General features: G+C 65.1%; 48 protein-coding genes, 1 tRNA gene and 3 pseudogenes. 25 read left to right on the forward strand and 27 right to left on the reverse strand.

Going from position 1 to position 57,671, the window contains the following annotated elements:
- Positions 1–576: 576 nt before the first annotated feature.
- From RYL44_RS00005 to RYL44_RS00015, 3 genes are read right to left on the reverse strand one after another with little or no spacing between them, the layout of a single operon-like run.
- A complete protein-coding gene (locus RYL44_RS00005; protein ID WP_390883757.1) occupies positions 577–1,002 on the reverse strand; it encodes an Rv3654c family TadE-like protein in 426 nt (141 codons plus the stop codon).
- Entirely contained in the window at positions 999–1,337 is a 339-nt protein-coding gene (locus RYL44_RS00010; RefSeq protein WP_073983678.1) for a TadE/TadG family type IV pilus assembly protein, read from the reverse strand. Before RYL44_RS00010 ends, RYL44_RS00005 begins: the two co-directional genes overlap by 4 nt.
- Complete coding sequence (locus tag RYL44_RS00015; protein WP_314974691.1) at positions 1,334–1,609, reverse strand: DUF4244 domain-containing protein; 276 nt, start codon at positions 1,607–1,609, stop codon at positions 1,334–1,336. Before RYL44_RS00015 ends, RYL44_RS00010 begins: the two co-directional genes overlap by 4 nt.
- 241 nt (positions 1,610–1,850) lie before the next feature.
- Between RYL44_RS00015 and RYL44_RS00020 the strand changes: the two genes are divergently transcribed.
- Positions 1,851–2,222: a YbaB/EbfC family nucleoid-associated protein gene (locus RYL44_RS00020; RefSeq protein ID WP_073983680.1), complete on the forward strand. Its 372-nt coding sequence runs from the start codon at positions 1,851–1,853 to the stop codon at positions 2,220–2,222.
- A 16-nt stretch (positions 2,223–2,238) separates the two neighbouring features.
- Here the strand turns inward: RYL44_RS00020 and RYL44_RS00025 are convergent, their stop codons facing one another.
- The 3 genes from RYL44_RS00025 to RYL44_RS00035 form a co-directional block, all read right to left on the reverse strand.
- The gene (locus tag RYL44_RS00025) at positions 2,239–3,522 is read right to left on the reverse strand and encodes a type II secretion system F family protein (RefSeq protein WP_314770320.1); all 1,284 of its coding nucleotides are present in this window, start codon (positions 3,520–3,522) and stop codon (positions 2,239–2,241) included.
- Between the two features lie 89 nt (positions 3,523–3,611).
- On the reverse strand, positions 3,612–4,754 hold the full coding sequence (locus RYL44_RS00030) for a TadA family conjugal transfer-associated ATPase (RefSeq protein ID WP_314974692.1): 1,143 nt from the start codon (positions 4,752–4,754) through the stop codon (positions 3,612–3,614).
- Positions 4,717–5,865: a hypothetical protein gene (locus RYL44_RS00035; protein WP_314974693.1), complete on the reverse strand. Its 1,149-nt coding sequence runs from the start codon at positions 5,863–5,865 to the stop codon at positions 4,717–4,719. The genes RYL44_RS00030 and RYL44_RS00035 overlap by 38 nt, the downstream gene beginning before the upstream one ends.
- Positions 5,866–6,008: 143 nt before the next feature.
- Here RYL44_RS00035 and RYL44_RS00040 point away from each other — a divergent pair, with 143 nt between their 5' ends.
- Positions 6,009–6,779 (forward strand): HAD family hydrolase, encoded by a 771-nt coding sequence (locus RYL44_RS00040; protein ID WP_276740762.1) that lies wholly within the window; start codon positions 6,009–6,011, stop codon positions 6,777–6,779.
- Positions 6,780–6,955: 176 nt separating this feature from the next.
- Here the strand turns inward: RYL44_RS00040 and RYL44_RS00045 are convergent, their stop codons facing one another.
- On the reverse strand, positions 6,956–7,792 hold the full coding sequence (locus RYL44_RS00045; protein WP_314770297.1) for a hypothetical protein: 837 nt from the start codon (positions 7,790–7,792) through the stop codon (positions 6,956–6,958).
- Positions 7,793–7,809: 17 nt separating this feature from the next.
- On the opposite strand from RYL44_RS00045, the gene RYL44_RS00050 reads away from it, so the two are divergent.
- The 4 genes from RYL44_RS00050 (at position 7,810) to RYL44_RS00065 (ending at position 12,469) form a co-directional block, all read left to right on the forward strand.
- Positions 7,810–8,739 carry a hypothetical protein gene (locus tag RYL44_RS00050; RefSeq protein ID WP_073983682.1) on the forward strand — a complete coding sequence of 310 codons (930 nt, stop codon included), beginning with the start codon at positions 7,810–7,812 and terminating at the stop codon, positions 8,737–8,739.
- Between the two features lie 54 nt (positions 8,740–8,793).
- Entirely contained in the window at positions 8,794–10,707 is a 1,914-nt protein-coding gene (locus RYL44_RS00055; RefSeq protein ID WP_314974694.1) for a hypothetical protein, read from the forward strand.
- Entirely contained in the window at positions 10,704–11,609 is a 906-nt protein-coding gene (locus tag RYL44_RS00060) for an alpha/beta fold hydrolase (protein WP_314974695.1), read from the forward strand. The genes RYL44_RS00055 and RYL44_RS00060 overlap by 4 nt, the downstream gene beginning before the upstream one ends.
- A 176-nt stretch (positions 11,610–11,785) precedes the next feature.
- Complete coding sequence (locus tag RYL44_RS00065; protein WP_003791132.1) at positions 11,786–12,469, forward strand: Crp/Fnr family transcriptional regulator; 684 nt, start codon at positions 11,786–11,788, stop codon at positions 12,467–12,469.
- A 140-nt stretch (positions 12,470–12,609) separates the two neighbouring features.
- Here RYL44_RS00065 and RYL44_RS00070 read toward each other — a convergent pair whose 3' ends face one another.
- Together RYL44_RS00070 and RYL44_RS00075 are read right to left on the reverse strand one after the other, a co-directional pair.
- Positions 12,610–12,789, reverse strand: a complete 180-nt coding sequence (locus RYL44_RS00070) for a DUF4177 domain-containing protein (protein WP_073983686.1) — start codon at positions 12,787–12,789, stop codon at positions 12,610–12,612.
- The gene (locus RYL44_RS00075) at positions 12,786–13,145 is read right to left on the reverse strand and encodes a WhiB family transcriptional regulator (RefSeq protein ID WP_314974696.1); all 360 of its coding nucleotides are present in this window, start codon (positions 13,143–13,145) and stop codon (positions 12,786–12,788) included. Before RYL44_RS00075 ends, RYL44_RS00070 begins: the two co-directional genes overlap by 4 nt.
- Before the next feature lie 168 nt (positions 13,146–13,313).
- Between RYL44_RS00075 and RYL44_RS00080 the strand changes: the two genes are divergently transcribed.
- From RYL44_RS00080 to RYL44_RS00095, 4 genes are all read left to right on the forward strand, one after another.
- Positions 13,314–15,422, forward strand: a complete 2,109-nt coding sequence (locus tag RYL44_RS00080; RefSeq protein WP_314974697.1) for a transglycosylase domain-containing protein — start codon at positions 13,314–13,316, stop codon at positions 15,420–15,422.
- 1 nt (position 15,423) lies between these two features.
- Complete coding sequence (locus RYL44_RS00085; RefSeq protein WP_314769050.1) at positions 15,424–16,392, forward strand: metallophosphoesterase; 969 nt, start codon at positions 15,424–15,426, stop codon at positions 16,390–16,392.
- Between the two features lie 325 nt (positions 16,393–16,717).
- Positions 16,718–16,791: transfer RNA gene (locus RYL44_RS00090), tRNA-Pro, on the forward strand.
- 963 nt (positions 16,792–17,754) lie between these two features.
- Positions 17,755–18,159, forward strand: a complete 405-nt coding sequence (locus tag RYL44_RS00095; RefSeq protein ID WP_073983690.1) for a hypothetical protein — start codon at positions 17,755–17,757, stop codon at positions 18,157–18,159.
- 123 nt (positions 18,160–18,282) lie between these two features.
- Here the strand turns inward: RYL44_RS00095 and RYL44_RS00100 are convergent, their stop codons facing one another.
- The gene (locus tag RYL44_RS00100) at positions 18,283–19,272 is read right to left on the reverse strand and encodes a bile acid:sodium symporter family protein (RefSeq protein WP_073983854.1); all 990 of its coding nucleotides are present in this window, start codon (positions 19,270–19,272) and stop codon (positions 18,283–18,285) included.
- Between the two features lie 210 nt (positions 19,273–19,482).
- Here RYL44_RS00100 and RYL44_RS00105 point away from each other — a divergent pair, with 210 nt between their 5' ends.
- Positions 19,483–20,265, forward strand: coding sequence for a YwiC-like family protein (locus tag RYL44_RS00105; protein WP_314974698.1), 783 nt, complete (start codon positions 19,483–19,485; stop codon positions 20,263–20,265).
- Positions 20,266–20,356: 91 nt separating this feature from the next.
- Here the strand turns inward: RYL44_RS00105 and hisC are convergent, their stop codons facing one another.
- Positions 20,357–21,421: a histidinol-phosphate transaminase gene (hisC, locus tag RYL44_RS00110; RefSeq protein ID WP_314974699.1), complete on the reverse strand. Its 1,065-nt coding sequence runs from the start codon at positions 21,419–21,421 to the stop codon at positions 20,357–20,359.
- A 65-nt stretch (positions 21,422–21,486) separates the two neighbouring features.
- Here hisC and RYL44_RS00115 point away from each other — a divergent pair, with 65 nt between their 5' ends.
- Positions 21,487–21,873: a phage holin family protein gene (locus RYL44_RS00115; protein WP_073983692.1), complete on the forward strand. Its 387-nt coding sequence runs from the start codon at positions 21,487–21,489 to the stop codon at positions 21,871–21,873.
- Positions 21,874–21,899: 26 nt separating this feature from the next.
- Here the strand turns inward: RYL44_RS00115 and RYL44_RS00120 are convergent, their stop codons facing one another.
- Positions 21,900–23,564 (reverse strand): alpha/beta hydrolase, encoded by a 1,665-nt coding sequence (locus tag RYL44_RS00120; protein WP_276739616.1) that lies wholly within the window; start codon positions 23,562–23,564, stop codon positions 21,900–21,902.
- Positions 23,565–23,566: 2 nt separating this feature from the next.
- Positions 23,567–23,842, reverse strand: coding sequence for a hypothetical protein (locus RYL44_RS00125; RefSeq protein WP_276739614.1), 276 nt, complete (start codon positions 23,840–23,842; stop codon positions 23,567–23,569).
- Between the two features lie 289 nt (positions 23,843–24,131).
- Between RYL44_RS00125 and purB the strand changes: the two genes are divergently transcribed.
- Entirely contained in the window at positions 24,132–25,589 is a 1,458-nt protein-coding gene (purB, locus tag RYL44_RS00130) for an adenylosuccinate lyase (RefSeq protein ID WP_314974700.1), read from the forward strand.
- Between the two features lie 95 nt (positions 25,590–25,684).
- Here the strand turns inward: purB and RYL44_RS00135 are convergent, their stop codons facing one another.
- Both RYL44_RS00135 and RYL44_RS00140 read right to left on the reverse strand, forming a co-directional pair.
- The gene (locus tag RYL44_RS00135) at positions 25,685–26,353 is read right to left on the reverse strand and encodes a pyridine nucleotide-disulfide oxidoreductase (RefSeq protein ID WP_314974701.1); all 669 of its coding nucleotides are present in this window, start codon (positions 26,351–26,353) and stop codon (positions 25,685–25,687) included.
- A complete protein-coding gene (locus RYL44_RS00140; protein WP_314974702.1) occupies positions 26,350–27,831 on the reverse strand; it encodes an alpha/beta hydrolase in 1,482 nt (493 codons plus the stop codon). Before RYL44_RS00140 ends, RYL44_RS00135 begins: the two co-directional genes overlap by 4 nt.
- 126 nt (positions 27,832–27,957) lie before the next feature.
- Between RYL44_RS00140 and RYL44_RS00145 the strand changes: the two genes are divergently transcribed.
- The 3 genes from RYL44_RS00145 (at position 27,958) to RYL44_RS00155 (ending at position 31,174) form a co-directional block, all read left to right on the forward strand.
- The gene (locus tag RYL44_RS00145; protein WP_073983695.1) at positions 27,958–28,248 is read left to right on the forward strand and encodes a metal-sensitive transcriptional regulator; all 291 of its coding nucleotides are present in this window, start codon (positions 27,958–27,960) and stop codon (positions 28,246–28,248) included.
- 15 nt (positions 28,249–28,263) lie between these two features.
- Positions 28,264–28,509 (forward strand): heavy-metal-associated domain-containing protein, encoded by a 246-nt coding sequence (locus tag RYL44_RS00150; protein WP_073983696.1) that lies wholly within the window; start codon positions 28,264–28,266, stop codon positions 28,507–28,509.
- Positions 28,510–28,594: 85 nt separating this feature from the next.
- Entirely contained in the window at positions 28,595–31,174 is a 2,580-nt protein-coding gene (locus RYL44_RS00155) for a heavy metal translocating P-type ATPase (RefSeq protein ID WP_314974703.1), read from the forward strand.
- 737 nt (positions 31,175–31,911) lie between these two features.
- Here the strand turns inward: RYL44_RS00155 and RYL44_RS00160 are convergent.
- The 4 genes and pseudogenes from RYL44_RS00160 to RYL44_RS00180 form a co-directional block, all read right to left on the reverse strand.
- On the reverse strand, positions 31,912–33,414 hold the full coding sequence (locus tag RYL44_RS00160; RefSeq protein ID WP_314974704.1) for a DUF2079 domain-containing protein: 1,503 nt from the start codon (positions 33,412–33,414) through the stop codon (positions 31,912–31,914).
- Entirely contained in the window at positions 33,411–34,259 is an 849-nt protein-coding gene (locus RYL44_RS00165) for a glycosyltransferase (protein WP_314974705.1), read from the reverse strand. The genes RYL44_RS00160 and RYL44_RS00165 overlap by 4 nt, the downstream gene beginning before the upstream one ends.
- 91 nt (positions 34,260–34,350) lie before the next feature.
- A complete protein-coding gene (locus RYL44_RS00170; protein WP_314974706.1) occupies positions 34,351–35,232 on the reverse strand; it encodes a DUF5926 family protein in 882 nt (293 codons plus the stop codon).
- Between the two features lie 118 nt (positions 35,233–35,350).
- Positions 35,351–37,122, reverse strand: a pseudogene (locus RYL44_RS00180) (xylulokinase).
- A 233-nt stretch (positions 37,123–37,355) separates the two neighbouring features.
- Here RYL44_RS00180 and relB point away from each other — a divergent pair.
- Positions 37,356–37,598 (forward strand): type II toxin-antitoxin system RelB family antitoxin, encoded by a 243-nt coding sequence (relB, locus tag RYL44_RS00185; protein WP_314806026.1) that lies wholly within the window; start codon positions 37,356–37,358, stop codon positions 37,596–37,598.
- Positions 37,582–37,845, forward strand: coding sequence for a type II toxin-antitoxin system RelE family toxin (locus RYL44_RS00190; protein WP_314974709.1), 264 nt, complete (start codon positions 37,582–37,584; stop codon positions 37,843–37,845). Before relB ends, RYL44_RS00190 begins: the two co-directional genes overlap by 17 nt.
- 1 nt (position 37,846) lies before the next feature.
- On the opposite strand, the gene RYL44_RS00195 is transcribed toward RYL44_RS00190, so the two are convergent.
- A complete protein-coding gene (locus RYL44_RS00195; RefSeq protein WP_314974710.1) occupies positions 37,847–38,446 on the reverse strand; it encodes a TetR/AcrR family transcriptional regulator in 600 nt (199 codons plus the stop codon).
- 127 nt (positions 38,447–38,573) lie between these two features.
- Between RYL44_RS00195 and RYL44_RS00200 the strand changes: the two genes are divergently transcribed.
- Together RYL44_RS00200 and RYL44_RS00205 are read left to right on the forward strand one after the other, a co-directional pair.
- Positions 38,574–39,731: an alpha/beta fold hydrolase gene (locus RYL44_RS00200; protein WP_314805817.1), complete on the forward strand. Its 1,158-nt coding sequence runs from the start codon at positions 38,574–38,576 to the stop codon at positions 39,729–39,731.
- Between the two features lie 84 nt (positions 39,732–39,815).
- Positions 39,816–41,120, forward strand: a complete 1,305-nt coding sequence (locus tag RYL44_RS00205; protein WP_314974711.1) for an AAA family ATPase — start codon at positions 39,816–39,818, stop codon at positions 41,118–41,120.
- Positions 41,121–41,284: 164 nt separating this feature from the next.
- On the opposite strand, the gene RYL44_RS00210 is transcribed toward RYL44_RS00205, so the two are convergent.
- Positions 41,285–42,595 carry an ISL3 family transposase gene (locus tag RYL44_RS00210; protein WP_314974712.1) on the reverse strand — a complete coding sequence of 437 codons (1,311 nt, stop codon included), beginning with the start codon at positions 42,593–42,595 and terminating at the stop codon, positions 41,285–41,287.
- Between the two features lie 124 nt (positions 42,596–42,719).
- Between RYL44_RS00210 and RYL44_RS00215 the strand changes: the two are divergent.
- Together RYL44_RS00215 and RYL44_RS10170 are read left to right on the forward strand one after the other, a co-directional pair.
- Positions 42,720–43,187: pseudogene (locus RYL44_RS00215) on the forward strand (transposase); the annotation flags it as partial.
- Between the two features lie 171 nt (positions 43,188–43,358).
- Positions 43,359–43,640: pseudogene (locus RYL44_RS10170) on the forward strand (RloB domain-containing protein); the annotation flags it as partial.
- Position 43,641: 1 nt separating this feature from the next.
- Here RYL44_RS10170 and RYL44_RS00220 read toward each other — a convergent pair.
- Positions 43,642–44,559, reverse strand: a complete 918-nt coding sequence (locus tag RYL44_RS00220) for an HAD family hydrolase (RefSeq protein ID WP_314974713.1) — start codon at positions 44,557–44,559, stop codon at positions 43,642–43,644.
- Positions 44,556–45,833, reverse strand: coding sequence for a serine--tRNA ligase (gene serS, locus RYL44_RS00225; protein WP_314974714.1), 1,278 nt, complete (start codon positions 45,831–45,833; stop codon positions 44,556–44,558). The genes RYL44_RS00220 and serS overlap by 4 nt, the downstream gene beginning before the upstream one ends.
- A 256-nt stretch (positions 45,834–46,089) precedes the next feature.
- Between serS and RYL44_RS00230 the strand changes: the two genes are divergently transcribed.
- Positions 46,090–47,415, forward strand: a complete 1,326-nt coding sequence (locus tag RYL44_RS00230; protein ID WP_314974715.1) for a diacylglycerol/lipid kinase family protein — start codon at positions 46,090–46,092, stop codon at positions 47,413–47,415.
- A gap of 84 nt (positions 47,416–47,499) precedes the next feature.
- Here RYL44_RS00230 and pheA read toward each other — a convergent pair whose 3' ends face one another.
- The 3 genes from pheA to RYL44_RS00245 all read right to left on the reverse strand — a co-directional run bounded on the left by pheA (position 47,500) and on the right by RYL44_RS00245 (position 51,497).
- The gene (pheA, locus tag RYL44_RS00235; RefSeq protein WP_314974716.1) at positions 47,500–48,507 is read right to left on the reverse strand and encodes a prephenate dehydratase; all 1,008 of its coding nucleotides are present in this window, start codon (positions 48,505–48,507) and stop codon (positions 47,500–47,502) included.
- Between the two features lie 68 nt (positions 48,508–48,575).
- Positions 48,576–50,867, reverse strand: a complete 2,292-nt coding sequence (locus RYL44_RS00240; protein WP_314974717.1) for a DUF6541 family protein — start codon at positions 50,865–50,867, stop codon at positions 48,576–48,578.
- Between the two features lie 3 nt (positions 50,868–50,870).
- Positions 50,871–51,497 (reverse strand): DedA family protein, encoded by a 627-nt coding sequence (locus RYL44_RS00245; RefSeq protein ID WP_314974748.1) that lies wholly within the window; start codon positions 51,495–51,497, stop codon positions 50,871–50,873.
- 113 nt (positions 51,498–51,610) lie between these two features.
- On the opposite strand from RYL44_RS00245, the gene RYL44_RS00250 reads away from it, so the two are divergent.
- On the forward strand, positions 51,611–54,871 hold the full coding sequence (locus RYL44_RS00250) for a lysylphosphatidylglycerol synthase domain-containing protein (RefSeq protein ID WP_314974718.1): 3,261 nt from the start codon (positions 51,611–51,613) through the stop codon (positions 54,869–54,871).
- 169 nt (positions 54,872–55,040) lie between these two features.
- Positions 55,041–56,231, forward strand: coding sequence for a DNA cytosine methyltransferase (locus RYL44_RS00255; RefSeq protein WP_276740715.1), 1,191 nt, complete (start codon positions 55,041–55,043; stop codon positions 56,229–56,231).
- 53 nt (positions 56,232–56,284) lie between these two features.
- On the opposite strand, the gene RYL44_RS00260 is transcribed toward RYL44_RS00255, so the two are convergent.
- Complete coding sequence (locus RYL44_RS00260; protein ID WP_276740717.1) at positions 56,285–57,394, reverse strand: hypothetical protein; 1,110 nt, start codon at positions 57,392–57,394, stop codon at positions 56,285–56,287.
- Positions 57,395–57,671 lie beyond the last annotated feature (277 nt).

The following is a 57,671-nucleotide window of genomic DNA, read 5'->3' on the forward strand; positions in this document are numbered from 1 at the left end:
AACAACCAACTTCAATGTTGATTTTCCCGCACCAACACGCCGAAAAGTCACTACACAACCAACACGTTTTGTCCATCCTCCAAGTTGACTCCAACCACCTCCAACACCGACTTTCCCGCACCAACACGCCGAAAAGTCGCCACACAACCAACACGATTTGCCAATCCTCCACGTCGGCACCCACCACCTCCAACACCGACTTTCCAGCACTAACAAGCCGACAAGTCACCATAAAACCAACACGCTTTGCCCTTTAACCCCAAAACCAACACGTTTTGGCCTTTAACCCTAACCTTTAACCCGAAAAGTCACCCCTACAGCAACACGTAGTGTCCTATAACCCTCCTATAACCCCCATCTGTACCGCCGCCGCCTCGCCGACTAACTGCACATACTCGAAGGGGCCGACCCTATGGCCGACCCCTTCGAGTATCCCATCAACACAGTGCAAGTCTCCCGATGCTGTCCCTTTCTCGGATCGCCTCTCTCAGCGGATCCTGTTGCTTAATGACTTTCACTGTAGAGGGTCGAGCTGTGGGAAGCATTGAACAAACCTGATAATTTCCTGTGAGTTTTTCACTCGCTGGTTCCGGCCCGCGCACGCGCCCGCAGCGTCGTGGACACCCCCAGAACGCTCACGTCTTCACCCACGACCACCCGGCAGTCACTACCGAGCACCTCGCACGACTCCACACCCACGCCGTTTGCTGCGGCGACGGCTGCGGCGGCTTCGCAGGGTCGCCCACCAACGTCTTCCCACAACGCGGACGCGGAATGTTCAGCACCCGCGAGCGCAGCCAGGTCTGCGACGGCCTGGAGCTTCACTGTCGCGGTATGTGCACAACCCATTCCCGCTAGGACAAAAGCGAGCGTCAGCGCCAGGGTGATGAGTCCGAGGCTGTTGACGGTCCCGGACCCGTCCTCTCCCGGGCGTGTTCGGTCAGGGTGCAGAGGCAATGCGCCGACTGGTGGTCTCACGAAACCGTGCCCTGTAGTGGTCACGGCAGGTTCTCCTCGTCGATCGTGGTGACGCTGCAACGTGCCTGTCCGCCGACCCATCCGCCAATTCCCTGGTAGGGGGCCGTGCCGGTGACGGTCACCAGGCCGTCCCCGCGCGTGAGGGTGTAGGAGCCTGCCGCGTAGACCGTGGTGGCGACAGTTTGCGGGTTTTCCTCACCGATGGAGGCGGCGCGGGCGCCCTCGCGGACGGCCTGACACAGGGAAGAGTTGGTTAGTCCAGCCTGGGCAGCCGCGACGATGACGCCGACCACCAGGGTGACGGCGACAAAGCAGAGGGCGTGTTCAACGGTGACGTATCCGTTTTCGTCGCGTGTCATCGTGTGTTGAGCGCCTCCTGGATGAGGGCTTCGAGGGCGGTGCGCACTGCGTCAGATTTGAGGATCACGATGAGTAGACCGGCGAATCCTGCGGCGGCGATGGTGCCGATCGCGTATTCGACGGTGGTTGCACCCTCCTCCGGGTCTGCATGTTCGGCGGGTGAGTCTCTGTGCGGCGTATCTCGACAGCGTTGGGCTGTTGTCCGCAGAGTGCTCATAATGCTGCGCTGGGTCCTGGTCGCGGCGCTGTTGATGCGTTCGATAATCGTCATTGATCTGTCCTTTCTTGAGCGCGCTTGTGCGCGCAGGGCCAGTGTGCTCGGGGAGTTAGTGGTATTCCAGCCGGATCGCTGACCCTGTGGATAACGGGAGTTCTGCGCGACCCCCTGTGGATGACGACGGTGCGCGGGCGTTGCACGCCGTGAAGGCCCCGGGCCCCTGGGGACAATGTTCGGCGCGGGATACTACAGTGGCACCGTTAATTGTCGGCAACCTTGGGACAGTGAGTCAGCCGTGAACACAGACGACGAATACATCAAAATCGGAAAGCTCCTTGACGATTGGCAGAACCAGGCAGAGAGGCAGGTGGAGGTTAATCAGCGACTGGTCGCTGACCTCGAGCAGGTGGAGGTTGTCGCCGAGTCGCGGGATCGCTGTGTGCGTGTCGTCGTTGATTCGAATGGTGCGCTCAGCGACCTGTCACTATCCGACGATATGTATGAGTATTCCCCCGATGAACTCGCGGGGACGATCTTGAATCTGTTCGTGCAGGCGCGTGCCGACGTGGCCAACCAGATTCATGAGCTGACGAGTGCGGCTTGGGGCGCTGATAGTCCCGACGTTAAAGCTACGCTGCGTTCCTACCGCCCTCCTCGCCGCCGCTGATCGTGAGTGTTCGCTCCTAGGCGCTGATTCCCACGACTAGGTGAGCGAAGAGGGGTGCGATCCCCAGTAGAAGGAATGCGGGTAGGAAGAACGCGCCGAGTGGACCGACCAAGCGAACACTGAGTTCTTCTGCCCTGGTCTTTGCGTCGATCAGTCGGGTGCGTCTCTCCCAGGAGGCGCATCGCGACAGCATTCCCTCGGGTGCGGTGCCGCAGGTCCACGAGGCCTCGAGCGCGTCGCGCAGGGGATACACCCACGTGGGTGCGTCCTCCCATGCGTCGTCCCACTGGGCGCCGAGGCGCAGGGCAGAGGCGGTCCACGCGAGGGGTTCTTGGTCGCAGGCGTGGGCGAGGGCATTCAGGGCGCGCGGGATCGAGGCGCCGCAAGCCAGAGCGGATGCGATCAGGTCGCATGCGAGCGCAGCATCGGTTGCGACAGTGCCGGTGGAGGTGTCGGACCTGCGGCTCTGCGCGAGGATGCGTCGGCACGCGGCGATGCCTGCCCCCCACGCGAACAGGCCGACGACGGCGCACACACGTCCGGGGCCTCCCCCGGTGAAAAAGGACCAGGGGGAAGCTCCGAGTGCCAGTGCGGCTATGATTCCCACGAGGGGCAGCGCCGCCAGCACGCGGGCGGACATGAGCGGTCCGGCAGAGGCGACACGGCGGGCTTCCTCGACTGCCTGGGTGTCATCGATCGCGTCTCCAATGGAGTCTAGGACGGCGGCCAGGGGCGCGCCGAGGCCGTGGCTGAATCGACAGGCAACGATGATTGAGCTGGCGCTAAGTCGCGCGGCAGTTGCGTCGGAGCATTGTCCTCTCGTTGGGAGGACGCGCCACCGCCTCTGCTCGTGCGCCCAGGTGTTGAGGACCCGAGGGTAGGCCTCGTCAGTGTTTCCGGCGCTGCCCACACCGATCCGGGCCAGTGCGTGGCTCCACGCGGTCGAGGCCGGGGCGCCCGAGCGTAGCCTGGTGGAGACCTCGGCGACGAGGAGGGCGAGTTCGCGAGGGGTGGGTGGTCCCTTAGCGCGACCTCGATGGCGGGCGACATCGGTTCGCCTGTCGGTGGGGCGCGGAAGGAGAGGTAAGAGATGCCGACGCCGCGCGTGCGGGCGAGGTGGACAGAGGTCTCCCTGTCGACCCGCCGCGCTGGGCGCCAACCAGGCTCGCACGATGCGGCGTTCGCGTCTGGTGCGCACGACAGTGATGATGGAACCGATCAGGAGGTGAAGAACGCACGCGGTGAGCGCGAGGCCAGCCATGAGCCAGGTAACCCGCTGAATGCCTGCGGGGGCTGTCATGTCGGGTTCGTAGCCCCCTATGCGCATGCGCGCGCAGAAATCCACACCTGCGCAACGCGGTGCCCACAGCAACGTAATCCCAACACACGTCACAGTCCTATCCTTCCGGCCAGGTAACCCCAGGCCTCGTGCGTCGTGACGTGCCCGTCGGGCCTGGCGCTGAGGGCAGGTACACACGTGAGGGAGCCGCTCTCGCGCGTGAGGATGCCGACCTCGGACACCCAGCGGTGACCGGTGGTGTTTCGGCGCATGTGGAGGACGGCGTCGAGGGCGCTGGAAGCTTGCGAGGCAAGCGCCGCCTCGCTCATGCCTGCGAGGGCGCCGAGGGCTTCGAGTCGGGCGGGCACGTCGCGGACGCTGTTGGCGTGCAAGGTTGCCCAGCCGCCGTCGTGTCCGGTGTTGAGGGCGGTGAGGACGTCGCGTACTTCGGGGCCTCGGCATTCCCCGAGGACGAGGCGGTCGGGGCGCATGCGCATGGCGGCTCGCACGAGGTCGGTCAGGGTGACAGCGCCTTGTCCTTCGACGTTGGGTGCGCGTTCGAGGAGGTGGACGCAGTGCGGGTGGGAGGGAGCAAGTTCGGGTACCTCTTCGATGCAGATGATGCGCTCGCCCGTAGGAACAAGTGAGAGCGCGGCGCTCAGCAGGGTTGTTTTGCCGCTGCCTGTCGCCCCGGAGATGAGGGCGTTGGAACGCGCGCGGATGAGCGCCCGAACGAGGGGACCGATCATGCCGGGGAGCGTGCCGCGCGCCTCGAGGTGCGTGACTCCCAGGTGATGGGTGCCGAGCACTCGTAGGGAGATGAGGGTGCCGGAGTCGGAGATGGGCGCGAGGACCGCGTGTAGTCGGACCCCTCCGGGAAGTGTTCCGTCGGCAATGGGGCTCGCGTCGTCCAGACGTACGCCGCACGCGCTCGCCATACGGATTGCGGTTCGCCGGGCGTCCGCTTCGTTCCGGATGCCGACGTCGACGCGCGTGAGTCCCCCTCCTGTGTCCACCCATGTCTGTCCACTGTTGATGAGGACGTCGGTGACGTTGGGGGCGTCGAGTAGGTCAGCCAGTGCCGTGTTCATGCCGCGCTGGCGGGCACGCAGATCGTCGAGGGCGGCCACGGCTTCGGCGGCTCCGCACCCCGGTCGGGCGCAGTGGGCGGCGGCCTGTTGGGCTGGGGTGTTCCGGGCGAGGAGTTGCAGCGCGCTACGCATGAGAGTGTTCTCGTAGGAGCGGGTGTCCACGATTGGGAGCGTCGGAGGGGTCGAGTGCGTCGAGGGTGGCGTGTGAGGTATCGGGTTGGACGGGGTGGAGCCCCTGGGAGGGGTCGGTTGCGGGTGGGGGCGCGATGTCCGCGAGGGATCGTCGTAGCGCCCGCAGGTAGCGTCCTCGCCGGGTGGGGGCGCGCAGGATGGGGGTGGGTGCACACTCGACGAGGCCGGGACTGGGTTTCGCTCGCTCCCCGACCACGAGCGTCAACGCAGGAACGGGGGGAGGGGCGACAGCGAGGGATACCGCCATCGCTGCAGCCCCCTCGAGGTCGCCGTGGGTGAGGAGGACGATGGCGTCGGCATGGATGAGCGCGGCGAGGCGGGCGGCTCGAGTGTCCCACCGGCCCGCGTCGACGATGAGGGGAGCGCCGATTGAGCGGCACGCGGCTGGCACGCGTGGGTCGCCGGCGTCCGCTCCCCCACGTGCGTCCCCAACGAGGGCTGGAACTCCGTCGATGATTGGCAGGTGGTCACGCAAGGCGGGCAGGTAGGAATCCTCGCCAGCGTGCAGGTCTGCCCACCTCACGCCCGGGAGGTCGTGGTGGGCTGCTCTGGCGATGCCGGGGACGGACCCGGAGGCGTCGACGGCGACGGGTACGACCACACCTTCGCGTGCAGGTTCGCCGCCGGGCGCACGCTTCGGGTTTCGGGCCTCGCCCCGCCATGGCCTCGTCCCTGCTGTGTGCAGGCCGCGCCCCCAGGGAAGACGACGGCTCCACTGAGAACCGGTGTTCTCCCGCGCGAGGAGGCGCACGACGCTCGTCGTTCCCACGCCTCCGGCTATACCGGAGACCACCCAGACAGCGCCGTGTGTGCGCGAGCGCCAGGAAGCTTCGGCGATGAGGGACACCAGCAAAGCCCTGTCCCTTGGCAAGCTCACCTGTCCCCCGTCGCCCACGCGCACGCACGGCACGAACGCGGGGACAGGGGCGCTCGGGGAAGCGAGAACAAGCGACGCTCGAGCAGGGTCCTCGCACAGGGGCGCGCCCGCCAGGGTGACGGCGTCGCGGGCGCTCTGCCGCTCCGGCGGGGTCAGGCCGACAAGGGCGACGAGGCCTCGGTTCGGTTCGGTGATCGCGTTCATTTCTCTACGGTGCGCCAGCCGCGGCGCGCCCGTCTACTCGCACGCACGCCCCTGTGGACAACGCCGACATGAGGTGCCACCCTGTGCATAGAGGGGTCTGATGGCGGACCCCTGTGGATTGTCCCGACGCTGGAGAGATTGCGATGGCACGTGCGGCCTTTTTTGACTTGGATAAGACGATTCTGGACACGTCGTCAAACGTGGCTTTGTCCGGGCCCTTCATCGAGGCGGGCCTGATGAATCGCCGCACGGCGATCGCCTCCGTCCTAGTTCAGCTCCCGTACCTGCTGTCCGGCGCGGACGAGTCACGGATGGAGCAGATGGCCGAAGCGATGGGCCGCATGGGCCGCGGCTGGAACGCGGCGTTCCTAGAGGCGACGGTCGAAGACGCACTGGAACGCACGATCGAACCGGTGTGTTACGCGCAGGCGCTGCGCCGCATCGCCTATCACAAGAGCGTGGGCGACGTTGTCGTGATCGCATCGGCGTCCGTCGAGCAGGTGGTACGCCCGATCGCGACGATGCTGGGTGCGGACGAAGTCTTGGCGTCACAGGCAGCCATCGACGAGGACGGATGTTTCACAGGCGAGATGACACACTTTAACCAGGCACAGGGTAAAGCGGACGCCTGCGCTCAGTTGGCTCACGCACGCGGATGGGATCTGTCGCAGTGTTCGGCATATTCGGATTCGGTGTCGGACGCTCCGCTGCTGCGCCTGGTCGGCCACCCCTACGCGGTGAACCCCGACCGCGCACTTCGCGACTTGGCTGAGCGCGAGGGCTGGCCAACATTGACTTTCATGTCAACCGTGCGCGTGTTGCCCCGCCGGGTGCCAACCGCCGCGAAGATCGCCGTTCCGTTCATGGCTGGCGTGGCGGTGGGAGCCGCCGTCAGCGCGTTGTTGCGTCATTAATTGTCTAGGTTCAAGTGGGGTTACTATCGTTCGACGTACATTACTTCGCACAGTGTTGGCACCAGTATTGGTGGTAGTAGATCACTCACTGACTGCTACATTAGGTCCCCTGAAGTGATGTTTACTGAGGGTGTTTATGCGCGGTTGGTTGCCCGGGGGTTGATCACCGAAGGCAGCTAACCGAGCCTGCCCGCCTGCACGTGCCGGGCAACGTCACGCCCGACCTCGGCGCCGTACACGACGCCCGCGCAGTAGTGGATGATCCACCGCGCCAGGCCGGCCTCGTCGGCACTCACCCACCCGGCGAGCGAATGCCCCGCGCGCGCTGGGTCGAGTGCATCGTAGGCGCTTGGCACGCACACGCCGCTCGGGTCGACGCCGCGCGTGACCAGAATCCACCGCGCCAGACCCGCGCCCACGACAGACGAGGCCGGGGCAAACACACGCCGGAAACGGAAGTGAGCGGTCAGGGCAGCTGCGACGGCCAGGGCGGGAGCATCGCAGCTCGCGTACTTCAGGGCGGGGGCCACCAGGGCGGGATCAGTCGGCACCGCAACCGCGCGCGACGGAGTGAGTCCGGCGGCGATCAACCCGGAACAGGTGTCCCTGTGCAGCCCGGCGATGAGGGCAGGCAACGGCGCGGGAGCGACGCGCGCGCTCCCCTGCGAGCGCGTGTTGAGCGCCGGGAAATGCGAAGCAAGATTCCACTGGGAGCGCCAGATACCCAGCGCCAGGGCATCCCCCGGGTCCGAGGCCGTCCCTCCCTTGTCCATCATGGACAGGGCACGCACGTCGTCCACGGTGGTTCGGGCGCCCTCGATGATGGCCAGGGCGGCGGCCTCGCGGACGGCTGCCTCGGCTCGAGCTTCCTCCCAGCCTCGACGTAGTCCCTCCGAGAAACGCAGCTGCGCGAGCGCGGCGTAGGCTTCGTCCATCGCGGAGGCGACGGCGGGGCGTGCGGCTGCGGCGCGCAGCGTTGCGGGGGCGGGGTCGATGAGGGCTTCGATACTCACGCCTCTACACTAGGGGTATGACGCTTTTGCAGCATCGAAACTTCTCTGCGCGCCTACGCTCGGGCTCGTTCGCTTTCGTGTTTGCCCCCATCGCCCTCCTCTTCCTGGGTTCGTCGATGGTCGACGTGCAAGCCCTTGCCGCCGTCGGACAACCATTGGCCTCGGTTGAAGGCCTGATCGGTATGGCGCTCGCGTCACTGCTGCTAGCCCTGATCGCCCTGAACTGCGAGGAGTCCAGCGCGGGAATGGTCGTGACTTTCCTGTGGTCGCTGGCGGTGGGGGCCGCCCAGTTCATGGGCGTCGCGCGCATCCCTTTCTTCATGAAGTCCTCCGTTCAGTCGGACGACATGGCGGCGGGCGTCTTGTGGAGCCTGTACCCGGTGTGCATATCCCTCATGCTGGGCGCCTGTGCGCTGACGATCAAGTCGGTGCGGGCGCGTGCCGGTCGTGAAACACGAATGCCGCTCGCGAGGGTACACCGCCACGCGTTCGGCACGACGGTGGCTTTGCCGGCGGCACTCGCCGTGAGTGTGCTGATGGTCAGCGCATCGCCCTCGGACACGACGAACGTGGCGGCACTGGGCCTGGAGGGTGTCCTGGCAGGCCACTCGATGGGCCATGGCCTGGCACTGGGCGCAGGCCTGGCGCTTGCTCTGCTGGTTGTCAGTGCCCGATGGTCAATCACGGGTGCACAGTTGGCGACCTGGCTGATTCTGGTGTTGCCTACGTACGTCGTGGTACCAGTGTGGGCATCGTTGACGGGCAACGTGATTGTTCCGGGTCCGTCGATCCTGACGAAACTTGCCTTGGCATCCCCTACGCTTGCGGCGCTGGGGATGGCCACCGGTTGCGCGTCGATGGGCGTGCTGTGGGCACGCGTCCGAGCCCTGCGTTCCCTGGACAGCAGCGAGGACACGACTCACAAAGAGGGGCCTGCCGAGGACTAATACGCGCAAGAGGGCACGACAAACGTAATATGTGGGCAGATGTTAGGAGGAAGCATGTCCGAGAACGAGTTTGCTGTCCAGCCAGACCGCGAGAAGGATACCCGCGACGACCTGGTGTTGACCGGTGAGGAGATCGAGCTGCCAGGTGAGGGGTCCGACGCGTCGGCCATCATCGGTGACACCACCGAGCCTATTCACACGGGCGAGATCGAGTCGGTCGCGATCGGCGGTCTGACGGGCCGTGCACCCGCAGCTGCGCCGCTTAAGCCCACGATCGAGGACAAGATTTCCACGGGCGAGTTGCCCGTCGTCTCCAAGCCCGCGGGCGCCATCCCAGTCGTGTCCGCGGCGGACGAGGCCGACTCCCCTTCCACTCCCGACGCAGGGCGAGCGGATCAATCCTCCGATGCCCCCCAGGTGGGTGCCGTCCCGAAGCAGGGGGGTGCAGACACCGCGAGCACAACTAACGACGCTCCTGCGCAGGAGACCGAGGATGCGTTCGACGGTGTAGCACCCGTCGACGAAGCCCTCGCACAGGAAACCCACTCCGAGGAAACACCTACCGACGAGCCCGCCCCGGCCTCGTCGGACAAGGACAATGAACACGCCGACGTCACCCCCATGGCCACGGAGGGGAACGACGCATCCGCTCCGAATGCCGAAACCGAGTTGATCGACGAGGAACCCACGCAAGAAGAGGCCGCTCAAGCCCCGGTCAGCGACGCCCCCTCAGCGTCGGTCGAGAAGGCGACTGAGGCCCACGAAACCGGGCGTTCACGGGTAATGACTCCCGCTCAGGCGGCTGCGGCACTGGGCCTGAACCTGGATTCTGTGCGTGAAGCGCGCGAAGAAACGGTGACAGAGCATGCCTCCGCCACGGACGCCACCAACGAGACGCCCGCGCCTGGGGGCGAGTCCGCTGACGATGAGGAAGTGGTTGAGTCCGCCGAGGCCTCGTCCGCTTCCGCGACCGAAGCTGGCGAGGAACCCTCCTCCGCCGTTGGTGGTGCCGCAGCGGAAGCGCCGCACGTGCTGCCGTCGCGCCGCTCAATGATTTTCGGCGACGACGAATCCTTCTCCCCTACGATCCCCGCACTTACCCCGAGCGAGCAGCAGGCTGCCAACCCCGCCGCGTCGGTCGGCGGCGCGGTCGATGCGGGTTCCGAGGGTGCCCCCGTCGATGAGTCCACGACACAGCAGCCCACCCGGGGTTCCGTGGCTTCGTACTCTTTCGAGGATCAGGATAAGGCCGAACGTCCGCGTCGTCGCTCTGTGCTAACCGCAGACGAGGACACGCGCGAGGCCGCCACCCTGGAAGCGATTGCCTCCGCGAACCGGGACCGTGCAGACAAGCAGTCCACCAGCCTCGACGACGAGCTCTTTAGCGCGGCTCCCGAGATTACCGAGATGCCCTCTCGCGGCGGCGCTCACTTCCTGTCGTTCCTGCTTTTCCTGGTGCTGACACCGATCGGCTGGTACCTGGCCGCCGACGCCGGGGCTCGCATGACGTTGGCCGACGGCGCGGCGATGTACACGGGCGTCGCTTCGATCCTGGCACTGGGTGAACTCCTGGGGGCTGTCATCATCACCGTGATTCTGTGCGCCGCCGCGCGGCGTTCCTCCCTGGGTGCCTGGCTCCTGGGAGTCGTGTCGCTCGTCGTGGGGCTTCCGTGGGTACTCGCCCCGGGTATGACAGCCTCGTCGCTGCTGGCGGCCCTGACCACTCTGAGTGGCTCCGGCCCGCTCGGCGCGAACCTGTCGCACCATGTGCAGGCGTCCGGCTACTCGGGCCGCTTCGTCCTGCTGGGCGTCCTCCTGATGGGCCTGGGCTACGTCTCCCACTCCGTGCGCCGCACCGGTCGCGCCGAGGAGGCGCTGCGCACATCCATTGAGGCTGTCAACCCGGCCGGAGCCTTGTACTCCAGGCGCGCCCGTAAGAAGGCAGCGAAGGACCTGACGCGCAAGTGAATACCCTGATTCCCGCTAGCGCGATCGAGCTTGAAGGACCCTGGACCCACCGGCACGTGAGCGCTGGTGGGGCCACGTTCCACGTCGCCGACATGGGTGAGGGCATGGATCATGCGCTGGTTCTTCTCCACGGGTTTCCCGAGCACTGGTGGTCCTGGCGACAGGTCCTTCCCCTCCTCGCAAAGCAGACTCCGCGCGTTTTCGCCCTCGATTTACGAGGCTTCGGTACCTCCGACCTCACGCGCGGGGACTGCGACCTGACTCAGATGGCTCTCGACGTGATCGGCGTCGTGCGTGCCCTCGGCGTGGCATCGTTCTCCGTCGTCGGCCTGGGCATGGGCGGAACCGTCGCATGGATGGTCGGGGCTCTCGCACCGCTTAAGCTTCGCTCGGTGGCCGTTCTGTCTGCCCCACACCCTCTCGGTGCCCAACCTGTCATTGCCCGCGTCCCTTGGGCGGGCGGTCGTGTCCTGCGTAGTCGCCTCGCCCTACCAACGGGCCGGGAGCATGCTCTGCGCTCCGGATCGCTCCTGACAACCGTGTACCGCGCGTGGGCGTCACCCGGGAACGTGGATGGCCTTGTCTCCCAGTCGGGTCCCTACCGCGCAGCGCTTCGCCGTCCCTTTGCCGCACACACGGCTCTGCGTGGCCTGACCGCTAGTCGTTCACTGTCGCGCGAGGCTCGCCGAACGCTGTCCGAGCCCCTACAGGTGCCTGTCCTGTCCCTCGTCGGACGCGACGATGGCGCGTGGTCTGTGCTTGATCACGCGGCTGACGCGCAGTTTGTGGATGCTCCCCTCACCCAGGTCGTTATCCGCGAGGCCGGGCATTTCCTACCCGAGGAGGCCCCTTCCGCGGTTGCCGAGGCGTTGGCTGAGCACGTTGACACGCGCGCGCTTTAACTTGTGTTTCATTAGACAGGTCACACAAATCGCACAATGAAACATGTTTCACCTGATAAATAGGGCATAATGGTGTGAGCGGCACCTCCTAGTGACCGGTGTAACGTATGGGATTCGCCGCACACCTCAATCGGAACGCCCGAGCAATCGGGCACGAGCGGAAGGAGCTCCGCACCATGATCGGTGACGGCAACTTCATCAGCCAGGTGCCGCTGTTCGGTGGCCTTGACGATGCACAACAGGTGTCCCTCCAGCAAAAGATGGGTCATACAACCCTTCGCCGCGGTGAGACCCTCTTCGACGAAGGCGATCTCGGTGACCGCCTGTACATCGTGACCGAGGGCAAGGTGAAGCTCGGCCACACCTCTAGCGACGGACGCGAATCTCTCCTCGCTGTCCTCGGCCCCGGTGAAATCATCGGTGAACTCACACTCTTCGATCCGGGTCCGCGTTCGACCACTGCGACCGCCGTGTCCCCCGCCTCCCTCCTGTACCTCGAGCACGAGGACCTCATGCACGTGCTCGACACCAATCCGACGCTGGCCAAGCACATGCTCCGCGCCCTCGCGCAACGCCTGCGTCGCACGAACGAATCCCTCTCCGACCTGGTCTTCTCTGACGTTCCAGGTCGCGTCGCCAAGGCCCTCCTCGATCTCGCGGACCGTTTCGGTACCGCGACTGACAAGGGAGTCCACGTCCCCCACGACCTCACGCAGGAAGAACTGGCCCAGCTGGTGGGAGCCTCCCGTGAGACCGTCAACAAGTCGCTCGCCGACTTCGTTTCGCGCGGCTGGATTCGCCTTGAAGGGCGTGCAGTAACACTCCTCGACGTTGACCGACTGGCGCGACGCGCCCGCTGATTTCTCACACAATGGGGGGTCCGGTACCTGTCGGTACCGGACCCCCCATGTAATCTCAGGACATGGAACAGACCGAAGTCTTCACGCACCTGGATGCACGAAACCGGCCACGGCCTCGTCCGTGAGCGCTGACATAACGGTCAGTTCTGGACCGCTGCACTTTCCTCAATCGGACGCTTAAGGTAGGCAACCAGGTTTTCCGAACCCGTCGGACCCGGGATCACCTGGACAAGTTCCCACCCGTCAGCACCCCACTGATCAAGGATTGCTTTCGTCGCATGCGTGAGCAGCGGAATCGTGGCATATTCCCATTTAGTCATGAGGTCATCTTACCCGCCATCAAAGGACGCACGTATGACAAAATCTTCGGCACACGCGGGCTACGCAACTCCCTCGCCAAAGGCTCATCCGACGAACGCAACCACTCCAACCAATCCTCCGCATGCGGATAATGGCGTAAAACTGCGCGACGCTCCCTCTCCGTCAAGCCACCCCACACACCGTAGTTAGCCTCGGACTCCAGGGCGTCAGCCAAACATTCGAGACGCACCTCGCACTCGTAGCAGCGCATGCGAATCTGACGTTGCGATGCACCTTGAACAAAGAGCGCATCCGGCTCGATAGACGCACACAGGGCGCGCGCGACCCAACTCTGGTCGTCGCCATGGGTTGACATCGTGGATCTCCACTTCACTGTACTCGAGCCCTAACATGTGACCATACACACAGACTATCGAGGGTGCAAACGCTGCGAGAACGCATGCGACGATTCCAGGTGACCGATCAGCCAATTTTTACGCTCCGCCAAACGCCAGATGCCCCTTACGACACGTAAGCTAGGAGCATGTCGCACTCTCATTCCCGAGCCGTCCGGCCGACCCAACTGTTCGCCCTGTTGCTGGCGTTCCTGAGCGTTTCCTCGCTCATGGGCGTCGTCGGGGCAGGCATGCTCGTACCCATCGCGGGTCCCACCGCGCTGGTCGCAAAGTCGGTCCCCTCCGTATTCAACGAGCTGCCCGGTGACCTACAAACAGTCGCCCCCGCCGAGGAGTCGCAGCTCCTTGACTCCTCGGGAGCCGTCATCGCGCACTTCTACGACAAGCAGCGCATCGTCGTGCCCAGCGCGAACATCTCCGACGTCATGAAGAAAGCAATCATCGCGATCGAAGACAAACGTTTCTACGAACACAACGGCGTGGACGCCACCGGCATCGCCCGCGCGTTCGTGACCAACCTGGGCGACTCCGGTCGCCAAGGCGCCTCCACGATCACTCAACAGTACGTGCGTAACTCACTGGCAGAGCGCGGCTACCTCGAAGGCGACGCCGACCAGGTCAGCGCCGCAACCGAACAAACCACAGAACGCAAGCTCCGCGAAATCAAGTACGCGATGGCCTTGGAGAAAACCCAGTCCAAAGACGAAATCCTCACGGGATACCTCAACATCGCACCCTTTGGTCCCATTACCTACGGCGTCGAGGCCGCGTCCCAACGCTACTTCTCCAAGTCTGCATCCGAACTCGACTACCTGGAGTCCGCGCTGCTCGCCGGCCTCGTCCAATCGCCCGTCCAGTACGATCCCCTCACCCACCCTGAAGCAGCCCAAGAGCGCCGCAACACAGTCCTAGCAACCATGCTTGACCAGGGCGTCATCACACAGGAAGAATACGACGCCGGCATCGAAACCACCGTCGATTCAATGCTGCACCCCACCGTATCCTCCGAAGGCTGCTCCGGCGCGGAATCCTCCCAAGCCTACTTCTGCGATTACGTCCTAGCCCAGTTCCTCGAAGACCCGACCTTCGGCGCCACACGCACCGAGCGTGAGCACATGCTCAAGACCCAGGGCATCACAATCCGCACCACGATGGACCCCACCAAGCAGAACGCCGCCTACACGTCGCTGACAAACACTATCCCCGTGGGCGACGCCTCAGGCCTCAACGATGCTCTTGTCTCTCTCGACCCGCGATCCGGTCGCATCCTGGCGATGGCCCAGAACACGACGTACGGCATCGAGTCCGGGCAAACAATGTCGAACTACTCGGCCGATGGTAACTTCCAGGTCGGCTCAACATTCAAGGTCTTCACCCTGCTTCAATGGTTCAAGGAGGGACACTCCGCTTACGAGACAGTCGGCTCCAGCAACACCTTCTACCCCAACGGCTCCTTCAAGTGCGATGGACGCTCCATCACAACCGAGGGCTATCAAGTCAACGACCTCGCCGGCAAGACCGGCACGATGAACGTCGTGCGTGCGACCGGCCAGTCCGCCAACCAGGCCTTCGTGAACATGGCCTCCCGCGTGGACTTCTGCTCCATCTTCGACACTGCCTACAAAATGGGAATCACCGAAGACGGCGAAGCCCCTTCACCCTACCCCGCGAACATCCTGGGTTCCGTGTCCGCCTCCCCACTACAGATGGCCTCCGTGTTCGCAGCAATCGCCAACTCCGGCCAACAGTGCACGCCACAGTCCATCGAATCCGTGACCGACCGTGACGAGAACGTCCTGAAAGAATTCGCGGCGGACTGCAAGGAGGTCATCTCCCCCGACGTCGCCAACAAGACCGCAGCCCTACTCACCGCGTCGGCCGGCCAGTACTACACATCCACGCGTTTAGGCGACGGACGTCCCTTCGCAGCAAAGTCAGGAACCACCGACGGGCACGCCAACACGTGGTTGACCGGCTTCACTCCGTCTGTCGTCACATCCGCATGGGTGGGGCACGGCGAAAACTCCTCCCAGGAAGTCGGATCCGTGACGATTAACGGCAAATACTACAGCGAAATCTACGGTGAAACATTCGTCGGCCAGAACATCTGGGCGCCCTACATGACGCAGATCCTGGCGGGCACTCCCGTCGAAAACGTATCCAGCGCGAACATCGGGGCAACCAACTCGAACCGTTCCTCAACCCCCACACCATCCCCCACGAGCAGCGGACACTGACATGACACCGACGCTGATAGAGGCCCCGGCCTCGGCCCCCCGCCGAGGCCGGGGCCTCCTGCGCGCGACCGGCGCAATCGTCGGCGGGCTGGGACTCGCTGGACTGGCCGCCGGTGGAGCTGCCCTGGCCTGGGGTTCGATCGAGCGCACTCTGCCGACCCTGCGCCGCTACGACGTGCCCATCGAGCGTAACGTCCCTGAAGTGACGATCCTCCAGATCGCCGACCTACACCTCTTCGCCGGGCAGGAATTCCTCCTGCGGTTCCTCTCCGACGTCGCCTCATCCGAACGCTTCGACATGATTGTGTCCACAGGAGACAACTTCGGTTCATCCGTCGGCCTCGACATGGTGATGGACGCCTACCGCCCCTTCCTGTCGTATCCTGGCGCTTTCGTCCTCGGATCCAACGACTACTATTCGCCGATCCCCAAACGCTGGAGCCGCTACCTGTCGCGCTCCAAACCACACCCCGCGCGCGTCGTCCCCGACCTCACCTACATCCCGATGGTCCGCCAGCTGCGCGCCGCCGGCTGGGTGGATCTCTCTAACGCGTGCGGCACGCTGTCGTTGCCCGGCGCCACCGTCTCACTCCTGGGAACCGACGACGCCCACATCAACCGGGACCGCCTGGTGGCCCCAGCCTCGTCGTGGGAAGCTCCCGGAGTCCTGCGCCTCGGCATCACGCACGCGCCCTACACGCGCGTGGTCTCCGCGCTCACCCGCGCCGGGTCCGACCTCATCCTCGCGGGCCACACGCACGGAGGCCAGATCGGAATACCGGGTGTCGGCGCAATCATCACAAACTGCGACATCGCACGGCGCTACGCCAAAGGCCTGAACCGCTGGGAGACGCCCGACGGCTCTTCGTCGTGGCTGCACGTTTCCGCTGGGCTGGGAACCTCTCCCTATGCAAAAGTCCGCATCGCTACACGCCCCGAGGCCTCCCTCATCCACGTCCACCCCGCGTAGCCTCCGTTGATCCCGACATCAAAGTCCGACATAACCCCTATCCGCGTCCACCCAGCTCCGCGTCCCGCCAGTGGTTCTGACAGACGAACACCCCTCTCGTCTCAGCGCCCCCCAACCAGCGGACCCAGTCGAGCAACTCGCGGTCACCGGGCACATTTAACACCGGCGACGCACCATCCCAGCCACGCCGCAACCGGCAACCGTATGATCATCGTTAACCCGCGCCAGCCAGACCCCACAGTCGTGCGGCGTGGCACACACTTCCCTCGGTCGCTTCGTCTCGGTTTGGGATTATCAGCGACGTAAGGCTATACTCAAACGGCACCGGGGTGTGGCGCAGCTTGGTAGCGCGCTTCGTTCGGGACGAAGAGGCCGTGGGTTCAAATCCCGCCACCCCGACCGGACAGTCGCCGGGACCACAAGGTCCCGGCGACTCTTGTATTCCACGTAGTCCGGCCCATCCAGGTAACCCTACTGGGGTTAGAGGGCAAAACTTGGGTTAAAGGGATTAAAGGACAAGACGTGTTGGTTTTGTGGTGTCCTATCACCCTGTTTCCGTGGCGCCTTCGCTTCTGGCTGCTCGCGGTGTGGGCCTGTGCCTCGTTGTGCAGTTTTGAAGCCTCGTCAGGTCCTGCTGCCACCCGCGTCTGCTGCCATCGGACCCTCCGACATCCTCCAACCGAGCGGTAGATTGGGGGTTTTGCACCATTAGGAGCTTCCTTTCGGCGTGTCGCCGGCGTGTCGCGGCTCTAATGGTGCAATTCCCCCCGTCGTAGTCGAGATGACACAATGGTGCGCCGGCGTGTCGCGGCTCTAATGATGCGATTCCCCCCATGTGGCAGCAAAACGGCGGATTCTAGGAGCGATGTGGCGGCACTCGTGTCCAAGTCTTGAAGTTCCCCCCGTGCTGCGGACCCCAGCGCAGCGCGCGGCACCCAAATCACAGACCACCTCGACGACATTCAGTCCACCCAGGCTGTTCGGGCCGGGGTGTGGCGACATTCGTGTCGGAACCTCGAGGTACTATGCACGCGGCGACAGGGCACGGGGGTGGCGCGAGTCGCGGTTCGTCAGCCCTCAACGCAGGTGAACTGCACCCCGGGGCAGCAAAGACTGGTCGGCGAGCTAACACTCCGAACCCCAGGATCCAGGCGCGCGCAGAAGTCAGACGGTCAAGGCCTGTGCCGACCGAAATCAAGATAGGCGACGCAACGCCCAGAGAACTGGTGGCGCAGCGTGCGCGTCGATTACGAGCTGCCGACACACATGGAGCGGTGTTACGGATCACGCGGGCGTCACCCCACGAACTCTTAAAAGGAGATAGACTTTCGGCGTATTCTTCATCAACACATAGGAGTATCCATGAAGCGTCGCATCGCCGCCGCTATCCTCGTCGCCGTTCTACCGCTCGGTATGGCAGCCTGTGGCTCCCAGTCCAAGGAGGATGCCTGCAAGGAGGTCCAGAACGCAAACCTAACGCTCGCTCAGCAGGCCGCCGCCACCAACGGCGCCTCCCTGACCGACCCTCAGGCCGCCAAGGAGCAGTTCAACACGATGCTCGACGCGTACAAGACTGCCGCCAGCAAGGTCAGCAACAAGGAAGTCAAGCCGGCCCTCGATAAGGTCATCACCGACCTGGAGACAATTAAGGACTTCGACTTCACCACGCTGAACCCATCGGGCGAACAGATGGAAGCGATGACCACCTTCGCGTCTGACGCCCTGCAGCTGAACAACATTTGCGGTATTTCCGCGGGCACGAAGTAACGCCCAACTGACATCGCCAGACACGTCGGGGGACGGCCCTTTGGGCCGTCCCCCGATTCAGCCTACAGGCAACCGAAGCGCCGAGGACACACTCTCATGCGAGCCAGCCCCGGCCTCGTCCGGTCAGGCCCGGCCACCATTTTTCCAGCGACGGAAAAACACCGCCAGGATCGCTCCTGACAGGTTATGCCACACCGAGAAAACCGCTGCCGGGAGCGCGGTCTCAGGGGTAGCAGCGAAGTGCTTCGTCGCCAGCGTCGCAGCCAACGCCGAGTTCTGCATGCCGACCTCGATCGCGGTTGTACGCGCAGCCTTATCCGAGCCGCGACCCACGCGCCCCGCGAGGTAGCCGAACAGGTAGCCCAACAGGTTATGGCAGATAACCACGGCAATAATGAGGGCGCCCGACGTCAGAATCTTATCAACCGAACCCGACACGACGACAACCAGCACGTAGCAGATACCCAGGACAGAAACCCACGGAAGAACTGGCAGGATTCTTTCCACAACCTTGTTCGCAAGCAAACGCACGACAAAGCCACCCAAGACAGGAGCGAGCACCATCAGCAAAATGTTCTTCGTCATCGCCTCACCATCCACGGGCATACGCGAACCGACCAGCCAAGCGGTGAGCATCGGGGTCATCAGGGGCGCGAGCAACGTCGAGATTGACGTCATGGTGACCGACAGGGCGACGTCTGCTTTCGCGAGGTAGGAGATCACGTTCGAGGCGGTGCCACCGGGTGCGCAGCCGACCAGGATGACGCCGACGGCGACAGCGTCGGGCAGGCGGAACGCGTAGCACAGGCCCCAACCGACGAGGGGCATGATCAGGTACTGGGCGACGACGCCGACGAGGACAGGCAGGGGACGCTTCGCGATGAGCCCAAAGTCGGGCAGCGTCAGCGTCAGGCCCATACCGAACATGATGACGCCAAGTGCCCAGTGCACGCCGGGAGCCAGTGGTTTAAAGGTCGCGGGGGTGATCATCGCGGCGGCGAACGCCGCCAGGATGAGGAGCGGGAAAACGGTCACCGCGATGCGGGCACTGCGATCCTCGGAGGACAGCGTCGGAGGGGAAGATTGCGTTGAAACTGAGTCTGATGTGGACATATCAACCATATTTCACCGGTCGTTGAATTGTTCCCTTCCGCATCTCACGTTGTGATCAGCTCAGTATTGAGCCTCACAGGACTACTTCACTAAGCTAAGGCTATGCACAGTGCAGCGCCGACCACTCACGCCACTCCCACACACGCCTCGGGCAACGCTTCAAGCCATCCCAACAACCGCCCGCGAGCGCACCACCATAGCGGCGCGCGCATGCGTGAACTTCAGCGCCGCGGATGGGTATCCGACCAACATGGCGCATGGACGATGATGGCCTTCCCTCCACTGCTCGGCTGGGCGCTATCCTTCACCTTCTCGTGGCTGGTCGTCCTCATGCTCCTCGCGTGGGCGATGGCTTTCCTGATGTTCTCGGCCGTGTGCCTGTGGGTCAAGACCCCCGCGAAGCGCCGCAGCCACATCGTGCCCGCGATCATCACCTACGGCGTTCTCGCGGCCGTTCCCGGCATCACGCTGCTCGCGATGCGTCCCCAGCTGCTGTGGTGGGCCATCGCCTTCGCGCCGCTGGCCTCGTCCGCGATCTACCTGGTGTGGCAGAGGCGTGAGCGTTCCCTGGGCGCCCGAGCCGCCTCGATCCTGGCGGGTTCCATCATGGGGCCTGTTGCCTTTTCGCTGGCGACGGCGGACGGGTCGCCGCACGCGGTCACTGCCCACGCGTGGGCGGCGTGCGTGGTGTTCGCCCTGCACTACGTGGGCACGGTTCCGCTGGTGCGCTCGATGATCCGAGGCCGGAAGGACCCGCGCTGGGCGCTGGGGGCCACGCTCCATCACGCGGGCTGCTTGGTTGTCGTGGCCGCCGCCTGGTTGCTGGGCGCCCTGTCCGGGTGGCCTGTGCTCGTGTGGGTGTGTCTGACTGTGCGAGCGTGGGTCATGCCGACACTGAGTCGGCATCGTTCGCGCCCCCTGTCTCCCAGGCTGATCGGCTTCACGGAGATCGGTTGGTCGCTGCTTCTGTTCGTGGCGCTCCTGGTTCGGTAGCTTCGCTTGCCCTGGGTGCGGCGACCGTCCGCGCGAGGCACGGAGCTTTTTCACGAGGCGGTTGGGTGCCCCCGATCGGGCGCTTGTCCCCCTATTTGCCGATGCCCTCGACGCGTGCGAACTGGGTCGCCACAGACAGGAACAGGTCATTTTGTTCGCGCGAGCCTACGGACACGCGCACGCCTTCGCGGAACGGACGGACGATGAGTCCGGCGCGTGCGCTCGCTTCGACGAGGCCATGGACACTTCCGCGCAGCAGGTAGAAGTTTGACTGTGTGTCGGGGATGTCGTATCCGAGGGTACGCAGGGCTGGAACGATACGCTCACGCTCGGCAACGATCCGGGCGACGCCACTGTCCACGGCCTCGGCGTCCTTCAAGGAGGCAAGGGCGCCGGCCTGCGCGAGCGAGTTGACGCCGAAGGGAACGAGGAGCGCCTGGATCGCGCCGATGACCTCGGTCTCACCGATCGCGTATCCCACGCGAAGGCCAGCCAGGGCGTGTGCCTTGGAGAATGTGCGCATGACGACGACGTTGGGGTGCGACTCGATGAGCGGGACCGCGCTGCGCACGCCGGGCTTGGTCGCAAAGTCGATATAGGCCTCGTCGACGATGATCATGACGTCGTCGGGTACGGCCGCGACGAAGGAGGCTATCTCCTCGAAGGTGAGGGCCGGGCCGGTCGGGTTATTCGGCGAGCAGAGGATGACGGCGACAGTGTCCGCGGTGATGGCCTGGCGCATCCCGACGAGGTCGTGGCTACCATCCGGGAGGAGCGCCACGGGGGTGGCCTCACCGCCAACGGACGGCACGGCGATTGGGTAGGACTCGAAGGAGCGCCATGGGAAGACCACCCGGGTGCCGGGCTGACAGACGGTGGACAGAGCGGCCACAAGAATCGCCGAGGAGCCAGTGCCCACGCATACCTGGTCGGAGCCGACCCCGAAGCGCTCGCCGAGTGCCTCCCGCAGGGGGGCAGCCGTCAGGTCGGGGTAGCGGTTGATCGTCTCCAGCTCGCGCGCGACCGCTTCCAGCACCGCGGGGCTGGGCGGGGTCGGCATTTCGTTGGATGAGATTTTGACGGCGCCGGGCGCTGATTTACCGGGCACGTAGCGGGGCAGGGAGTGGACGGCGGGCCGAAAGCGCAGGTTGCTCATGTGTGTAGTCCTATCCCATGGGGGTGCGCTGTGCAAGCAACGTCCCAGTGCGCAAGAATAAGCGGATGGATTTTATTGCTCGGCTGATTGCAACAATGGTCGGCCTATGGGTAACGACTCTTGTGGTCCCGTCGATTTCACTGCCGTCGGCCTCGACCTTCGAGACCATCATCGCGTTCGCGGTCATCGCCTTCTTGTTCACGCTCGTGAATTCGATCATCAAGCCCGTCGTCAAGACGCTAGCTTTCCCCCTCTACCTCGTCACGTTCGGCTTGTTCGCCCTGGTGACGAACTCGCTTCTCTTCGCGCTGACGGGGTGGCTGTCCACGTCGCTGGGAATTTCTATGACGACGGGCGGCTTCTGGTCGTGCCTGGCGGGCGCGGTCATTACGTCGGTGGTGGCCTCCATCGTGTCGGGTGTCCTGCGCGATAAGGACGATGATCGCGACTAGTCTGACCTTCCCTCCTTCGGGGCGCATCACTTAGCGGTGATGCGCCTCGTTTGGTAGTGGTGAATGGTGGTCTGCGTGTTGTGGGTGAGTCCCAGGGCCTGAGTGCGCCTGGCCTCGGCGGTCGCGAGCGCTCTCAGGCCCGGGTCGGACGAGGCCGTGGCGGCACTTAGGGATGCCCTGATTTCGTCGACGTACACGGAGACGGAGTGCGAGCAGGGAACAGGATCGGAGGCGTCGCACGTTGCTTCGTAGTCGTGGAACATGACGGTGGTGACGTTGTCGCCACGCGTGGCGGTCCCGTCGCAGCCCGGGACGATGTCGCCGAAGTTCTCGTAGGCGAGGACGGGCACGTCGTCGGGGGCGATTGTGGCCGTGGGGGATCCTGCGGTGACGACGGAGACGACGTTGTATCGGGCCCGCACGGTCGGGTCGGCGGCCATCTGGGTTGCCATGATGCCGCCTTGGGAGTGTCCGGCGAACTCGACGGCTTCGCCGGGCGCGATGCCTGCCGCATCCATGGCTTCCTTTATGGCGTCGAGTTGGTCGGAGGACATGGCGCCGACGCCTTGAAGGTTGGCGAGCGTGTCTTGCGGTCCCGTCTCGCCGATTCCAAAGGACTGTGTACCGCGGATGTCGACGGTCCACGATCGGGTGAGGGTCCCATCCTCGCCGACTGTCACGTGTTCTTCAATGGCAATTTCGCCGTTGTTAGAGTCGCCGCCGCGCATGTCGCTGATGTGATCAATGATGTCGGCGCTGGTGGCTGCTCCCTCGTAGTGGCTGTCGGGGGCGGTGTCCGGCATTGCGGCGAGGGTCGCCTGGGTTCGTGCTGCCAGGACGTTTGGCGGTACGAGAGGGGCAGCTCCATTGTGGTGGACCCGCGTCTGGCCGGAGCCGGTGACTGCGACCCCGTAGCTAAGTCCATGGTTAATCCCGCGTCGTGTCAGCCACACGCTAATCAGCGCGGCGATTCCAGCCTCTGAAGATGTCGAGTTCGAGTTGATGTTACGACTGACGCCGACACCCGCCAGTTGGCGCACCGCGAACCTGTATGCCGGACACGAGTTCAGGTCGAGGGCAACTCGTCCGAGGTCGCGTTGAAACTGGGCGCCGGATTGCTCGTCGCCGTGGAATGTGAACACCAGGAAGCTGACCACCGTGTTTTTCATATCCCTCCCCCCGGCGACAAACGCCTCTACGGGACTTATGACGGTGGGAAGCCAAGGGACTCCTGCGCGCGTGGCGATGTCCTGTTCCATGTGGAAGACGGCGTTGCGGACCGCACCTGGCATTCCGCCAGCCACGGCATACCTGGCGATGCCACCGGCCGTGAGCTGTGGTCCCATCGGGCTGCCGGGGACGGCTTCCCAGAGGGAGGCCATGGATTCCGCGTCGCCGTAGGTCAGAGCCGCATCCTGTAGTTTCCACAGCAGAGAGTTCACGGTGGATTCCAGCGTTCCCAGGGCCTCTAAGGCCGTGTTGATCGCGTCGATGAGTCCCGCGGTGGCGTCGGGGAAGAGCGTCGCGCCCAGGTCGGCCTCCCACAGGGCGGTGTTCAGGGCGGCCTTTGCAGGTCCGATTGAGAGGGTCTCTTCGTAGGTGAGAAGCGTGTATACGCTGCACAGCTGGTTCACGTCGACGCTGAAGGCACCGGAGACGACGGAGGTATCGCGATGCGGATCGAAGGCCATGGTCACCACGTCCCCGAACTTGCGCTAAATCCGGAGGGTTGCAGGTCCGCTCGTCCTTTGGCGCACGAGCCGACGGAGGGCACGAGGTCCACAGCTGCCTGGATGTCATCAAGGACAACCTGCGCCTGAGCCACGGCCTCGTCCCTGGCGAGCCTGTAGGAGTCACCTCCTGTGCCCGTCCATTGAGCGCAGGTGGCGGTGGTGAGGACGGCGCGTAGTCCATCGATGAAGCCGTTGGCGGAGTTGAGTGCCCCGGAGGGGCCGAGCGTATCAATCATGGTGACTCCCATGGGCGCAAGCGGTTTAGATTCAATCGGAACGCTACGCCCGAGGCCAGGAAAGCCTCCACCCGCAGGAGGCTGCCTGTGGATAGCCCGACGCGCGCACTATCCCCTGTGTATGACGGGATCCCGCGTACCTTCGTTGTGGATAGCGGCCGGTTACTGGTCGAGGCCCATGCGCGCGCGTTCAGCACACAGCAACCCCGGCCTCGTGCGTTACCCACGCCACGGAACCGCCGAGCGGACTCAGCGTCCCGGAGGCACGGCACTCTGGGAAGATAGGGGTATGAGCGACACGATGACACTGTTCTCCACTGCCCACGGCTATTCGGACCTGGCGGGCGGGGGTGAGCCGCTCAGCCCGCTGGACGGGCGCTACCGCGCGGTGGCCGCGCCGCTGGCGAATTACCTGTCCGAGGCGGGCCTGAATCGCGCGCGCGTGCACGTCGAGATCGAATGGTTGATTTTTCTCTTAGACAACGGTGTCCTGCCGGGCGCGCCGACGCTGACGGATGCGGAGCGCGACTACCTGCGCGCGCTGCCCCGCGATTTCGGAGCCGATCATATTAAGCGCCTGGGCGAGTTTGAGGCCGTCACCCGCCACGACGTCAAGGCCGTCGAATACCTGATCGGCGAGTATCTTCAGGCCGCGGCCGGCAAGCTGGGCGAGGGGACGACGCTGCCGACCCTGCGCGAGGTCGTCCACATTTTCTGCACTTCCGAGGACATCAACAACCTGGCGTACGCGCTGACGATTAAGGCGGCGACCGAGCAGGTGTGGCTGCCGTCGATCCGCGCGCTCCTGGATCGCCTGCGCGGCCTGGCCGAGGCCGGGGCGGCGGTCCCGATGCTGGCGCACACGCACGGACAGCCGGCGACGCCGGTGACGATCGGCAAGGAGATGGCGGTGTTCGCGCACCGCCTGTCCCGCCAGATCAAGCGCGTCGAGGCCACTGAGTACCTGGGCAAGATCAACGGCGCGACGGGCACGTGGGCCGCGCACGTCGTGTCGGTGCCGGGCGCGGATTGGCCGACGCTGGCCCGCTCTTTCGTGGAGGGCCTGGGCCTGACGTGGAACCCGCTGACCACGCAGATCGAGTCGCACGACTGGCAGGCGGAGCTGTACGCGGACGTGGCGCGCGCGGGCCGCATCGCCCACAACCTGGCGACGGACGCGTGGACGTACATTTCGATGGATTACTTCCACCAGAACCTGGCGGCGCAGGGTTCGACGGGCTCGTCGACGATGCCGCACAAGGTGAACCCGATTCGCTTCGAGAACGCGGAGGCGAACCTGGAGGTGTCGAACGCGCTGTTGGATTCGCTGGCGTCGACGCTGGTGACCAGCCGCATGCAGCGCGACCTGACGGATTCGACGACGCAGCGCAACGTGGGCGTCGCGTTCGGTCACGCGGTGCTGGCCTACGACAACCTGGTGCGCGGCCTGGACGGTATCGAGATTAACGCGGCGCGCATGGCCCGCGATTTGGATGCGAATTGGGCGGTGCTCGGCGAGGCCGTCCAGCAGGCGATGCGCGCCGCCGCGATCGCGGGCGCGACCGGCATGGCGAACCCGTACGAGCGCCTCAAGGAGCTGACGCGCGGCCACGAGGTGGGCGCGCGCGACATGCGTGAGTTCATCGCGGGCCTGGGTCTGCCCGCCGAGGTGGAGGAGCGCCTCCTGGCGCTGACCCCCGCGACCTACGTCGGCCTGTCCGAGCGCCTAGCGCGCTGGGAAGCCTGAGCCTGGGCGGGGTTGGGGCGGCGGGTGCGCGGGTTCGCGCCTCGCCGCCCATCCCGTTTCTGCCTGTATCGACGAGGCCGACTCTCAGCTGCCGGTCACGGCCTCCAGGCGGGGTCGCCCTCGGGCGCGCCGTAGCGGTCGTAGAGTTCGTCGGGGCGCGCGATCTCGTCGGCGAAACCGAGGGCACTCATGTCGACGACGGTGTTGGACTGGGCGCCGGGCGCCTCGAGGTCACTGGCGTCGGCGTGGGCGAGAAGGACGCGGGCTCGCACGCTGACGGGAACTATATCGTCGTTATTCCAGGTCACGCGGGTAGCCACGTCGAGAGCGCGCGTCGCAGCCTCCACGTGCGCCAGTTCGTCTGACGCGGACACCACGACGTCGATCGATACGAGGGATGGGCGTCCGAAGCCCTCACCAACCTCAACGTTGACGACGCGGCGCGGCGCCCCGGGCGCGCCCTCCACTGGGGCGCGCGAACCGGAGGTGGCGGCATGGTCGATAAACGTCTCCGGGAAGGCTGCCTCTAGCGCGGACGAAACCAGGTCCGTGAAACGCTGCGTGCGCCCGGTTCCGCGCGTCGAGGCCAGGGCACGCCACGCAATGCCGGCACCGATCGCGCCCACGCCGAGCGCGCCGATCATGAGCGGCCCTGCGATCTGTGGGAGTCGGCCGCGCAGACCCGACGACGCGGCCTTATTGACGGGGGTCGAGACGCGCATCCATCGGCGCACCTCGCGCAGGGGGGCGTGAGGTTCGGTCATGAGCGATCCTTTCTGAAGGGGAGAAGCGAAGCGACTGCGGCGCACACGCAGGGTCGGCGACGACGAACGCGGGCGACGCGCGGCAGGCGACGCGCGGTGGTCGCGTAGTCGATCGGGTAGATGGCGGGCTCGTAGGCGCTGGCGCGTTCGAGCGCGGCGACCGTGTCCCACGTGCCCTCAGTGGTGGGGGTGAGGATGTCTTGCCAGATCTCAAAGTGCATGACGCGCGTCGGCTCACCCGGGGTGGGCAGGAAATCTTGGAGGGCCGCCATCGCCGAGGCCAACCTGCCCCAGGGGGTGACGCGTACCTTGCGCTCGAGGAGTCGCACGGTCTCCGTGTAGGTCGAGGAGGAGTGCGCGTAGTAGAGGGGGCGGGTCCGAGGCCGCACGAGGCTGCGCCCGACGGTGACGCGCCGGTCGGGGGCGCGGTCGGGTGAGCCGTCCAGGCTCGGCATGACGTCCTGGTCATGGTTGACGGCGATGGTCACCACTTCGGGGCGCACGCGGATGCGGCGATTCGGGCCGCCCGTGGACAGGATGCCGACGACGTTCACCCCGGCCTCGTCGGGTGGGACCGAGGCGAGGGCGGCGGCCACGATACCGCCTTGGGAGTGGCCGCAGATGAGGACGGGCTCGCGTGTCCACCGCTGCGCGGGCACTCCGTCGCGTTCCATGGCGGCGTGGATCGCACGCACGACGCCGACGCTCATCGAGGCCTCCAGGCCGAGCATGAGGCGAATGTTCGTCTCAATGTCGGCGGGGTTGTTCGTGGAGCGCCAGGTCATGGACTCGGTGCCGACCAGGGAGAGGAGCCAGCGGCGCGCCTCGCCCTCGCCGACGCGCGTGATTTTGACGGCGGGGCCGATCGTGCGCGACCAGTAGAGCTCGTCGATGTCGGCGCACATGTCGGACAGGACCGCGGGTGCGTCGACGCGGCGGATCTGGGCCTCGGGGTGACCGGGGAGCGGGTCCTGGAAGGCCGGGTCGGCATCGGAGTCGCGCAGGAGGGCGACGTGGACCGCGCCGCCGCGCAGGGCACCCACGGCGGTGCCGATCGTCAGCATTCCGGTCATGAGGGCGTCGTACCCGCGCCTGGGGATGAGGGGCAGCATGCGGGCCATGCGCCCGTCCCTATCCGCGCCGATGGCCACGACCGCTCGCGCCCACGCGCGTCCCACGGTCGCGGTGCGCCGCGCGACGTGTGAGAGGGAGCGAATGAGGAGCGTGTCGAGGCCCGGGGTATCGAAGAAGATGCGCTGCGATTTTTCGCTGATCACGGTGCCCATGTCGTCGGAGAGGGAACGCGCGCGAGCACGCACGTCCTCGGGCAGCGCGGGGATTTCGGCGAGGGCGCCGACGGCGACCGTGGCCGCAAGGGCGGGGACGATGGGGGCGACTTTGAGGCGCAGGTAGAGGCCGGGGTAGGCCTGGGGGACGCGGCGGATCGCGCGATAGCGCCGACGTGAGCGTCGCTTCATGTCCCCTCCTTCCGCTCCACTGTGTCTCCACCCTACGAGAGGTGGTTGGAGGGACGCCAGGGGAGGTGACATGGGGAACGGGAACACCCCTTGACATCGATACCCCCTAGGGGTATCGTATGAAGCATGAGCAACGAACACGGCTACCATGGCAACACCGAGAATCACCTCGCGCGCCTGCGCCGCATCGAGGGTCAGGTGCGCGGACTGCAGCGCATGATTTCGCAGGGCGAATACTGCATCAACATCCTCACACAGGTCTCAGCCGTCCAGTCCGCGCTCGATTCCGTCGCGGTTAACCTGCTCAAAGACCACATGAACCACTGCGTCGTCACGGCGGCGCGCGAATCCGACCAGGCCGCACAGGCCAAAGTCGACGAGGCGGCCGCGGCCATCGCACGCCTCATCAAGTCCTAACCACAAGGAGACACCATGACCACCGAGATCGATCGCACCATCGAGCTGTCCGTCGACGGCATGACCTGCGGCCACTGCGTGATGAGCGTCAAGGAAGAGCTGGGTGAGATCCCCGGCGTCAAGAACGTCGACGTCATCCTCAACTCGGGCGCTACCTCCACGGTGACGGTTTTGACCGACAAGCCCCTCGACGACGCCGCTCTGAGCGACGCAGTGTCCGAGGCCGGCTTCACGCTGACCGGCATCTCGCGCGACTTCTGAGAACTTCCACGCCTCAACGACGAGGCCGGGGCACCTTCCCCGGCCTCGTTTCCTTTCGCCCGATACATACCCCCGGAGGGTACCCATGTCTACTCATTCCGTGACGCACGACCACACAGCTACCGCCTCTTCGCACGGCGCATCCCAGGCCTCGGCCCCCACCCCCCAGGTGGGCGAGGGCACCCGCGCCCACGCCGCCGACCTGCGCCGACGCCTCATCGTCTCCGCGCCGCTGGGCATCCTCGCGATGCTCCTATCAATGGTGCCCGCCTGGCAGTTCACCGGGTGGCAGTGGGTCGTCGCGGCGGCCTCTATCCCGGTGGTCACGTGGGGCGCGTGGCCCTTCCACCGGGCGGCCTTCGCGGCCGGGCGCCACGGGTCGACGACGATGGACACGCTGGTCTCCCTCGGCGTCGTCTCCTCCACGCTGTGGAGCTGGTGGGCCCTCCTGTGGGGCGGCGCCGGCATGCTCGGCATGCGCATGCAGATGAGCCTCATCCCGCGCGCGGCGCACGCCGGCCACGCGGAGATCTACTTCGAGGGCGCGTGCATGATCGTCGTGTTCCTGCTGACGGGCCGCTACCTGGAGGCGCGCGCACGCTACCGCGCGGGCGACGCGCTGCGCTCGCTGCTGCGCATGGGCGCCAAGGAGGCGACGCTCGTGCGCAACGACCCTGCGACCGGCGAGCGCACGGAGAGCGTCGTTCCCGCCTCGTCCCTGCAAGTCGGCGACCTCTTTGCGGTGCGCCCCGGCGAGAAGGTGGCGACCGACGGCATCATCGTCGAGGGCTCCTCCGCCCTGGACACCTCGCTCCTCACGGGCGAATCCGTGCCCGTGGACGCGTCCCCCGGCGACGCGGTGACGGGCGCGACCGTCAACACGTGGGGCTCCCTGCTGGTGCGCGCCACCCGCGTCGGATCCGACACGACGCTCGCGCAGATCGGGCGCATGGTCGCCGAGGCCCAGGCCGGCAAGGCCCCCGTCCAACGCCTCGCGGACCAGATCTCCGGCGTGTTCGTGCCCATCGTCATCCTTGTTTCCCTGCTGACCCTCGCGGGGTGGCTGCTCGCGGGCGGCAGCGTGCAGGCCGCGTTCACGGCGGCCGTCGCCGTCCTGGTCGTCGCGTGCCCGTGCGCGCTCGGCCTGGCCACGCCCACCGCGATCCTCGTCGGGTCGGGGCGCGCCTCGCAGCTGGGTATCCTCATCAAGAACGCGGAAATCCTCGAGCAGACGCGCTCGATCGACACCATGCTCCTGGACAAGACGGGCACCGTCACCACGGGCGTCATGTCCCTCGAGTCCGTCGCGGTCGCTCCCGGCGCGGGCGGCTCCCCTGAGGTGGACGAGGCCTCGGCCCTATCCCTGGCCGCCTCCGTCGAATCCCTCTCCGAACACCCCGTCGCCCGCGCGATCACGTCGGGTGCATCCTCCCGAGGTATTTCTCTCGTGCCCGTGACCGCGTTCGCGAACCAGCCCGGACTCGGCGTCGTCGGCCTCACCGCCCGCGGCGGCGTGCTCGTCGGCCGCCCGTCGTGGCTCGCATCCCTGGGCGTCGACGTGCCCGATTCTCTCCTCGACGCGGTGCGCGAGGCCGAGGCCTCGGGCGCCTCCGCCGTCGTCGCAGCCCTCGCGCCGAACCTGGGTTCAACGGCAACCTCCACCCCGGCGACAGTCGCCGCCACGCCCGAGGCGCCCGCACCCATCGCACTCCCCGGCCCCGACGCCGATCTGCCCCTCGCGACCCTCACCATGAGCGTGGGCGGCATGACCTGCGCGTCCTGCGTGCGCCGCGTCGAACGCAAGCTCGGCAAACTCGACGGCGTGAGCGCCGAGGTCAACCTCGCCACGGAATCCGCGCGCATCACGCTCACCTCCCCCCACACCGACGAGGAACTCGAGGCCGTCGTGAACGCCGCCGGCTACACCGGCACCATCACCTCCCGCACCGAGGCCGCGACCGCCGATGGCGCACCCACCTCCGGCGGCAGCGCGACCGGGGATACCGGTACCCCCACCCACGACGCCACCGCATCCTCAACGGGCGAGCGGGAGGGGGCCACGGCCTCGTCCCTGGTGATTCCCGAGCGGGTCGATGGCCGCGCGATTGCCGCTCTCGTCGTGCGCGACACGGTCAAGGAGTCGTCGGCTGATGCGATTGCTCAGCTACGCGAGCTCAGCATCGAGCCGATCCTCCTGACGGGCGACAACAAGGCCGCGGCGCGCCACGTCGCAGACCAGGTCGGGATCGACCGCGTCATCGCGGGCGTCCTGCCCGACGGCAAACGAGACACCGTCGCCTCCCTCCAGGCCGAGGGGCGCACGGTCGCGATGGTGGGCGACGGCGTCAACGACGCGGCCGCCCTCGCGCAGGCGAGCACGAAGGGCCTGGGCATCGCGATGGGCTCGGGCACGGACGTCGCGATCGAGGTCGCGGACATGACGCTCATGAACTCGTCCCTGACCTCGGCGGCGACCGCGATCCGAGTGTCGCGCCGGACGCTTCGCATCATCAAGGAGAACCTGTTCTGGGCGTTCTTCTACAACGTGCTGATGGTGCCGCTCGCGATCGCGGGGCTGCTCTCCCCCATGCTGGCCAGCGCCGCGATGGCCTGCTCGTCCGTGTTCGTGGTCCTCAACTCGCTGCGCCTGCGCACGGCGAAATAGGGGCGATCACACCGGCGACACGTGGCGTCCCGTCACCGCTGTTCATTTCATTGCGGCCGCGTGCGACCAGCAGATCGCCCACCCCCAGGCAGGAGACGCAAAAGTAACCTTGTCGACCACATGCAGCCAGGGGATTCGCAGCAGGTGCACACCTTCGAAGAGCCGGCTCGGAACACCCCATGCTCCACACGATCCTTCTCATCCAGACAACGTGTTCAATCGCGAATGAAACCGGTGGAGCAACCGTCTAGTCCCGGCGAGCACTGCACCCTTTACGTCGCACTGCACCCGTTACGGGGCGCTACACCCTTTACGTCGCGCTGCACCCTTTGCGTCGCGCTGCACCCGATCAGAAGAGGTGCAATGCCCACGGATCGGGTGCAGCGCCCAACGCAACAAGCATTTTCTCGGAGGCGCACTGCCCACCTGATTCCGCATCGGCACACCTGCCGCCCTCACCTTGAACACCTGCCGCTATGGGTCTGACTATCACTCTCTAGTCCCAGCCACACACAGCACCTTCACCAGCAAAGATCGCCACGGCAATTGGCATGTTGCTGACCGAGCAATGGATGATCGTGATTGCCCCGGGGAACTGAGAAGGATCGTGGGTCTGAGCAACTGAGTCGAAACAAACTGGACGAGGCCCCGGAGACATCCATGAGCTCCACACGCGTGTAGTTCTGTCGATCCACATGGCTTACGCCGATCTTCACCGCTGCGCGGCACTTTGCGTATTACGAGGTGCGGCGGGCGACCCGGAAGCCCGCCTCGGCGTAGACCGTCTCGTAGGTGTGGCCGGGGTGCGCGGCACTGGCCCAGGACTCGGCGTCAACCTCGGCACCGCCCCACGCGTAGGACTGCCGGTCGACGACAACATACTCGGGCGGGGTATCCATGCCGACGGTCGTGCCCACCCAGTAGACGTCGCGCCCGGGCACCAGCCGGGCCAGCAGCGTCGTGTCGGTTTCGACGCTGGTCCCCGCGGGCACGACATTGAGCGCGCCCTGGGCTGCCGCCATGCGCGGGCTTTCCACGAGAGTCGGCAGCTTCCACAGGGGCAGGAACGAGGCCGTAAGCGCCAGGGATACGGCGGGCACGCACGCGACCGCCCACGCGGCCACGCGCCACCGACGCGTCGACGAGGCCGGGGCCTCGTCCTCTGAATCCGCGCCAGTCTCGGCGGCGGCGCACTCCGGCGCGAGCCACTGGCTCATGACGTCGAGCAGGGAACAGGCGGCGATGGGAACCAGCACGGCGTTGTAGTGCCACGAGTCCCACACGTAGTAGGACTCGACGGAGCCCGCGAATCGCCAGGCGAGCGTTGGCAGGACGAGGGCGAACCAGGGCGAGGCGCTGCCCACGAAGCCGGCCCCCGCGAGAAGAACGAGGAGCGTCGCAAGCTTGACAGAGGGGGTCGTCAGGATGTCCCACAGGGATGGAAGCCCACGCGCCGCGGTGGATCCATCCATAGGTGTGCCCGCCCCGGTCGCGGCCCCATCGAGGGAGTAGGCCCACGTGCCCGCGGGATTCATGGCGGGCAGCAACACCTTCACCGTCACCACAAACGCGACGATACCGAACAACGCGTACGCCAGGCCCCGCAGGACCGCGGGCCGCCCCTCGCCGCGCCCACGCCACGCGAGCGCGAGGCCCGCCATAAACACCGTCAGCCCCAGGTCCTCCTTGACGAGGACCAGCGGAGCCAGCCACCCCATGCACGCGCCCCACCGATGCTCCACGAAGGCGACACCCCCGAAGGCCAGCAGCGGAACCGCCACGCAGACCTCGTGAAACTGCGCGCCGACCGCGCCCTGCAGCCCCCAGCCCAGCCCGTAGCCGAGACCCACAATCACCGCACCCCCACGCCCGAACAGGCGCTGCGCCAAGCGAGCCACCGGCAGAACCGACACAGCGATCAAGACATCCTGGACAACCAGGAGAGTGAGCGCGGAAGGGAAGAGCCGATACACCGGCCCCAGCAGCGCCAGGATCGGATGGAAATGATCGCCCAGCAGGTTGTAGCCCGGCCCCTTGATGGGGACGATGGGCGCCTCGAAGCGCGAGTAGGCTTGGACGGCCTCGGCGAAGATCCCCAGGTCCCAGGAGGGCGCGACGAGCGCGCGCCACTGCCCCAGCGACAAGCACACGTAGAGGCCGCCGACCGCGCAGGCAACAACGACCGGCAGCCACCAGGTCGCGACGACGCGTCCGACGACTAATCGATCCGGGCGCTTCACCCGACCATCTCCGTCCGGCGCGCTCCGGGAGAGTCGACCGCTTCCGCTTCGTCGCGCGACGAGGCCGGGGCAGGGTAGGGCACACCGATCCCCTGCTCATGGTCGGCTCGGCGCTTCGAGCGGGCGTCGGAGTGGAAGACCTGGCTGACGGTGGCTCGCACCGCGTCGAACATGCGCGCCGGACGATTGAGCGAGCCGAGAGAGCGGTCCGCGCCCGAGTGCGTGAAGTTGCAGGGGACCTCCATGACGGACAATCCGGCGCGCAGGACGCTGATCGTCATCGCAGCTTCGAGCGCGTAGCGTCCCGCGAAGGGCATGGCCGCCTCGATGGCCTCGCGCGTCAGACACCGCTGGTAGCTCAGGGGGTAATGGCAGTACCAGCCGGTCTTGCGGCGGATGAGGCGGCGCACGACCGCTGGGCCGTAGCCGGAGTATTCGCGACCGGTGGCCGGTACGGCGATCGCCATGTCGACCTGTCGGGCGAAGACGGCCTCGACCAGGGCGGTGGCTTCGACGGCGGATTCGCCCAGGTCGGGCGAGAGGAGGAGGATGTGGCGGGGCGGACCGTCGGGGCGGTCGCGCATGGCGGCAACCTTCACGCCGGTCTCAATGGCCGAGGCGCGCCCACGCTCGACGGAGTGGCGCACGACGACGGCTCCAGCGGCCCTGGCGGCACGCCCGGTGTCGTCGGTGGACCCATCATCGACGACAATGAGAAGGTCAACGCCGGGTATGGCGCGGCACGCGCGCACGGTGGCGGCGACGGCGCGACCGACATTGTGCGCATAGATGACGGCGGCGACGCGCTGCGGGTGGGAACTTCGTGATCCGCTGGGATAGCTCACACGTCATAGTCTACGGGTGGTGGGCCACTCTCGCGCCCCACCACCCGTAATGTGATCGACAAAGCTTCCTAAACAGAAGGTAAAAATATGCTCAGCGAATCGTCACCGCGCGAGACACTAACCCCTGGCGGGCGCGACGCTCCTTGTCATTCAGGCGTTCAGTCACGGTGAGCGCCTCGGCAAGAGCCCTCGCGAGAGCCTGCGTGCCGGGCGCGACATCGCTCGCACTTGCCCCCTCAGACAACTCGAACACAGGGACGACCAGGCCACACGCCCGGAAAGAGCCCACGTAGCGCGAACCCTCACCGACGTTGGCTTCGCCGCGCGCAGCCAGGCGGGCCAGCGCGTCAAAGAGCTTGGTTTCGTCATTGTCCGTCAGGAAACGCACGAAGTTACGGTTCATCTCGCACCAGTACGCTCCGGGAACGCCGGGCACGGGCTCGGTCGGAATGATCTCCTCGCGGTTCTGATCGAGGGCGCGGCGCGTCGACTCGTCGATCTCATCGGCGGGGTCGAACCAGAAGGAGAAATCCTCCTCGAGCTTCATGTCCGTGAAGCTGTCGAGGTCGAGGATGTCCTGGAGACGCTCAGACGGCTCGCGCACGTCGATCGAGATGACGCCCTCGTCGCCCGCTTCCTTCGCGGCGATGGCCGCGAGCAGCGCAGCACCCGCGTCGTGACTGAGGTCCGCGGAGTTCGAGCGGGTCTGCAGAGCGACAAGGATTCGACCGTCGGGACGAATCATTGCGGGCTGTCCCTCAGGCAGAAGAGTAACGAAGTCGAATTCGACGGCGCCATGGTCGGCGTCGGTGCGTGCAGTCAGCGTGGCCGCCGGGATGAGCTCGCGCATAGCGACCAGCTCAATCTCCTTCGGTAGGCCCTCGAAGGGGCGCGCGACGAAGGGGATCGGCGGGCGATATGCCTTGAGCTTGGCGGGATCGGTGACCTTCTTACGGCGGCTAGCTTTACCCATGGGAGTAATCGTAGCGGGTTTCGCTGAATCGACGAGGCCGGGGCCGGGGCGAGCCGACCCCCTCGCTTCGTCCCGCCCTCCCCAAATGTTGCACGTAATTTGGTTCCCCTACCTTTTATTAGGTATCGAGATTTGCCCGGAATTCCAACGATCCGATTTCAATGTTTGAAATAGGTCGAGGGGAATTACGTGCGACATTTTTGGGTAAACATATGGTGATGCAGAGTCTGGACAGCGCGCGGGCGGGGGCGCGGGGGCGGGGGCGCGGGCGCGCGCGGGCGCGGGGCGCGCGGGGCGATGACCTGCCGGGCAGGGCCGCGCGGTAGGCGTCGAGCGCTCGTACCCGGCCACGCCCTCGGCGGTGGGCTCCAGAGTCGAGACCGAGGCGCCCGCGAAGACGCGCTCGGAGAGGTACTCCGGCAGCGCGAGGCCAGCCTCGCCCCCCCGCGAGGACCGCACGGTAGCGCGCGAGCACCGCGATACCCCACGCTCCGCCCTCGCCCGCGGTGTCACCAACGGAGACGGGGATGTTCAGCGAGTCGGCGAGGATCTGCTGGGCGACGCCCGGGGTCTTGAAGAGGCCGCCATGGGCGAAGAGCGAGTCGAGGCGCACCCCCTCCTCGCGCAGGATGTGCCGATGCGCACGGCTGCAAAGACGCTCATGAGCTGGGCTCGCACGGCGTTCGCGAGGTTCACGCACGCCTCGGCGGTGTGCGTGAACACGGGCTGCGCGGCCTCCTGACCGACGAGCGGCTCGGCGGACAGCGTGTTGTAGGCCATGACGCCGCCGGCGTCGGCCTCGCCGGTCAGCGCGTGGTTGTACAGCGCGTCGTAGATCGCGGGGACGCTCACGTCGGCGACGACGAGGCGCGCGAAGTCCGCGAACCAGCCCACCCATGCGTCGATCTCGGACGCGCCGTTGTTCGAGTGGACCATCGCGACGGGCGAGCCGTCGGGGGTGGTCACCATGTCGATCTCGGTGTGCAGCTGCGCGAGGGAGCGCTCGAGGACCGCCATGAGGAAGACCGAGGTGCCGCACGAGATGTTTCCGGTGCGCTGCGCGATCGCGTTGGTCGCGATCATGCCGGTGCCCGCATCGCCCTCGGGCGGGCAGAGCGCGATGCCGGGCCGCAGCGTCCCGGTCGGGTCGATGAGCGCGGCGCCCTCGGGAGTCAGTATGCCCGCGTCCTCGCCGGCGCTCAGCACGGTCGGGAGGATGTCGCGCAGACGCCACGGGACCAGGCCCTCGACCATGGCCTCGTACTGATCAAGGTAGAACTCCACATAGGTGCCCGTGGTCGAGTCGATCGGGAACATACCCGAGGCGTCGCCGACGCCCAGGACGTGGCGTCCCGTCAGCTGATGATGGACCCACCCGGCCAGCGTCGTCAGGTGGGCGACGCGCGGCGCGTGCTCCTCGGAGTCGAGGACCGCCTGATGCAGGTGGGCGATCGACCAGCGCAGGGGGATGTTGAAGCCAAAGAGGCGGGTGAGCTCGTCAGCGGCGCGTCCCGTGTTGGTGTTGCGCCACGTGCGGAAGGGCGCGAGCAGGTTGTCGTCCGCGTCGAAGGCGAGGTAGCCATGCATCATCGCGGAGATACCGATCGAGCCGTAGGACGTGGGGGTGACGTCGTAGCGCTCGCGCACGTCCGCGACCAGGGAGGCGTAGGCGCTTTGCAGGCCGGCGACGACCTCGTCGAGGCGATAGGACCACAGGCCGCCCTCGAGGTGGTTCTCCCACCCGTGGCCGCCGGTGGCGAGCACCTCGTGGTCGGGGCCGATCAGCACGGCCTTGATGCGGGTCGAGCCGAATTCGATGCCGAGCGCGGTGTTGGCGGCGGTGATGGCGACGCGGGGGTCGGTGCTCATGTGTGCTCCTTGGGTCTTCATTGACGAGGCCGGGGCCTGGAATGCGCTCACGGTAACACTCTCGCGCACGCTCCGACGGGACCTGCGACCACTTATCGAACACCGTGCACGATATATGCGAATTCGCGCTTTATTCACGGCGCTGTTGTCCCATGAGCCTGGTGCTCCCACCCACCCATCTTCCTCTTCAATTCGCCCTTCCAACTGACGGTTCGGGGGTGTAGACTACGCGTAGTCACTGTTGAGGAGGACGCATGTCTACGGCACGTGTTGCTCGCTCCGTCAAGCTCGATCCCGAGATCGATGCCCGGCTTACGGCCCTTGCGCAGCGGACGGGACGAACGAAGTCGTTCTACATGAATCGCGCCATCGAGTCAGCGCTTGAGGACATCGAGCTGGCCTACTCACTGCAGGCTGAGCTCGAGGACATCCGCGCCGGTCGAGTCGCATCGGTGAGCCTCGACGAGGCGGTGAAGATCCTTGGCCTGGAGGGCTGAGCTGTCACCACGCGCACTGAAACAGCTCCGCAAGCTCGATAAGCCGACCGCAAGACGCATCATCGAGTATCTCCGCGAGACCGCGAGCGGCGAGGATCCCCGCTCGCGAGGCAGGGGACTGACCGGCAACCTCGCAGGATTGTGGCGATACCATGTCGGCAACTATCGGATTATTGCTTGTATCGAAGATGACGAGCTATTGATCCTCGCCATCAACATCGATCACTGGGCTCGGATCTACCGCTGAGCTACTGAGCGCCGAAGCTCGCGATGACGAGCTCGCGGGCACGGTCGATGGCGGCCAGTTCCTCGTCCGTCAGGGCCTTGGCGGCGCTGCGACGGATAAAGGTGAGGACGACGGAGGCGTAGACGTCCGAGGCCAGGGGGAGCACCTCGTCGTCGACGCGGCCACGCGCCCAATCGGTAAATACCGAACAGCACGTGCGATAAAGCTGCTCATGCAGGTCGCCGTCGCCTCCCACGCGGATCGCCAGCAGGGTTGTCAGTGCCTGCCCATTGTGCGCGTACACGTCCGCAAGGTGGCGGGCGACGGCGCGGGCGTCGCGCCCCTCGCCGAACCACAGGCCCTCGAGGGCAGGGGTGATCTCTTCGAGGAGGAAGGACACAACCTCGGCCAGGAGAGCGTCCTTGTCGGTGTAGTGGTCGTAGAAGGTCGTGCGCGACACCATCGAGGCGGAGCAGATGTCGGTGACGCTCACGTGCGCGTAGGGCTTTGCCTGGCACGCCTTGACGAGGCCCGAGCGGATCGCCCGACGCGTCTTCCGGATGCGCAGGTCCAGGTTGTGCTCGGCCTCGCGCCCATGCTTATCCGCACTCCGCAGGAACATGTCTCTCCGATCAGTTTTCCTCTATTAATAGGCTTATCCTACGCATAGCGTTCGCGTCGTCCAGTATCCAACACTCCGTTTGTTATTGTACGGTCCGCCCTAGCTGTGAAGGCGATAGCGTCGAGTTATGTTCACCGAGTACACCGGCAATCGCCAATTCGACCTGCAGCTCAACCGGACCTTCGCACCGATCCTCGATCGCCCCGGAATGGACAAGGTTGCAGCCACCACGCTCCCCCGCCTGCGGACAACGGACCAGATCACGGAGCTCGCACAACACCTCGCCGAGCGCTTCTCACCCGAGGGCGACAAGGACGCCGCGTGGCGCCTCTACGAGCTCGCGGCCTTCTACCTTGGTGCGGATGACCCCCGTAAGCGGCGCTTCATCAACGCCATGTCGGCCTCCTTCGACGAGGCCCACCGAGGCCTCGCGCTCACCAGGCACGCGGTCCCCTATCGCGGCGGTCAGCTCACCGCGATGCGGTGGGAGGCGAACCCGGCGGACCGCACGCAGGCCCCGGCGGGCACCCCGACCACGCTCGTCATGATGAACGGCTTCGACGGGTACGCGGAGGAAATCATCGACTTCGCATCCCACTTTCCGACCCGTCCTTTTGACATCATCACCTTCGACGGTCCCGGTCAGGGGCACACGGTGCTGGCAGGCATGCCCCTCGAGCCCGAGTGGGAGCGCCCCACGGACGCGGTCTTGGATTACTTCGGGGTGACCAGCGCCGCCGCGCTGGGTGTGTCCTTCGGCGGCTACCTGGTGATGCGTGCGGCCGCCTACTGCCCGCGCATCAGCCACGTGATCGCCTTCGACATGATGTACCGGCTCCTGGACGGCCTGACGCTGCCACTGCCTCGTCCCCTGCGCCCCATCGCGGACGCAGTCATCGGGAACCCGAGGCCCGCGTGGCTCATCGACGCCGCGCTGCGCGTCGCGCCGAGGTTCAGCGCGGACCTGGCGTGGAAACTGCAGCAGGCCTCGCACCTGACGGGTCTGAGCAGGCCGAGCGAGGTACTGCGGGCGTTCGGCGACTACACGATGGAACCTTTCGAGGGGCGCATCACCCAGCCGTGCCTGGTCCTGGCCGGGGACGCCGACCAGTACGTGCCCTTCGAGCGCCTGGGCGACGTGCGCCGGGCGCTGGCGAACGCGGCAGAGCTGGACGTGCGCGCGTTCCGTGACGCGCAGGACCCGGACATGGCGCAGCACTGCCAGATCGGGGATTTGGACCGCGCCTTCGCGATCATGGGCGAGTGGTTGATACTCTGCAAATGAGGCGATCAACAGGCAAGTTAGATCAGGAACGCTGAATTTTCGATAATTTTTATCGATGCAAGACCGATAATGTAGACTATCCGTATGCAGCTCCTACGATTCACGTTTGAGAACCACCGATCGTTCCGCGATGAGGCAACCCTCGACCTGACACGTCCCACGCTCAAGACCCTCCGCCCCTCCAAGGGCACTACTTGGGCTGATCACATCCACCACGTTGACGGCATCTACGGCGCGAACGCTTCAGGCAAGACTAACGTTCTCGATGCCCTCCATTACATGCTCGGAGCCATCGGATCCTCGGCAACATCATGGCTCGAAAAACCACAGTTCCCTCGAGCCCCCTTTGCGCTGATCCCGGGACAGATGACAGCTCCCGCTACCTTTGAACTCGAGTTCATTGTCTCCGGCAAACGCTACGCCTATCGATTTGCGACGGATGCTGACGGCGTCACCGAAGAGTCCCTGCATGTCGTCAGCACTCGGTGGAAAGAAGTGTTCGTGCGCAATGCTGACGGGCGAGTCAAGGGCCTGAAAAGGATACCCCACGTTGCCCGACGTGAACTCGCTCTTTCCCGCGCTGCCCAATTCAACCACGAAACCGTGACGCCCATCTGGGAAGCTCTCATGCGCGGATTTGACCTCTATCACGTTGGCGATGACGAAGTCAACGCCCGCCTTGGTCGCATCGCACGACAGCTCCAAGAACGGAGTCTACGTCTCGATGACCTCGTCACCCTCGCGCAAATCGCAGACACCGGTATCACCAACATTGAGGTGGAGGAGCATGCAATTCCGCCACAGCTTGCCCGGCTCATCACACACATGCTGACACCCACAGCCGACGATGTGCAGGACGAACAGCCGGATCAGTCCTCCGAGGAGGAAAGAGACCTGAGCAACTTCATCGCACGCAATCTCTTTTTCCGACACGGTACGAATAGCGGAAGGCTCAGGCACTCCGACGAGTCCACAGGCACCATGGCATGGCTCGCTCTCGGAACTGCCGTCGTGAGCGCACTTAGGAACGGTCGCGTTCTCGTCGTCGACGAACTGGGTTCAAGCCTTCACCCTCAGCTTTCTCACCTCATCATCGACTGGTTTGAGGACCCTTCGGTGAATACAACCGGAGCTCAACTCGTTTTCACAAGCCACGACATGACACTGCTCGACGCTGGCCGCGGCGACAGAGAAAAGCGTGAGCAGGTGTGGTTCGTGGAGAAAGATAGCGACGGCGTCAGCGAACTCTTCAATCTCGCAGATTTCCCTCTTCAGAAGGGCAGCAACATCGTCAAACAGTACCTTGAGGGACGATTCGGCGGAGTGCCTTACACCGTTCCTTCGCTCATTCACAAACTCCTCAATCCTCGTACCGGAGAAGAGGAGTGAGAGTCGATGGGACGACGCAATACACGTAAATTACGCAACGCAAAACAACTCAAGATACGTTATGCGCTATTCACCGAGGGCTTAGTCACTGAACGTCAGTACCTTGAGCTACTGCGTCAACACCTGCGTCCCCGCCATGCAACTTTTTTGATCAAACCGGCTCTTCATAATTCGGGGTGTAGTTGGGGTTTGAATCCTCCGGTTTCGAGGAGTGCTCGGGTGATGTAGTGGGTGAGGTTTCGGAATCCGAGGGCGGAGCCGCGTAGGTGTTCGAGGCGGCCGTTGATGGCTTCGGTGGGGCCGTTGCTGGTGTGGGGGTGGTCGAAGTAGGCCAGGATGTCTGTGGCTCGGCGTTTGAGTGTCCTGCCCAGCGTGGTGAGCTCGGTCAGGCCCCTCGGTACGCGCGTGGAGGTCAGTGTATTGATTTCGGCTTCCATCAGGGCCTTACCCACGTCCGTGTCGGGCGCGCGGTAGGCGTTGATGATGTTCTGGTAGGCGCTCCAGGTGACCTCGAGGGCGACGTGCTCGTCGCCGGAAAACAGGTCGAGTATCTGGTACTGCTGGCCTAGGGTGAGTAGGCAGGATCTGGTGTGCAGTACCCTGCGGGCCTTGTAGAGGGGGTCCGTGGAGCGCCCGCGCCGATGGTGAAGTTCTTGCCCGGTGCGCCTTCGGCACTCATCCAAGGCATTGCCGGCCAGGTGCACGACGTGGAAGGGGTCCATGACCGCCCTTGCGCCGGGGAGCTCTTCGGCGGCAGCGCTCTTAAACCCGGTGAATCCATCCATCGCGACGATCTCAATACGCTCGCGCCACGTATCGGGCTGGGAGGCCAGCCAGGTTTTGAAGACCTGCTTGGAGCGGCCCGGGACCATATCCAACAGCCGGGAGGGGCCACGGCGATCTCGGATGGGCGTCAAGTCCAAGATGACGGTGACGAATTTGTCGCCGTATGGGGTGTGGCGCCACACGTGTTCATCCACGCCAATGACGCGCACGCCTTCGAACCGGGTCGGGTCGTTGATCAGTGAGCGCTCTCCTTCGGCCAGGACAGCAGTGTTAGCGGTATTCCAGGACACGCCCAAGGCCTGGGCAACGCGCGCCACCGTCAAATGGTGGACGACCAGCCCAGTGAGCGCCCAGCGCACCGCCGCCCGTGAGAGCTTCGCGCGCGGATCGGCCGCTTGGCTCATGTCTTGGCGCCACACGTGAGCACACGTCTCGCACCGGTAGCGGCGCACGCTCACATGCAAAATCGTGGGACGCCACCCGTAGGGCTCGTGCGCCAAGCGCCTGACCACCGTGTCACGAGCCACGCCCTGGCACCCGCAGCGTCGACACCACCGATCCTCACCAGCGATCCGGCACGCCAACACTGCACGGTCTGGCCACATGCGCTGGCCCGTCACTTCCAGGCCCAGGTCATCCAGGCGCGTGAACGCGCTCAGGTCGGGGCGATCAAAGATAGTATTGGGCATGTCGAGGTCTTTCAGATGGACGGTGTAGGAATCCCCATCATCGAAAGACCTCGACCCCTACCCGGCCACGACACGCCGAACCCCACCCAACACCCCTACACCCTCAAATGCGAAGAGCCGGCATCGCGGCCGCAAGGGCGACCCCTTGTACGCGGCCCGTAAAACGCTCCTGACCGGCACTGACATCCTCACCGACACATCCCAGGCGCGCTTGGATGCTTTATTCGCCTGCCCCGACCACGCTGACGTGCACACCACCTGGAGAATCTACCAGGACCTCCTAGCAGCCTACCGTGATCGTGACCCCAGGCGCGGCAAAAACACCCTCCGCCAGCTCATCACGACGATCACCCGCCCGGGCTTGCCACACACATGCATCGAACTAGCCCGCATGGGCAGAACCCTCAAACGCAGAGCCGGGGACATCCTGGCCTACTTCGACCACCCCCACACCAGCAACGGCCCCACCGAAGCCATCAACGGACGCCTCGAACACCTCCGCGGCATCGCCCAAGGATTCATCAACCACCGAAACTACCGCCTACGCTGCCTCCTCCACTCCGGCGGATTCCAACACCTCCTACACCCTTAAATGCGAAGAGCCATCAAACCTATCGGCAAAGATCCTTCGAGAGTATTCACCGAGTACCTCAAAGCAGAACGACGCGGCGATTTCGACCAAGCGATTCTCGTCATTGATGTTGATCAGCATCAAAAGCTTGATGAGGTTTAGCGGGAATGTCAGTCTTCTACTACCGTTGATGCGGTCGTTACCAACCCATGCTTCGAACTATGGCTGCTGTGGCATACCACTGACAGACGAGCGTATACAGAAACACGCGACTGCGTCAGACTCGCGCGCAGCAGCAGACTCATCGGAGACAAGGACCTCACCGCAGGGTTTCCGATTGCTAGCTTCCCCGAGGCCGTCAAACGAGCACAACAAGCCTGGCCGACCATCATGCCAAACAAGAAGGGCCCGAACCCTTCCTCGGCCATGCCCTGGCTCATCGACCTGATGACACCCGCACCCCAGAAAAACTAGCTCAGCGGCCGCCAACCCCGCAGCGGCGCAGAAGAGCGTGCATGACGGCGGCGGCACCGTCGTTTTCGACGGCGGCCGTCACGTGATCGGCGTGGGAGCGCACTTCCTCGGAGGCGCCCCCCATGGCAACACCGAAGGCCGCCCACTCGATCATCGCGATGTCATTCGTGCCGTCCCCAACGGCGACGGTCCCGGCCGCGGGAACCCCCACTCGCGCCCGCAGCGCCTCCAGCCCGGTCGCCTTGGTCACGCCGAGCGGCTCAATGTCCGCCCAGGACGTCCAGCCGACGAACACCTCGTGGGTGCGCGACACGTCCAGGGACAACAGGATCTGATTGAACTCCTCGCGGTCCATGTCGGCGGCGCGCACGACGACCTTCGGGGTGGGCGTGGAGGCGAGCTCCTCCATCGACACGATGCGGTGATCGCTCCCCTCGATCTCGTTGTTCGGGAAGGGTGCGGAGAGCAGGATGTTGGGGTGCGGCATCGACGCGAACACAGCGCCGGGCACTGCCGAGGCGATCTCCTCCAGGCAATCCCCCGGAACGAAGGTGTGCTCCTCGACGATCTCGCACTGCCCGCCGCTGACGCGCACGAGGGTCGCGCCGTTGTTGCACAGCGCCCACCCGTCCGTAAACTCCAGGGCATCGAGAACGGGGATCACACCCTCGAGCGCGCGGCCCGACGCGATGAGCACGTGGGCGCCCGCTCCGGCGAGGCCGTGGATCCCCTCGAGGACGCGCGCCGTCGCCCCCGCGGGGGTCAGGATCGTGCCGTCGATGTCGAGCGCGACCAGGACCTCGCCCGCCGACGTCGGAAAGTCAGCGGGTAGGGCGGCCGAGGCCTCGTCGAGGAGAACCTCGAAGGGGCGAGCGACTTCCCCGGTGGAGGGGACCGTCAGGAAGCGCTCTTGGCTCATCGAGCGACCGGGCTCAGAACCTCGAGTCCACCCAGGTAGGGGCGCAGGGCCTCGGGCACGTAGATCGAGCCGTCCGAACGCTGGTGATTCTCGAGGAAGGCGACGATCCAGCGGGTCGTGGCCAGCGTGCCGTTGAGCGTGGCGACCGGGGCCATGCCGTCCTCGCGGCGCTCGCGAATACCGAGGCGGCGCGCCTGGAACGTCGTGCAGTTCGACGTCGAGGTGACCTCCATGTAGCGCTGCTGGGTGGGCAGCCAAGCCTCGCAGTCGAACTTGCGGGCGGCGGAGGTGCCCAGGTCGCCGGCGGCCGTGTCGATGACGCGGTAGGGCAGCTCGACCTTGGCGAGCATCTCCTCTTCCCACGCGAGGAAGCGCTGGTGCTCCTCGGCGGCGTCCTCGGGGCGGCAGTAACTGAACATCTCGGCTTTGTTGAACTGGTGGACGCGGATGATGCCGCGCGTGTCCTTGCCCGCGGAGCCGGCCTCGCGGCGGTAGCAGGTGGACCAGCCCATGTAGCGCTTGGGACCGGCGCTCAGGTCGAGGATTTCGTCGGCGTGGTAGCCGGCGAGGGCCACCTCGGACGTGCCCGTCAGGTACAGGTCGTCGGCGGGCAGGTAGTAGATTTCGTCGGAGTGCTCGTTGAGGAAGCCGGTGCCGCCCATGATCTGCGGGGTGACCAGGGTGGGGGTCATCATCGGGATGAAGCCGTTGGCGAGCGCCTGGTCCATGGCCATCGTCATGATGGCCAGCTCGAGGCGGGCGCCGATGCCCTTGAGGTAGTAGAAGCGCGCGCCGGAGACCTTCGCGCCGCGCTTGGTGTCGATCGCGTCCAGGCCCTCGCCGAGCGCGAGGTGGTCCTGGGGCTCGAAGCCCTCGGCCGCGAAGTCGCGGGGGGCGGGACCCTCGTGGCGCAGGACCACGAAGTCGTCCTCGCCGCCGACGGGCACGCCGTCGAGGACCAGGTTGGGCAGGAGGCGCGCGAGGCGGTCGGCCTCGGCATCGGCGGCGTTCGCGGCGGCCTCGGCGGCCTTCACCTGTTCGGCGAGCTCCTTGGCCTTGGCGAGGATCGCCGGACGTTCCTCCTTGGAGGCGCGGCCCACGGACTTGGAGACCTCTTTCTGGGTGGCTCGCAGCGTCTCGAAGGTCTGGAGGGCCTCGCGGCGGGCGGCGTCGGCTTCGATGATCTCGTCGACGAGGCCGGGGTCGGCTCCGCGGGCACGCTGGGAGGCGCGGGCGGGTTCGGGGTTGTCACGCAGGGCACGCACATCAATCATGCGTCCCATCCTATGCCAGGTGGGCGCGCCGTGTCCCCTACCGCCCCGAGTGTGAATTCAACACAACAGGTCAGGGTTATGCACAAACTACACCCGCGAGAGTTCCCAAAAGCCTGAAAGTTATCCACCTTTGGTGCATAACCGTGTGGATAACACGACGACAAGCACGCGTCAGCACAACTCTTATGGCACGGGGTACAACGAAAAGCCACTGAACACCTCATCCACAAGCAGACCGCAGGCTAGGCTTGTGCGCATGGACGCAATATACTGTGCACTCGCAGCCTCCGCCGCAGCCGGAGTGGTCGGAGTCGCGCGCCTGGCAACCGCCCTCACCCGCCGGCATCGCCGCCGCCGCGCCCTCGAGGTCCCCGCCTCGGTGGACGACCCGACGCGCGGACGTCCGCGTCCCTGGATCATCATGAACCCCTCCAAGCACGAGGACCCCCAGGCCTTCAAGGATCGCATCAACCGCAAGGCCAAGGAACTAGGCATCGACCACGTGCACTGGCGCGAGACCACGCGCGAGGACCCGGGCACGGGGCAGGCCGTTCGTGCCGTCGAGGAGGGAGCCTCCGTCGTCATCGCCGCGGGCGGAGACGGAACCGTGCGCGCCGTCGCCGCCGGCATGGCCGGATCCGGCGTGCGCATGGGCATCATCCCCGTGGGCACCGGCAACGTCCTGGCCGGCAACCTGTCCATCCCCGAGGATCCCGAAGCGGCCCTCGCCGTCGCGCTCGACCGCAACCACCGCGCCGTCGACCTCGCGTGGGTGCGCATCGAAGGCACCACCCAGAAGACGGATCAGCCAGCCGAGGGCGGCCTGCGCCTCGCCGCGCGCGCCGCCACGCCCCCCCAGGCGACTCTTCAGGACGAGGCTGCCCCGGCCTCGTCGATCGAGCCGCGCGCCGACGAGTACGCGTGCCTCGTCGTCGCGGGCATGGGCTACGACGGCGAGACGATGGCAGACACCGACCCCGAACTGAAGAAGCGCATCGGGTGGATCGCCTACGTGTGGGCGGGCCTGGGCGCGATGGGCGCCCCGCGCATGAAGGCACGCCTCATGCTGCGTTCCCCCTCGGCACCTGTGCCCGACCCGCTAGGAGTGGGCGACCAGATTTCCGGCGAGATCATCGACGAGGCCCGGGCCGCCTCCAGGCGTCCGGATTCCTTGCGCTCACACGGGGATGAGGTTACGCGCCTCGAGGCACGTTCCGTCATGTTCGCGAACGCGGGCGAGATGAAGATGCTGGTCCTCGCGCCCGATGCGGAGCTTTCCGACGGCCTCATCGACGTCATCGCGGTCGACGCGCACGCCGGCCCGCTCGGCTGGGCGGATGTGACATGGAAGATGCTGGGGCAGCTCATCGGCCTGCGTCCCATCAACCTGCCCGTCTCGACCGGCACGGTCGCGTTCCGCCAGGCGAAGGGCGCCTCCGTCACGGCCGAGGAGCCGCAGGTGTGCCAGGTGGATGGCGACGCGATCGGCCTGGCCCGCACGATGCACGTGCGCATGCATGCGGGCGCGCTGGACGTGGCCGTCCCGGCCGAGCGCACGTGGATGGAGCTGCTGCCCAGCTGATCCGGCCCCGTCATAGAGCGCGCCCCGGTCTCGTCTGACACGAAGCCGGGGACGCAGTGCGTTGTAAGTGGGGACGCGAAGGCGTCAGACGAGCGGCCACGACGGGGCACTGCCCGCCGCCTCGCCTGTGCCGTCTCCCCCGCGCAGCAGGTCCGCGACCCATGCGCGACCCGTACGGAAATCCTCATCGGTAGTGCCGGGGACGACCTGCGCGCGCACGCCGTCGACGCGCGGGTAGGAACCCATGAAGCGCACCTCCGGCGAATAGCGGTGCAGGCCCACGAATGCGGCCTGGACGCGCTCCTCGCGGATGTGGCCGACGATGTCGATGCTGAACGTGTAGTTACCGAGGCCATCCCCGCTGGGTCGCGACTCGATGCGCGAGAGGTCGACGCCGCGTGTGGAAAACTGCTCGAGGAGGGTCAGCAGGGCACCCGACTCGTTGACGGGCAGCGCCACCTGGATGGTCGTCTTATCCGCGCCGGTGGGAGGGGGGACCACTCCGGGGCGGGCAACCAGGACGAAGCGCGTGACCGCGCCCGGGTTGTCGGCGACGTCGGTGAACAGGGCCTCGAGGCCGTAGGTGTTGACGGAGACCGCGTTACACAGGGCAGCATCGAAGGAGGCATCACCATCGGAGAGCAGTTCGGCAGCCGCAGCCGTCGAGGTCGAGGGTACGTGGATGGCTCCCGGGAAAGTCTCCTCAACCCAGCCACGGCACTGCGCCCACGCGTGCGGGTGCGTGCCGATGCAGCGGATGTCCTCGGCGCGCGTGCCCGGCAGGACGGCGAGCTGGAAGACGACGTGCACGTGCATCTCGGCGACGATGACGAGGGGGTCGCCGTGCGAGAGGGAATCCAGCGTCGCGTTGACTCCGCCCTCGATGGAGTTTTCGATGGGGACGACAGCCCGGTCGGCCTCGCCGCGGCGCACGGCCGCGAGCGCCTGGGGTGCGCTGGTCATCGGTACGAGGATGGCGCCTGCGGGCGCTACCTGGTGGACGGCCTGCTCGGTAAAGGTGCCGAAGGGTCCGAGGAACGCGATTCGGAGCCTGTCGCCGAGGGGTGCGGGGCCGGGGATGTTCGTCGTCATGGTGTCAAGGGTATCGATACGCGCAGCGCACGGGCGCGCTCAGTCCCAGCTCAGGAGCGCATTGTGGTCTACTCGTCGTCAGACTGGGGACTTTCGGTGGATTCAGCGCCCGGCTGGACAGACCTGATGCCATCTGCGAATGCCTGGCTTCCTCCACCGGGGGTGACGTAGCCGCACGCGGTGATCTTCCACAGCTTCGCGGTGCCGCCGGCGTCGACCAGCTCGAAGCCGCTCGTCGTGTCGACTCCGTAGAGGCCAGGGTTGCGGGAAGACCGCATGAAGTTGTAGTAGGTACCGTCCTCTTCCTCGTAAAAGTGGGTGATACCAAGGTTGCGCACGACTTCGCACACGTCGGGGTCGGTGTGGATGTCACGGAAGTGTTGGGTGAGGACCTTCTGTGATGCACTGTCCGCGTTGACGGTACTCAGCTGGGGGAAGACCGCTTTGCGACCGCCGATCGTCTCAGAGTAGGCTGCACCCGCAATGGGGTCCCCGAGGACGAGCGCATCAGGCGCGGTCGTGTACCGCATGCGGCGTACCATGGCGAGTTCGCCCTTCGTGGCCATCCCGGGTTTACCCAGGCGCATGGGATCGTAGACGTAGGCGACGGCGGAGTATCGCGCGTCGAGCGCACCGAAGCCCGACAGGACGAGCACGAGGGCGCCGACCCCGACCTGGACGGGCCAGCGGGGCGCCTCAATGTTGGAGTCGGCGCCGCGCTCGGCCAGGATTCTTTGCAGCGAGGAGGTCCACGCAGCGTGGATGACGTGGACGATCGCCGCGAAACCGACGGCCATGAGGACAGTCAGCGCGATGTCTTCGACGCCCATGATGCGCCGGGCGTCCTTGTACCAGGGTGCCAGCAGGTAGGTGCGCAGCGCGGAGTTGGGTGCGTAGGCGAGTCCTGTGAGGAATGCGAGGATCAGGTAGGAGACGATCGGCCACGCGGGCATGGGGGCCGCTTCCTCCTGCGCCGAGGCCGGGGTGGCCTCTCCCTTGTCTGTGTCCGGCGCGAGTCCGGCCTGCGCGGCGGCGCGCGCAAGCGGGTCAGGCCGACGCAGGAGGGTGGTCAGGCGCGCGGTTGCGGCGACGCCTGCGATGAGGAGGACCAGCTGCACGAGGGACCATTGGGTGATGCTGGGCGTATCCGCAAAGGGAGGGTAGGGCAAGAACGCGTGGGAGAACGCTTCCCCCCAACCGGATCCGCTGCGCGGATACCTGCCCATCGCCGAAATCTTGGGGGAGGCCAGTGCGAGGATGGGCACGGTGATGACCGTGACGCCGAGGAATACCCACGCGATAGCGACAAGCTGGCCTCTGCCTTCGCGGCCTAGGGCCGAGCGTGCGAAGGAGGCAATGGATGCCAACAGGGGCGCGGCGAGGAAGGCAAGAAAGGAGAAGGCCGCGCTCGGGTGAGCTCCGACGAGGCCGAGGCAGCCGACGACCATGAAGATGCCCTGCGGAACGCGTCGAGCGAGCGCCCGAACGCCGTGCCCGTCACGCAGATCGGTGGCGAAGCGTCTTCCAGCGACGATGGCAGCTGCCGCGAGGCCGGGGACCAGCACGGTGCCCGTGGAGTTGGGCCACTGGTTGTACATGGTGAGCGCGTCGGCCGGCATGTTCAAGAGCGTGCCGCCGATGATCGGGGCTGCGATGAGCGCTGAACGTGAGGCGGTCAGGACGGAGACGAGGGCGGCCAAGCCCGTCACCCACACGCCCATGAGTGCCAGGGACGACACGTTGGATGTCTGGATGACCGAGTCATAGCGAGCGAAGAGCGCGACGAAGGCGTGCCAGCCAGTGGGATAGTAGACTCGGCGCCCGCCGTAGAGTTCGTGAAGGCCACCGAAGGGGCTGGCATCCTTGCCGTACAGGATCGCGTGGACTCCGTTTTGGTGGAAGGTCGGATCCCACTGCTGGACTGGGTTGGCGGCGTCCGCGCCCGTCACGAGTGGCCACGCGGCCAAGAGGAATCCCCCGAGAACCGCACTCCACGTGACGGCGCGAACCGCGGCCTGTGCACCACCGATGGGGACCCGCACGCCGATAGCCTGGCGGAGTGGAACGCCGTTGAGGGCGAATCCTCCGTTGGTCCGACGAAAGAAGCTGAGACTCCACGCGATCGCCCCGCCGAGGGTGCTCAGTCCCAGGACGGGCATAACGGTGGAAGGTTCCCACTCGATGTTGAGTGCCGGGTAGAGGACTGACAGCATCGTGATGAGGCCGAACGTGAAGGCTGGTGCTGCCCCGATGGCGACCAGCGAGGAGCGCACGCCGGCCCGCAGCCACATGAACCCCGGTAGCACCAGGGCGACCGTCATGGCCAGCAGGGTCGGGACCAGCATCCACCAGGCCAGCACGAGTTACTCCTTTTCAGCGCCGCCGCGACGCTTACCAATAACCTCGATGATAACGGGCACGACGGAAATGAGGATGATGACAGCCAGGATGAGCGTCAGGTTGTCATGCACGAAGGGCACGTTGCCCAGGAGCGCACCCACCAGGATGAAACCCGCGCCCCACATGAGAGAACCGAGCGTGTTGAACAGCAGGAACTTCGGATAGGGGTAGCGGGCCATGCCGGCGGCAAGCGGAATGAAGGTGCGCACGAAGGGAATAAAACGGCCGATGACGAGGGAGCGGCCGCCGTAGTTCGTGAAGTAGTGCTCAGCCTTGTCCAGGTGCTCAGTCTTGAGGATGCGGGCGTCCGGCTTGAAGAAGCGGCGCCCCCACTTCGCGCCCAGGAAGTAGCCGATCTGTGCGCCGAGGAAGGCGGCGACGACGACCATGGCGATCAGGGTCGGCAGGTGCAGGCCGAGGCGGTCGTGCAGCAGGCCGGCCGTGAACAGCAGGGATTCTCCGGGCAGCACGGGGAAAAGCACGCCAGATTCGATGAGGACGATGAGCATCGTTCCCGACAGGACCCACGGTCCCATTGCGACAAGCAGAGACTCAGGGTTCTTAAACCACTCGATAACGGTGCTCAGCATCGACGGATCCGATGCGGCCACGAATGTAGACCAGGTCACGATAGGGTCCTTTTCTGCCGGGAATATGTCCCCCTAACCCTACCTTTGTTGACCGCGAATATAGGATGGTCAACATGAGGAAGCGCAAGGAGTCACACGAGGGCACTCCGGTCGTCGATACGAACATCCTGTTCGTCCCCTCTTCGGCTGAGGATCCGAACGCCTTAGGGGTCGAGGGTCTCATGGGCATGATCGACGAGGCCGGGGCGGCCATCTCCCCTACCCAGCCTCCGGAACCGCCAGAAGTCCCACTATCTGAGGCACGCACCGAGGTCATGGACGCAGTCGTCATCCCCGCCTCATCAGCGCAGCCAATCGTCATGCCTCCCAGCTTCCCGCCCACACTCCTCACCCCGCCGACCCCATCCTCTTCCTCGCCGCTTCACACTATTCCCGCCCATGCCTCGTCGATTCAGCCCGTGACCGCGCAACCTCCATGTGCGTTCCCCGCGCCCAAGCACGCCGCGCCCGCCACGATCGACGAACCGCCGCTTCCTCCCGCCGCCGATCCGATGGCCCCCGTCGTGATCGACGAGCTGCCGCCACCTCCAGCCGAACCCGATTCGAACCCAACCGTGAGCAACCCGACGCTGGCCCCACCGACGATCGTGAGCGATATGAACCGGGCGGATACCCCCTCCGACGACGCCGAGGCGCCCACCGTCCGCGACGCTGAACCCACTCGACCCTCAGCCCCGCCCGCACCCGACGGCACTGCCGCAGCGACCGACTCGCCAGCCGAAAACGAGACACCCACCAGCGGCGGCAAAGACTCCCCCGACGCAGCCGTCATCGCACGAGCCAAAAACGGCGAGGTCACCCTCCCCGTTCCGGCCCGCAGGCTCCGACTCCCCCGCCCCGCCTACATCGCCGACCGAATGTTCACCCTCCGACGCCGACGTGAGGACATCGTCGACGTCATCATCGACCTCCTCGCAATCGTCGCCATTTGGACGATCGGCACGGTCGCCAGCGCCACGACGCACGGCGTCACCATGGACGTCCTGAAATTCCAGCTCGTCCGCAAGATACTGATCCTCCCAGTGAGCATGACCGAGGGCCTCATCGTCCTGACCACGCCGATCCTCGTGATCCTCTCCCTGGCGCTGCGCAGGCGCCTCCAGGCAATCATCCAAGCCCTCGTCACCAGCGTCATCGCAGCGATCGGCGGGTGGATCATCATCCTGGCCACCGGCCTGCTCCCCTCATATCTGATCGCACCCCTCAGCGTGGACCGCGCGATCGCCACGCAAGGCCACCAAACCGGCTTCGCCATCGCGATCAACCTCGTCATCGTCACCCTGAGCGCCCTGTTTACCTCCGCCGGCGAAGCCCAATCTATGAAGGCGATTCGCTGGGGATGGACGGGCCTGTGGATCACCCTGTTCTTGGGCGTCCTTCGTTCCTCCATGACCCTGCCCGTCGCATTCATCTCCGTCTTCATCGGTCGCGCGTTTGGCTCCGGTTCGCGCTGGGTCATGGGCTTCGACGATCAGCGCGCTAAAGGCGCGGCCCTCGTGGAAGCCCTCCTCGGCATCGGCATCACCCCTTCGCGCATCGTACGCACCGACCTGGACACCTCCGTCGAGCCGTTGTCCACGTGGGCTGTTGCCGAAAACGCGCGCGGTCGCCTCACCCAGATGCCCGCTGACCTGGGGGACATGGGCATCACAGTCACCAGACGCCCTGACCCCGACCACAACCGGCACTATCAGGTGTGGGGTGACACCGGGTTAGCCTACGAACTCATCGTCATGGATCCCGGCCAGGAGCTGACGGGCACGCTCCTGGAAATGTGGAACAATTTGCGGCTGCGCGGCATTAGCCGCTGGGTCTCGCCTTCGCTCAAAGCGCAGGCGGAACGCTCCTCCTTCACGACCCTGCAGGCGCTGCGCGCAGGCGTATTCACGCAGGAACCCATCGCCATCGCGTCGGCGAATGACTCCATCATCATGGTCCTGTCCGCGCTCCCCCCGACGACACCCCTGACGGAGTTGGGCGAGCATGCCTCGGACGAGGTCTTGGACCGCGCGTGGGAACAGCTTCGTTACGCGCACACCCGCGGCATTTCACACCGTGCGCTCACGCCCGAGGCCGTTGTCGTGGATGATTCCTCCGACGTGTGGCTTCTCGACTGGGACTCCGGCGAGGTCGCGACCAGTGAGCTCAACCAGTCGATTGACATCGCTCAGATGCTGGTCCTGACGGCACTGGCTGTGGGTCCTCAGCGCGCCCTTGAGGCGGGCCGCCGTTGCGTTGGGGAGGATACCCTGATTGCGTGCGCGCCCGTTATCCAGAAGCCGGTCCTGCCAGCATCAGTCAACCAACTACTGCGCCGCTGCGACCTGCTGGGGGAGCTGCGCGCCGCCCTCGTGGGTGACTCCGAAGGCGAGGCCGCCCCGACTGCCGACCTGCAGCGTTTCCGCCCGCGCACGATCTTCACGATCGCAGTGGCGTTCATCGCGGTCTTCATCGTTGTCTCCTCGCTCAACTTCAGCGATCTTCTCTCCACCGTCACCAGCGCAAACCCGTGGTGGATGGCTGCGTCTGCGATGCTCGCCTGCGTCATTTGGGTGGGTTCTACCGTCCCACTCATCGCCTTGTCGCCAGAAAAGCTGCCGTTCAGGGACACCCTGATCGCTCAGATCGCAGCCTCGATCATCACGATTGTTGCACCCGCCGGCGTGGGTCCTGCTGCCCTGAACCTGCGTTATCTGCGAAAGCGGCGTGTGCCCACGGCGATGGCCGTGACGACGGTGACACTCATGCAGATTTCGCAAGCGCTCATCACGATCATTCTGCTCTTACTGGTGATGGTCAGCGCTGGATCATCACTGTCCGTATCAGTGCCCTACGGCACAATTCTCGCTGTCGTCGGGGTCGTCATGGTCGCGGTCGGCGTCATCGGCGCCGTCCCGCGGGTGCGCCGCTGGATCTGGGGTAAAATCCAGCCGACGTGGCGCCAGGTTTACCCGCGCCTCCTGTGGATAGTCGGCAAGCCGCGCCGCCTCGCGGCTCTCGTGGGCGGCAACCTCCTGATGAACATCGGTTACGTGGGGGCATTCTGGACCGCCATGGTTGCTATGGGTGGTTCTTTGAACTTTTCCACTGTTGCCATCACGTACCTGACGGCGAACGCGGCGGGTTCTTTCATCCCGTCTCCGGGTGGTATCGGCACGGTCGAAACGGCGCTCACCTCGGGCTTAACAGTCGCGGGCGTGTCTTCCTCCGTCGCTATCGCTACTGCTCTGCTCTACCGTCTTGTCACCTTCTATGGGCGCATTCCGTTTGGTTGGCTCGCCATGAAGTACATGGAGAAGAGGGACCTCATCTGAGGTGTGAGCTTTCCTGGGCGCGATCCTGGTCATGCGCGTTGGGTTCGATTGCACCCACCTGCGCCGCGGAGGCGACATTCCAGGGCGGTGTCACATGTCGCATATGGACGTTGCGGCGCTCACTCAGGGTCTGGACACAGATGGGGGTGAACTCGCCTAGACTGTCATCATGATCAATACCCAGACGCCCAGCACCCGCGGTGCAATCAGCCGGGACGGTATAGGCACGCGGCTTCGGGGGGTCATGGGCGACTACTCAGATATAACGCCGATCACGCAACCGCGGGGAACCTTCATCTCGTTATATGCCGGTGCCGGTGGTCTTGATATTGGCTTTATGCTGGCCGGTTTCGTTCCGCTCTGGGTGAATGAGCTTGATCCGCTCGCTATGGAGACCCATGAACTGGCATTTAAGCAGCTCTCGGCAGCGCATCCCCACCTGGCCACTGAACGTCATTCCATTCATATTGGCGACCTTCTCACTATTGGGGCGCAAGAGCTGCCGACGCGACACATGGCTGATCTTGTGATCGGTGGCCCGCCATGCCAAGGATTCAGTGTTGCCGGAAAGATGGATCCTAACGACGAGCGCTCCCGGCACGTCTTTCATTTCCTCGACATTGTAGAGAGGGTCAAACCGCGCGCTTTTGTGATGGAGAACGTCAAAGCTCTCTACCAAAATGCACGATGGGCGGCTATTCGCGCGTCGCTCATCGATCGCGCGCAGGATCTTGGCTACTCAACTCTCTTGACGCTGGCCAATGCCGCCGACTTCGGCGTACCTCAGGCGAGAGAGCGCATGTTCCTTTTCGGGATTCGCAGTGACTGTGGGACACCGGAACCACCGATTCCAACGACCCCCTCGCATCATTTTTCTGTCAGGGATGCACTCAGTCAGCTACCGAAGTATGGAACACCTGGAAACAATTCGTTATGCTCTGCACAGATCACAACGGCAAAATCACCGGTTCTACGACGCTCACCTTTCGCGGGAATGCTCTTCAACGGTGCGGGAAGGCCACTAAACCTTGAAGCACCGTCAATGACACTTCCAGCATCGATGGGCGGGAATAAGACACCGATCATCGATCAACGTGCACTCGAGGAGCCGCGTATTGCGCCCTGGATTCGGAGCTATCACGAGGAACTATGGTCGCATGGTCCCACCGCGGTAACTTCGGATATTCCTCCGTTCCTGCGCCGTTTAACTGTCGAAGAAGCAGCAGCCATCCAGACTTTTCCTCTTGGAATGACCTGGTGTGGACCGAGAAGTGCACAGTTCCGTCAAATCGGTAATGCCGTGCCTCCGCGCCTTGCACTTGCTGCAGCGAAGGCAGTTGACACCGCACTCAACGGATAACAGACAGATCACTGGCTTCTCACTTCCCTCGTGGGTTGCAGCGTCGAAGGTGCTCACCTCCCCAGAGACCGCTGGCAGTATCGATTAAGTACCTCGAGCCAACAGCGACGCATTGAAGGCGTGGAGAGCCTATCGAGTTCTGAACCCAACTCATTCAGATATTCCCCGCCAAGCGACTTCCCATATCCCGGAAAACTAAGCCAGTGCTCGATAGCTTCAACAGGGACCAGATCAATATGGAAGTCAAGACTTTGACGAGCATGGTCGACGACCTTCGAAACTCCATCCAGTTCGGCGGCTAAAGTGCCCCTCGAGACAACGACTGCATGACGTAGGCCCCTCTGGCGCATTGCCTCGATCACTTCATTACGCAATTTGTTTTCAGTGAGATAGGCATCCGTCACCTCAACACCATGTCGATTTGTTTCGTCAGTGTCAGATCGCACTTCGATGTCGATCCGATCCGGTGAGTTAACATCCCTTCGACTAACAACCATGGGATGCTCCAAACAACGCGACACTACTCGAACTGCTGCAGTGACAGCTGCTTCAAGCCCGTCAGGCGGATTATCGCACGCCTCCAAGAACTCCTTCGTAATCTTCATCGCATTCGCCGGCGACACCCCGAATTTCGGATATTCGATACGTTGCGCCACGGCCTGGCGCACCACATGCATCGCAATATAGTCGACTATATTACGTGCTTCAGAACGCCGATCATGGTCCTCAAATACTGTCACAAACGTCAGAAAAGCCCGCGCCCATTCTCTCGCCGATCCCTTCCTGCGCATCACCCATGTTTCGTCGATGCGCGCCTCGCGCCACGGATTCGACACCCCCGGATCTTGGGATACTTTCCACGTCAATCCCCTATCCCTGACAAACCGATTGAGGGCACGAGCAACATCCGTCCCTTGTCCACGCCGGTCTACGCCATCAGGACCTGACTGCGACTGCAACGACGCAGGGTCACGTTCAGGTTCTAGCTCCACCCCAGCAGCGAGAGCAAAAAGCATCTGCTGAGCCGGCAGTGATTTACTGGCATAGACGATCTCCACGGCTTTCTTAAGTTCTTCATCGATCTCCGGAAAACTGTCATCACCATCGAGATGACGCTGCCAGGCACCCTCGAGCGCCTCAAAAACTCGCCCCTGAACGTTCATCTGAATATTCTATCCATATCGTATTCGCAAAACACACAATCTCATCATTCCATTTCATGCGTCGACGTTGCCAGCCGCGCATCGGCACAAACATGATGCAAGCCGCAGATACGGGTAGGCAGGCGCATGAGAACGGCGGGCACGACAACGAAACCCGAAAAACGACAGCGCCCCGTATTACACCATTCTGACGCCCGTTCTCTACACCTCGGCACCTATTGCGATGCATAGCCCCCTCGCCATTAGCGAAGGCGCACACGCGCGCCAGCCGCTCACG

It is taken from the genome of Actinomyces bouchesdurhonensis, from assembly GCF_963540955.1.
GTDB classification, from domain to species: Bacteria; Actinomycetota; Actinomycetes; order Actinomycetales; family Actinomycetaceae; genus Pauljensenia; species Pauljensenia bouchesdurhonensis.

Coding starts and splice junctions, on each gene's coding strand:
- RYL44_RS00140 (WP_314974702.1), bottom strand. CDS start 27,831: ATGAAGCGACGCTCACGTCGGCGCTATCGCGCGATCCGCCGCGTCCCC.
- RYL44_RS00135 (WP_314974701.1), bottom strand. CDS start 26,353: ATGACCGAACCTCACGCCCCCCTGCGCGAGGTGCGCCGATGGATGCGC.
- RYL44_RS00065 (WP_003791132.1), top strand. CDS start 11,786: ATGATCGGTGACGGCAACTTCATCAGCCAGGTGCCGCTGTTCGGTGGC.
- RYL44_RS00195 (WP_314974710.1), bottom strand. CDS start 38,446: ATGTTCCTGCGGAGTGCGGATAAGCATGGGCGCGAGGCCGAGCACAAC.
- RYL44_RS00255 (WP_276740715.1), top strand. CDS start 55,041: ATGATCAATACCCAGACGCCCAGCACCCGCGGTGCAATCAGCCGGGAC.
- RYL44_RS00025 (WP_314770320.1), bottom strand. CDS start 3,522: ATGACAGCCCCCGCAGGCATTCAGCGGGTTACCTGGCTCATGGCTGGC.
- RYL44_RS00205 (WP_314974711.1), top strand. CDS start 39,816: ATGCAGCTCCTACGATTCACGTTTGAGAACCACCGATCGTTCCGCGAT.
- RYL44_RS00055 (WP_314974694.1), top strand. CDS start 8,794: ATGTCCGAGAACGAGTTTGCTGTCCAGCCAGACCGCGAGAAGGATACC.
- RYL44_RS00230 (WP_314974715.1), top strand. CDS start 46,090: ATGGACGCAATATACTGTGCACTCGCAGCCTCCGCCGCAGCCGGAGTG.
- RYL44_RS00070 (WP_073983686.1), bottom strand. CDS start 12,789: ATGACTAAATGGGAATATGCCACGATTCCGCTGCTCACGCATGCGACG.
- purB (WP_314974700.1), top strand. CDS start 24,132: ATGAGCGACACGATGACACTGTTCTCCACTGCCCACGGCTATTCGGAC.
- RYL44_RS00050 (WP_073983682.1), top strand. CDS start 7,810: ATGACGCTTTTGCAGCATCGAAACTTCTCTGCGCGCCTACGCTCGGGC.
- RYL44_RS00155 (WP_314974703.1), top strand. CDS start 28,595: ATGTCTACTCATTCCGTGACGCACGACCACACAGCTACCGCCTCTTCG.
- RYL44_RS00145 (WP_073983695.1), top strand. CDS start 27,958: ATGAGCAACGAACACGGCTACCATGGCAACACCGAGAATCACCTCGCG.
- RYL44_RS00040 (WP_276740762.1), top strand. CDS start 6,009: ATGGCACGTGCGGCCTTTTTTGACTTGGATAAGACGATTCTGGACACG.
- RYL44_RS00150 (WP_073983696.1), top strand. CDS start 28,264: ATGACCACCGAGATCGATCGCACCATCGAGCTGTCCGTCGACGGCATG.
- RYL44_RS00120 (WP_276739616.1), bottom strand. CDS start 23,564: ATGGCCTTCGATCCGCATCGCGATACCTCCGTCGTCTCCGGTGCCTTC.
- RYL44_RS00100 (WP_073983854.1), bottom strand. CDS start 19,272: ATGTCCACATCAGACTCAGTTTCAACGCAATCTTCCCCTCCGACGCTG.
- RYL44_RS00210 (WP_314974712.1), bottom strand. CDS start 42,595: ATGCCCAATACTATCTTTGATCGCCCCGACCTGAGCGCGTTCACGCGC.
- RYL44_RS00125 (WP_276739614.1), bottom strand. CDS start 23,842: ATGATTGATACGCTCGGCCCCTCCGGGGCACTCAACTCCGCCAACGGC.
- relB (WP_314806026.1), top strand. CDS start 37,356: ATGTCTACGGCACGTGTTGCTCGCTCCGTCAAGCTCGATCCCGAGATC.
- RYL44_RS00085 (WP_314769050.1), top strand. CDS start 15,424: ATGACACCGACGCTGATAGAGGCCCCGGCCTCGGCCCCCCGCCGAGGC.
- RYL44_RS00200 (WP_314805817.1), top strand. CDS start 38,574: ATGTTCACCGAGTACACCGGCAATCGCCAATTCGACCTGCAGCTCAAC.
- RYL44_RS00035 (WP_314974693.1), bottom strand. CDS start 5,865: ATGAACGCGATCACCGAACCGAACCGAGGCCTCGTCGCCCTTGTCGGC.
- RYL44_RS00260 (WP_276740717.1), bottom strand. CDS start 57,394: ATGAACGTTCAGGGGCGAGTTTTTGAGGCGCTCGAGGGTGCCTGGCAG.
- RYL44_RS00015 (WP_314974691.1), bottom strand. CDS start 1,609: ATGACGATTATCGAACGCATCAACAGCGCCGCGACCAGGACCCAGCGC.
- pheA (WP_314974716.1), bottom strand. CDS start 48,507: ATGACGACGAACATCCCCGGCCCCGCACCCCTCGGCGACAGGCTCCGA.
- RYL44_RS00220 (WP_314974713.1), bottom strand. CDS start 44,559: ATGAGCCAAGAGCGCTTCCTGACGGTCCCCTCCACCGGGGAAGTCGCT.
- RYL44_RS00095 (WP_073983690.1), top strand. CDS start 17,755: ATGAAGCGTCGCATCGCCGCCGCTATCCTCGTCGCCGTTCTACCGCTC.
- RYL44_RS00170 (WP_314974706.1), bottom strand. CDS start 35,232: ATGGGTAAAGCTAGCCGCCGTAAGAAGGTCACCGATCCCGCCAAGCTC.
- RYL44_RS00250 (WP_314974718.1), top strand. CDS start 51,611: ATGAGGAAGCGCAAGGAGTCACACGAGGGCACTCCGGTCGTCGATACG.
- serS (WP_314974714.1), bottom strand. CDS start 45,833: ATGATTGATGTGCGTGCCCTGCGTGACAACCCCGAACCCGCCCGCGCC.
- RYL44_RS00010 (WP_073983678.1), bottom strand. CDS start 1,337: ATGACACGCGACGAAAACGGATACGTCACCGTTGAACACGCCCTCTGC.
- RYL44_RS00080 (WP_314974697.1), top strand. CDS start 13,314: ATGTCGCACTCTCATTCCCGAGCCGTCCGGCCGACCCAACTGTTCGCC.
- RYL44_RS00245 (WP_314974748.1), bottom strand. CDS start 51,497: ATGCTGAGCACCGTTATCGAGTGGTTTAAGAACCCTGAGTCTCTGCTT.
- hisC (WP_314974699.1), bottom strand. CDS start 21,421: ATGAGCAACCTGCGCTTTCGGCCCGCCGTCCACTCCCTGCCCCGCTAC.
- RYL44_RS00115 (WP_073983692.1), top strand. CDS start 21,487: ATGGATTTTATTGCTCGGCTGATTGCAACAATGGTCGGCCTATGGGTA.
- RYL44_RS00075 (WP_314974696.1), bottom strand. CDS start 13,145: ATGTCAACCCATGGCGACGACCAGAGTTGGGTCGCGCGCGCCCTGTGT.
- RYL44_RS00105 (WP_314974698.1), top strand. CDS start 19,483: ATGCGTGAACTTCAGCGCCGCGGATGGGTATCCGACCAACATGGCGCA.